Origin of the sequence: Paenirhodobacter huangdaonensis (genome assembly GCF_004022465.1) — a bacterium.
Lineage (GTDB): Bacteria > Pseudomonadota > Alphaproteobacteria > Rhodobacterales > Rhodobacteraceae > Rhodobacter > Rhodobacter huangdaonensis.
In genome coordinates, this window is record NZ_SAVA01000006.1 from 1 (window position 1) to 53,882 (window position 53,882).

Sequence of the window (53,882 nt, forward strand, 5' to 3'; positions counted from 1 at the left end):
TGCCGGATCCTCGCCCACCAGCACCACCGCGAGCCCCGGGGTGATCCCCTGCTCCTCGCGCAGCCGCGCCACATGTTCGGCCACCTGCGCCCGCACCCTGGCCGCGAAGGCCTTCCCGTCGATGATCGTCGCGGTCATGCACCGTCTCCCCTGCCCAGAACCCGTTCCTCGCGCGCGATCGACCAGTTGACCAGCGCGCGCCAGATGCCTTCGACCAGCGCCGGGTCGAGCCCCTGCGCGGTGGCGGCGGTGGTCGCGTTGCCGACCACCTCCTCGACCCGCGCCGCGATCCGCGCCGGCATGCCCTCGCCGGGCTTCAGCTCGGCCGCACGGTCGATCAGCCGGGCCCGGTCGGCCAGCAGCGCGACGAGACGGGCGTCAAGCGCGTCGATCTCGGCGCGCAGTTCGGCCATCGTCGCAATCGTGGAGGGCTCTTTCATCGGCATCCTTCGCTTTCGATCTGCGGGATCTATTGCAGCTTCCGCGCCGCGGCTCAAGCCCGGCCGCTCAGAACAGCCCTTCGACCTCGCCCGCCGCGGTCAAGCCGATGCGCTCGGCCGCGGGCGCGCGCGGCAGGCCCGGCATGGTCAGGATCTCGCCGCAGATCGCCACGACGAAGCCCGCCCCGGCCGAAAGCCGCACCTCGCGCAGGGTGACGCTGTGCCCGTTCGGTGCGCCGCGCCGTTTCGGGTCGGTCGAGAAGGAGTATTGCGTCTTCGCCACGCAGACCGGCAACGCGCCGAAGCCCTGCGCCTCCCAGGTGGCAAGCTGATCCCGCAGCGAGGCCTCGGCAATCACCGCATCGGCGTGATAGATCCGCTTCGCCACCTCCTCGATCTTCTCGAAAAGGCCCATCTCGTCGGGGTAAAGGGGGGCGAAGCCGCCCGGCCCCTCAGCCAGACGCACCACCTCGCGGGCGAGATCCTCGGCCCCCGCACCGCCCTCTGCCCAGTGCCGGCACAGCACCGCACGACAGCCCTGATGCGCGGCATAGTCGACGAGCGCCGCGATCTCGGCCTCGGTGTCGCTCTCGAAGGCGTTGATCGCCACCACCACCGGCACACCGAAGCCGCGGGTGTTGGCGATGTGGCGGCCGAGGTTTGCGCAGCCCCGGCTCAGCGCCGCGACATCCTCGCGGCCAAGATCGGCGAGTGCCGTGCCGCCCTGCATCTTCAGCGCCCGCACCGTCGCCACGATCACCGCGGCCGCGGGCAGCAGCCCGGCGCTGCGGCACTTGATGTCGAAGAACTTCTCGGCCCCCAGATCGGCGCCGAAGCCCGCCTCGGTCACCACGTAATCGGCCAGCCGCAGCGCCGCGCGGGTGGCGATGACCGAGCTGCAGCCATGCGCGATATTGGCGAAGGGGCCGCCGTGCACGAAGGCGGGCGTGTGCTCGATCGTCTGCACCAGGTTCGGCTGCAGCGCATCGCGCAACAGCACCGCCATCGCCCCCGCCGCCTTGAGTTCGGCGCAGGTGACGGGGCTGCGGTCGGCCCGCTCGCCGATCACGATCCGGCCAAGCCGCACCTCGAGGTCGGCCAGGTCGCGCGCGAGACACAGGCAGGCCATCACCTCCGAGGCCGCGGTGATGTCGAAACCGGTCTGCCGCGGCGCGCCATTCGCGACGCCACCGAGCCCCGTCACGATGTCACGCAGCGCCCGGTCGTTCATGTCGATCACCCGCCGCCAGCGCACCCGCCGCGGGTCGAGGTCCAGCGCATTGCCCCAGTAGAGGTGGTTCTCGATCATCGCGGCCAGCAGGTTGTGCGCCGCGGTCACGGCATGGAAATCGCCGGTGAAATGCAGGTTCATCGCCTCCATCGGCACCACCTGCGCCCGCCCACCGCCGGCCGCGCCCCCCTTCATCCCGAAGTTCGGGCCAAGCGAGGCCTCGCGGATGCAGATCGCAGCACGCTTGCCGATCCGGCTCAGCCCGTCGCCAAGGCCCACGGTGGTGGTGGTCTTGCCCTCGCCCGCAGGCGTCGGGGTGATCGCGGTGACAAGGATCAGCCGGCCCTCGGCGCGCGGCTCGATCGCATCCAGAAAGGCGCGGTCGATCTTCGCGATCTCGCGGCCATAGGGGATCAGGGCGGTTTCCGGAATGCCGATCTTTGCCGCAACCTCGGGCATCGGACGTTTCGGGGCGGCGCGGGCAATCTCGATATCGGGCAGCATCTGGGTCCTCCTCGGCGGAGCCTAACCCGTTATGCTGACAGGGGAAAGCCGGCTCAGCCGCGGACGTCGGACATCCGCGACCAGGCGCGCTGATCGGGGATGTGCAGGCGCAGGCTCTGGCCGAGTTCCAGCACCCCCGGCCGCTCGACCCAGGCGGTGACGCCGCGCCGGCCCTGTGCCGCGGGCTTGTAGCGCGGCCCGGCGCCCGGGTGCACGGTCTCGATCACCTTGCCGGGCAGCACGCAGGCGCGGTTCTCCATGTCGACGACAAGGGTCGCGCCATCGGGCCCCTGCAGCCGCGACGAGGGCGGCAGATGGGTCAGATCGGGCAGTCCGCGCAGCACGATCGAGGCGCCGACCCATTCGGGGGCGAGATGCGGCAGGCGCATGGCAAAGGCGGTCTCGGCGAGCTCCTCCTCGGACAGGATCGTCAGCTGCCGGGTGTTGGCGATCTCGGTGCCCGTCGGATGCTGCTCGGTCACCCGCGAACAGCTCGCCCGGGTGCGGCCGGAATGCGCCTCGCCCGCGGCACCGTCAAAGCCGAGCACGAGCTGCGTCACCGGCTCGGACGCCAGCCCCGCGCCCGGCCGCACGAGGCCCAGAAAGACGATTTCGCCATGAAACTGGGTGGAGTTCAGCGCGGCCATCAGACGACCCTCAGGACCAGGAACAGACGACGGAAGGGGAAGAGCACGGTGCCGTCCGGCTCGGCTGGATAGGCAGCGTCGAGGGCCGCCTCGTAGCGCACGAGAAAGCCCGCAAGTTCGCTTTCGTTCAGCTTTGCGGCGAAGGGGCGCAGCGCCGTCGCTTCGGTGAAGCGGCGCACCGGGTGCACCGCGCCCTCGGGGGCGAGGCGCTGAATGTAATCGGTGCTCCAGACGTCGACCTCGCCGAGCGGCGCGAGCATCCGCGCGTAATCGAGCGGCGGCGCCACCGGCGCCACCCAGCCGGTGAAATCGAAACGGTCGGGAAACATCTCGGCGGCGAGGTCGCGCAGGAAGCGGTGCGAGGGCGCGCCCGATTGCATCGGCATCTGCACGGCGAGGACCCCGCCCGGCACCAGCAGCCCGGCCAGCCGCGGCAGCAGTGCGGCGTGATCGTCGAGCCACTGCAGCGCCGCGTTCGAGAAGATCAGTGCCGGCGGCTTGCCCGGCTCCCAGCCGCGGATATCGGCAAGATCGCAGCGGTGATAGGCGCCGGTCGCCGCCGCCTTGCCGATCATCGCGGGCGAGGCATCGACGCCGACGATCTTGCGCCCGGGCCAGCGGTCATCGAGCGCCGGCCCCACCGCCCCCGCGCCGCAGCCGAGGTCGACGATCCGGCCCGGCGGCAGCGTGCCCACCCGGGCCATCAGATCGAGCGCCGGCCGCAACCGCAGGTCGCGGAAGCGGCCATAGCTTTCGGGGTTCCAGTCGGCGCTTTCCGTGCGAGGCCGGGTCATCGCCGCCGCCCCGCGCTTACGCCGAAGGTTCCGGCGCGGTGTCGGGCCCCTTGGCAGGTTTCGTCTTCGGCACCGAGGTGACCGAGGGCAGACCGCCCGGCGTGTTGCCGTCGTCGCCGTGGATCGCCTCGCCGGTCATCACCTTGCGGATCTCCTCGCCGGTCAGGGTCTCGTATTCGAGCAGCCCCTGCGCCAGACGCTCCCATTCCGGCTGGTTCTCCATCAGGATGCGGCGCGCCTCCTTGTAGCCGGCGTCGATCAGCTCGCGCACCTCTTCCTCGATCAGCTCCTTGGTCTTGGTCGAGACCGAGAAGCCGCCGGTGTTGCCCTGATAGCCCTCATGCGCCTCGGAATAGTCGATATTGCCGACCTTGTCCGACATGCCCCAGCGCATCACCATCGCGCGGGCAATCGCCGAGGCCTGCATGATGTCGCCGGCCGGGCCGTTCGAGACGTGTTCCTCGCCCCATTTCAGGATCTCGGCCGCCTTGCCCGCCATGGTCATGGCGATCTTCTGCTTGGCCTCGTCCTTGTGGTAGTTCAGCTTGTCCATCTCGGGCAGCGACACCACCATGCCAAGCGCCTGACCGCGCGGGATGATCGTCGCCTTGTAGACCGGGTCGCATTTCGGCAGTTTCATCCCGACCACGGCGTGACCGGCCTCGTGATAGGCGGTCATTTCCTTCTGCTCGGGGGTCAGCACCATCGAGCGCCGCTCGACCCCCATCATCACCTTGTCCTTGGCCTGTTCGAAGTCTTCCATGGTGACAAAGCGACGACCGACGCGGGCAGCCATCAGTGCCGCCTCGTTCACCAGGTTCGCGAGATCCGCGCCCGAGAAGCCCGGCGTGCCGCGCGCGATCACGCGCAGATCGACATCGGGGCCGACCGGCACCTTGCGGGCATGCACGGTGAGGATCTTCTCGCGGCCCTTGATATCGGGGTTCGGCACATGGATCTGCCGGTCGAAGCGGCCCGGACGCAGCAGCGCCGGGTCGAGCACGTCCTTGCGGTTCGTGGCGGCGATGATGATGATGCCCTCGTTCGCCTCGAAACCGTCCATCTCGACCAGAAGCTGGTTCAGCGTCTGCTCGCGCTCGTCATTGCCGCCGCCGATGCCGACGCCCCGGGCGCGGCCCACCGCGTCGATCTCGTCGATGAAGACGATGCAGGGCGCGTTCTTCTTCGCCTGCTCGAACATGTCGCGCACGCGGCTGGCGCCGACGCCCACGAACATCTCGACGAAATCGGAGCCCGAGATGGTGAAGAAGGGCACGCCCGCCTCGCCGGCGATGGCGCGCGCCAGCAGGGTCTTGCCGGTGCCGGGCGGGCCGACAAGCAGCGCGCCCTTCGGGATCTTGCCGCCGAGACGCGAGAATTTCTGCGGATTGCGCAGGAACTCGACGATTTCCTCGAGTTCTTCCTTCGCCTCGTCGATGCCGGCGACATCGTCAAAGGTGACACGCCCCTGCTTCTCGGTCAAAAGCTTCGCCTTCGACTTGCCGAAGCCCATGGCGCCGCCCTTGCCGCCGCCCTGCATGCGATTCATGAAGAAAATCCAGATCCCGATCATCACGATGAACGGCAGCCAGACGCCCAGGAGCGACATGAAGCCCGACTGCGCCTGCTTCACGACATTGACCTGCACGCCCTTGCCGATCAGCTTCTCGGCGATGGCGTCGGATTCCGGCTTCACCGTCGAATAGGTGGTGCCGTCGGCGATCTGATAGCGCACGTCCTCGCCGTCGAGCTGGACGGACTTGACCTCGCCCTTGTCGACCGCGGTCATGAATTCCGAATAGGCGACCTGCCGCGCATTCATCGAGGCCTGCCCGTCTCCGAAAAGGTTGAACAGCGCGAGAATCAGCAGGAACAGCACGGCCCAGAAGGCCAGATTGCGTGCGTTGCCCAAGGGGAACCTCCAGAATAGACGGGGACCGGTCTCCGCCGGGCCTTTACCGGGTGAAAATAGGGATTACGCGGTCAGGTTCAACGTCTGATTAGCGACTCCGCAAATGCGCCGCAGTCAATTCGCGCTTTCCAGCCGTTTTCGAGCCCGGCCAGAGGCGCCGCAATCAGCGCCTCGCCGTGCCAGACGGCGGGGGAGGCGAGCAGGCTTGCGCGCGGCAAACCGGTCTCGCGCCAGTGCGGGCATTGCAAAAGCCCCTCATCGCCAAGCGCCGCGATCTCGAGCCCCGGTGCGGCGGGGCCGGTCAGCGCCCAGCGGTCCCAAAGATCGCCCACGGACACCCGCAGCGTGGCGACCGCCGCCGCCTCGCGGGTGAGGCGGATCGTATCGCGCCCGGCCCGGATGCGGCAGCCGTGCAGGGTGCGGTCGGGCTGCGCCGCCAGCCCCGCGAGCAGATCCGCCACCTTGGCCGCGCGCGGGGGGTACTCGCAGCCCGAGATCCAGCGCAGCGCCGCGTTCAGAAGCCGCCGCTGCAACTCGGGCGCCAGATCGGCAAAGCCTGCGCGCCCGATCACCACATCGCCCGCCGGCGTCGTCACCTGCGCGGCGACGAAACGGCACAGGGTTTCGGTCAGCGCGGCATCGGCCGCGGCCAGGTTGCGCACCACCGCGCCCAGCGTCGCGGGCGTGATGCCAAGGGGCGCGAGCGTGGCCAGCGCCTGCCGTGCCCGCACCCGGCCAAAGCGCGGATTGTCATTCGAGGGATCGTCGATCCAGCCGAGCCCGCGCGCGCGCAGCGCCGCGCGCAGATCGGCGCGGGTCACGCCCAGAAGCAGCCGGTGCCAGGTGACCCCCTCGGCCACGAAGCGCCGGCGCATTCCGGCGAGGCCCTCGAGCCCGGCCTCACGGCCAAGGCGCATCAGGAAGGTCTCGGCCTCGTCATCGGCGGTATGGCCAAGCGCGACATCGGCAATCCCCTGCCCCTGCGCCCAGGCCCCGATCAGCCGCAGCCGCGCGCGCCGCGCCGCGTCCATCAGGTTGCCCGCGGCCGCGGTCCCCTGCCAGGACAGCACGCTGTGCGGCACGCCGATGCCGGCGCAAAACCGGCCGACCTCGGCCGCCTCCGCGGCCGAGCCCGCGCGCAGACCATGATCGACCGTCACCGCGGCAAGGTCGAAACCCGCCGCATGCAGCCCGACCAGCAGCGCCATCGAATCCCCACCCCCGGAAACGGCAACCCCGACACGCGGGGGCGCATCGGGGCCAAATGCCTGTTTCAGGATCGCGGGCAGGTCCGGCGTCACTGGCAGCCGAGGCTCGCCTGTGCCGAGGACACCTGCCCCGCCGCCTGCGACGAGGGGAAGCGGGCCGGCACTTCGGCCAGCGTCGCGCAGGCCTCGTTCTTCTGACCGAGCTCGCCCAGCGACTTGCCGAGCTCGAGCAGGTTGTCGGCCGCGCGCTTGCCCTCGGGCGCTGCCGAGAAGGCGTCGAGCCAGGCCCGCGCCGCGCCCGGAACGTCGCCCGCCTGATGCAGCGCGTCGCCGCGCAGATACATCGCGTCGTCGGTCAGGGGGCCACCCGGATAGGTTTCGGCAAAGGTCGCAAAGAGGTCAGCGGCGCCGCGAAAGTCACCCTGACCGAGCACCTCCTTGGCCCGGTCGAAATCACTTTTCTCGTTCATTGCCAGATCACCGCCCCCCGAAGAGGCAGAGGACGCCCCGGTGCTCGGCGCCGAGGGCGCGGTCACCGAACCTGCCGTCGGCGCGGCGCCGCCAAGCGGCGCGCCCTGACCGACGCTGGAGGGATCGCAGCCCTCCTCGAGCTCGCAGACGCGGAATTCCAGATCGCCCACCCGGTTGGTGCCGTCCTTGACGACCCGGTCGATGCGGTTCTGCAATTCCTCGGTGCGGGAGGTGAGCGTGCTCAGCTCGGCCTCCATCGTGTCCATGCGCTGCAGCGCCGAGGCCCCGCCCGCCGCCTGCATGCCCTTCGCGCCCGAGGCCACCAGCTCCGAACGCAGGCCCTGAAGCTGATCCGACAGCTGCGCGAGTTCCGCGCGGATGTCGGCCAGCGTCTGTTTGTCGGCCGCATGGGCGGGCGCTGCCAGCGCCAGCGCCACGGCCGCCCCCAGCATCACCCGCCGCATCAGATCAGCTCCCCGCGCCGAGCGAGATCACCGTGACCGCGCGGCGGTTCTTGGCGTAGCAGTCTTCCGACGAGCACACCGCGAGCGGGCGTTCCTTGCCGTAGGAGACGGTGCGCAGACGCGAGCCGGCGACGCCCTGCGAGATCAGGAAGGCCTGCACCGCCGAGGCGCGGCGCGCACCAAGCGCGAGGTTGTATTCGCGGGTGCCCTGTTCGTCGGCATGGCCTTCGATGATGGCCGAATACTTGCCGTGCGCGTTCAGCCACTTGGCCTGGCCGGTCAGGATGTTGCGGGCCTCGTCGGTCAGCGTCGACTGGTCGACCACGAAGTGCACCATGTCGCCGACGGCGGCGTTGAAATAGGCCGGCGAGTTCGGGTCGCTGATCGAGCCCTGCGAAACCGAGCCGTCGCCGGTGCCGCTGCCGTAAGCGCCGCCCGGATCGACCACGCCATTGCCCGAGCCGTATTTGTCGGGGTTGTTACAGGCCGCGAGGCCGAGGACTGCCAGCAGGATCACTGCCTTGGGTGCGAAGTTCATGTGTACCGCCTTTTGAGTTTGCCCTTTCGGGCGAAGGTAACAGGTTCGGAATGCCTTGTGAATCGGGCTCAGGGCAGAAGCGGCGACCAGGCCGGATCGGAGGCCCCGCCAGCGTTGCCGACCTTCTTCAGGTTCCGCCCTGAAATGTCGATGGAGAAAAGCTGTGCGCCGCCGCCCGCGCCGGGGCTTTCGCGGGTGAACATGATGACGCGGCCGTTCGGCGACCAGGTCGGGCCCTCGTCAAGGAAGGAGGCGGTCAGCAGCCGCTCTTCCGAGCCGTCGGTGCGCATCACGCCGATGAAGAAGCGCCCGCCCGCCTGCTTGGTGAAGGCGATCATGTCGCCGCGCGGCGACCAGACCGGGGTGCCGTAACGGCCGTCACCATAGGAGATCCGGGTCGGCTCGCCGCCGCCCGCGGGCATGATGTAGAGCTGCGGACCACCCGAGCGGTCGCTCTCGAAAACGATGCGCGAGCCATCGGGGCTGAACGACGGTGCGGTCTCGATCGCCGGCGAATTCGTCAGCCGGGCCGGCGAGCCGCCCGAGGCCGACATCTTCCACAGGTCGGTGTTGCCGTTCTGCTCGAGCGAATAGACGATCGAGTTGCCATCGGGCGAGAAGCGCGGCGAGAAGGTCATCGTGCCGGGCACTTCGGGCAGCAGCTGGCCGCTGACATTGCCGACATTCATCAGCTTGATCCGCGGGAAGCCGGTCTCGAAGGTGGTGTAGAGAATGCGGTCGCCGGTGGGCGAGAAGCGCGGGGCAAGCACGATCGTGCTCGAATCCGTGAGATAGTTCACATTCGCGCCGTCATAATCCATGATCGCGAGGCGTTTCAGGCGCTTGTCCTTCGGGCCGCTCTCCGAGACATAGACCACGCGGCTGTCGAAATAGCCGCTTTCGCCGGTGATCCGGCTGTAGATCACATCGGCCACCTTATGCGCGAGACGGCGCCAGCTTTGCGGGCTGGCCGCAAGCTGCTGGCCGTCGCCGAGCTGCTGGTTCGAGTAGACGTCGAAGAGGCGGAACTTGACCACCACCTTGCCGCCCGACATCGACACGCCGCCGACGATCAGCGCCTGCGCGTTGATCGCCTGCCAGTCGGCATAGCTGACCGGGGTGTCAAAGCTCGAGAAGCGCTGCAGATAGGCGTTCTCGGGGATCTGTCGGAACAGGCCCGTGCCGCTCAGGTCGGCATTGATGACCTGCGAGATCTGCGCCGCCATCTCGCCCGCGCCGCCGGTTTCCGCCACGAAGCTCGGCAGGGCATAGGGCAAGGGCTCGATCACGCCCTCGTCGATCTCGATGTGCAGCGGACCCTGCTGCGCCAGCGCCGCCCCCGGGCCGATCATCAGCGCCGCCAGCGCGGCCAATGCAAAACGGAACATGCTCTTTTCCCTGGCTTGGGCTTTTGCCCGTTGTACCCAATTTCTGCGTCGCGGCACATCACAAGCGGCGGAGAGCCGGATTTTTCCGGCTCCCTGCGGCGCACGCGTCACTTCATCCTCATCTTGCTCGGGTCGAAGACGATCTCGATCTGCTTCCACCAGCCGTATTTCTCGGCCGGCAGCGGGAAGCCGTCCGAGCCGCAGCGCACGATCGCGCGCCGCGCCGCCTCGAAGGCCTGCTTCGCCGCGGCTTCCGAACCGCCGGTGAAGCCCTTCATCTTGATCGACTTGACGTCCGGCTTGCCGTTCTGGCCCATGTCGACGAGCACCGTCACCGTGGTGCGCAGCGCCTCCGAGCTGAGCGCGCCGGTGTTCCAGCACGCCTTCACATCGACGATCAGCGCCTCTTTCTCGCCGGCGGTCACGGGCGGGCCGTTCTCGGCGATGCCGAGGCCGCCAGAGCCGGTGCCGGTTTCCGAAGTCATCGCCTCGGCGAGCGCGTCATTGACCCCGCTCGCGCTGCCCGACTTGCCGGAGGTGCCCGATTTCGCCGGCGTGCCCGAGGCCTTGTCGCTGGCCTTGTCGCTCGTCTTGCCCGTGCCCTTGTCGCTCGCCTTGCCGGTGCCGCTGCCCGAGGTCTTGTCCGACGCCTTGTCGGCGGGCTTTGCTGCGGGCTTCGCCGCCGGCGCCTTGTCGGCGGGCTTGTCCGAGGCCTTGTCGGTCGCGCTGTCATTCGAGGCGGTCTTGGTCTCGGCGGGCTTCGTCTCGGCCGGGGCCGGAGCGGGCTTCGTCGGACGCGACTGCGGACGCGGCACGCTGGCCGGCGCCGAGGTCTTGGCGGGTTCCTCGACCGGCTTCGTCTCGGGCGTGATCTCGGTCGCGGCCTCCTTCGGCGCGGCCTCGGGCTTCGGCTTCTCGACCGGCTCGGGCTTCGGCGTCTCGGCAGGCTTCGTCTCGGCGACGGGCGCCTCGGCGACCTTGGCGTCGGGCTCGGGGGCGGGTGCCGGGGTCGGCGCGACCCGCGGCGCGGGCCTTGCCACCGGGCGCGGCGAGAAATCGGGCGAGGTGGTGTCCTGCGGCTCGACCACCGGCGGCATCATCGTCGGCGGCACCTCGACCACCTCGGCGGGCGGCGTCGGTTCCGCGACCGCGGTCATGTCGGGCTGCGGCTCGGGTGCCGGCGCGGGCTTCGAGGGCGGCACCGGCGAGGATTGCGGCGCGGGCGCCGGCGCCTCCTCGGCGGGCGCCGGGGCGGGCTCGGCCGCGGGGGCGGGTTCCGGCTGCGCCGGCGCCTCGGCACCGGCCTCGCCACCTGCCGGCACGGCGGGTTCGCTGTTCGCGCCCTGTTTCGGTGCGGCGGCGGCGATCGCGTCGAACTCGGCCTGCGAGATCACCGAGACCTGCGTCATCTGCACCTGTTCCTGCGGCTCCGGCGGGAACCAGTCGGTGCCAAAGATCGCCAGCAGAATCACCGCGATATGCAGTGCCGCCGAGACCTCCGTGCCGATCTTCTCTGCCCTGTCCATGCGCATGGCGCGTCAGTTCCCCGAAGGCGCCTTGCCCGTCAGCGAGGGGCCGCCGGTGTCGGTGACCAGGATGATGTTGTTGAAGCCGCCGGCGTTCAGCGCCCCCATCACCTCGACGACGCGCGAATATTCGATGCCGCCATCGGCGCGCAGGTAGATCTTGTCGCTGTCGCGCTCCTGCGCGATGGCGTGCAGCCGGTCGACCAGCTCTGCCTCGGGCACCGTCGAGTTCATCAGCGACACCGTGCCATCAAGCTGCAGCGAGACCGTCAGCGGCTCTTCCTGCTCGGTCGGCACCGCCTTCGCCGCCGTCTTCGGCAGCTCGAGCGGCACGCCCACCGTCATCATCGGCGCCGCCACCATGAAGATGATGAGCAGAACCAGCATCACGTCGACCATCGGCGTGACGTTGATCTCGCCCATCACGGCATGCCGGCCCTTGCCCCCGCGCCGGCGGCGTCCGCTGCCACCGGCCTTCTTCATCACCCCCGCGCCCATGGCTCAGGCGTCCAGCTGGCGCGAAAGGATGGTGGCGAATTCGTCGGCGAAGGCCTCGTAGCCCGAGGTGATCTTGTCGGCATCGCCCGAAAGCTTGTTGTAGAAGATCACCGCCGGGATCGCGGCGATCAGGCCGATCGCGGTGGCGACGAGCGCCTCCGAGATCCCCGGCGCCACGACGGCAAGCGAGGTGTTCTGCGAGATCGCGATCTCCTCGAAGGCGACCTTGATCCCCCAGACCGTGCCGAACAGACCGATGAAGGGCGAGGTCGAGCCCACCGTGGCGAGGAAGCTGAGCCCCGAGTTCAGGTTTTCGGCCTCCTTCGCGATCGCCACATCCATCGAGCGGTCGATACGCGCCTGTGCGCCGGCGATCAGCTCACCGTCATGGCGGTGCGAGCGTCGCCATTCGAGCATGCCGGCGGCGAAGATGCGCTGGCTCGCGCCCTCGGGCGAAGGCCCGATCTGGTCGAAGAGCTCGTCGAGCGGCTCGCCCGACCAGAAGGCGCGATCGAAGGCATCGGCCTCGGCCCGCGCGGCGCGGAAGGTGATGAATTTCCGGATGATGATCGACCACGACCAGAAGCTGGCCATGGTGAGCATGAGCATCACAAGTTTCACAGTCAGCGATGCGCGCAGGAAAAGTGCAAGCAGCGAGAAATCAATCTCCTGCCCCATCGCAAGGGTTTGTTGATCCATAATCGTGCCTTTAGGCGTTCACTGCTCTCGGTCGAAGCCGTTTCACGGCTCTCTTAACAGTGATTCTATCCGAGGATCAGGGGGAGCGCCATAACATCTGCGTCATCGCGTCACGGCTGGTGCCGCATTGCAGCAGATGCAGGGCTCCTCCCCCTGCCCCGGCTCAGTGCAGCGAGGGCACGAGGCGCTGGCGCAGCGCGGCGGGCAGGCGCGCGGGCGCGCCGGTCTCGCTCAGGCACACGATCGTCACCGCGGCGGCAAAGAGCTTCTCGCCCGCCCGCCACACCGCCTGCTCGAGGATGAGTCGGGCGCCCGCCACCGCGGACAGCTCGGTCGTCACCGTGAGCTCGTCGTCGAACTTCGCCGGACGCAGGTAATCCGCCTCGACCCGGCGCACCGCGAAGACAAGGCCGTGATCGCGCTTCAGCGCGACCTGATCGATGCCGAGGCTGCGCACCCATTCGGTGCGTCCGCGCTCGATGAACTTCAGGTAATTCGCGTAATAGACGATGCCGGCAAGGTCGGTGTCCTCGTAATAGACCCGGACCGGGAAGTCATGCGTCATGCCGTGCCCTCCGGCCGCGGCGCGGCCAGCCGGGCCGCAAGCCGCAGCGCATGGCTCGCGTCATCGGCGACGGCGGGCAGCACCGGGTCATAGGCCGCGCGGATCAGCGCCGCCACCTCCGGGCGCATCACCGCCACACCGCGCGCCGAGGCAAGCGGCGGATGGCCGGCAAAGGCCGTCTCGCCCCAGAGCAGGATCATCTGCACCGCCTGGCTCAGCGCGATCGTCTCGGCCGGCACCTCGTCGAGCGCCGCATCCATCCGCACGAAGGCAAAGCAGGCCCGGATCGCCCCCGCGGCATCGAAGCGGAAGACCCGGTACTGGTTCGCCCCCGCGCTCTCGAGCCGGGCAACGAGATCGCCGAGCCCCTCGATCATCCGGTCGAGGTTCGGCACTTCGAGAAGCTCCTGCCACTCGCGGAAGAAGAAGATCATCAGGTTCGCGCCAAGCTCGGGATCGGTCTCGGCCATCTGGTGGCCGGCAAGCGTCACCACCGCCTCGGCCGCGCCCTTCACCGTGGCAAGCGTCGCCGCATCGACGCCGAAGACCACCGGCACCACCGGCCGCCCCCAGCGGGCAAAGAGATAGTTCCCGCCCGCGCGCGTGAACATCGCCCTGATGTCATCGGCTTTCGGCATCCCCGTCTCGTCGCTCATCGGCCCCTCCGCAAATCGGCGCCACCCTAGGCTATCGGCCGGGCAAGGAAAAGGCCGGGCAAAAGGGGGCGCTGCCCCCTCGGGCTTCGCCCTCACCCCCGGGATATTTGGTGCGATTGGAAGAGCAAGCGCGGTCCCGGCTTCCAATTGCCGCAAATATCCCGGGGGTGAATTGGCGCAGCCAAGAGGGGGCAGCGCCCCCAACCGGCGCTTGCCGCGCGCGCAAGCGCCGCCTATAAGGCGCGCCATGACCCGGCTTGCGCACATCCTTCGTCGAATTACCGGCCCGGCGCTCTGACGCGTCAGGGTGGCCGGGACTGCTGCAAGCCGCGGGCGCGGGCTGCGCGCCCCTCTTCCTTCAAGCCGAGGACATTCTTCCGATGTGCGCTGACACGCCCGAAACCACCGTCGACTATCGCGACACCGTCTTCCTGCCCGAAACCGAGTTCCAGATGCGCGCCGGCCTGCCCGCGCGCGAGCCCGAATGGCTGGCCCGCTGGGAGCGCCTGGCGATCTACGACCAGCTGCGCGAAAAGGGCCGCGACGATGCGCGCCCCTCTTTCGTGCTGCATGACGGCCCGCCCTATGCCAACGGCCACCTGCACATCGGCCACGCGCTGAACAAGACGATCAAGGACATCATCGTGCGCAGCCATCAGATGATGGGCCACGACAGCCGATATGTGCCGGGCTGGGACTGCCACGGCCTGCCGATCGAATGGAAGATCGAGGAGCAGTATCGCGCCAAGGGGCTGAACAAGGACGACGTCGACACCGTGACCTTCCGCCAGGAATGCCGCAAGTTCGCCGAGAACTGGGTCACCGTGCAGCGCGAGGAATTCAAGCGCCTCGGCGTGACCGGGAACTGGGCCAATCCCTATCTGACGATGGATTTCCATGCCGAGGCGGTGATCGCCGAGGAGTTCATGAAATTCCTGATGAACGGCACGCTCTATCAGGGCTCGAAGCCGGTGATGTGGTCGCCGGTCGAGAAGACCGCGCTCGCCGAGGCCGAGGTCGAGTATCACGACCACACCTCGCACACGATCTGGGTGCGGTTCCGCCCGGTTGCGGGGCTTGACGGGGCGGCGGTGGTGATCTGGACCACCACCCCCTGGACGATCCCGCAAAACCGCGCGGTCGCCTACAACCCGGGCATCGCCTACGGGATGTATCGCGTCGATACCGTCGACGAGAAATCGACCGCGCTTGCGGGCGAGCTGCTGGTGCTGGCCGATGCGCTGGCCGAAGCCGTGATGACCGCGGCGAAGGTGACGGGCTTCACCCGGCTGCGCGACGTCGCGACCTCCGAGTTCGAGGGCGCGGTGCTGAAGCACCCCTATGCCGGGCTCGAGGAGGCGAAGGGCGAGTGGGATTATGACGTGCCGATGCTGCCCGGCGATCACGTCACCGAGGACGCCGGCACCGGTTTCGTCCACACCGCGCCCTCGCACGGCGACGACGACTATCAGCTCGGCGTGAAGTTCAAGCTGCCGATGACCTATAATGTCGAGGCCGACGGTAGCTATCGCACCGACCTGCCGATCTTCGGCGGCCAGGCGATCCTGGACCAGGACGGCAAGGAAGGCCCGGCGAACGTGTCGAACATCAAGCAGCTCGCCTGGGCCGGCGCGCTGCTCGCGAAGGGCAAGATCAAGCACTCCTACCCGCATTCCTGGCGTTCGAAGGCGCCGGTGATCTATCGCAACACGCCGCAGTGGTTTGCCGCGATCGACCACAAACTCGACGACGGCATGGGCACCTATGGCGATACCATCCGCGCCCGCGCCCTGCGCTCGATCGAGGAGCTGGTGAAGTTCACCCCGGTCTCCGGCCGCAACCGCCTGCACTCGATGATCAAGCACCGGCCGGACTGGGTGCTGTCGCGCCAGCGCGCCTGGGGCGTGCCGCTCACCTGCTTCACCAAGAAGGGCGCGAAGCCCACCGACGCCGATTTCCTGCTGCGCAATGCCGAGGTCAACGCCCGGATCGCCGCCGCCTTCGAGACGGACGGGGCGGATGTCTGGTATGTGCAAGGATTCAAGGAAAAACTGCTCGCGGGCATCGTCGATCCGTCGGATTATGAACAGGTCTTCGACGTGCTCGACGTCTGGTTCGATAGCGGGTCGACGCATGCCTTCGTGCTGCGCGACCGTCCGGACGGCACCAAGGACGGCATCGCCGACGTCTACATGGAAGGCACCGACCAGCACCGCGGCTGGTTCCATTCCTCGCTGCTGCAGGGCTCGGCCACGATCGGCCGCGCGCCCTATCGCAACGTGGTGACGCATGGCTTCACGCTCGACGAGAAGGGCATGAAGATGTCCAAGTCGATCGGCAACACCGTCGCGCCGCAGGAGGTGATCGACGAATACGGCGCCGACATCCTGCGGCTGTGGGTGGCGCAGGCGGATTACACCACCGACCAGCGCATCGGGCCGAAGATCCTGAAGGGCACTGCGGACAGCTATCGGCGCCTGCGCAACACGCTGCGCTTCATGCTGGGCGCGCTGAAGGACTTCGACGAGGCCGAGCGCGTGGCCGTGGCCGAGATGCCCGAGCTCGAGCGCTGGATGCTGCACCGTCTGGCCGAACTCGATGCCGAAGTGCACGCCAACTACCGCGCCTTCAACTTCTCGGGCGTGTTCCAGGTGCTGTTCAACTTCTGCACCGTCGACCTCTCGGCGTTCTGGTTCGACGTGCGCAAGGACGCGCTTTACTGCGACGCGCCCGACAGCCTGCGCCGGCGCGCGGTGCGCACGGTGATGGACCTGCTGTTCTACCGGCTCAGCACCTGGCTTGCGCCGATCCTGCCCTTCACCATGGAGGACGTCTGGCTCAGCCGCTTCCCGTCCGAGGATGGCTCGGTGCATCTGCAGGACTTCCCGGCGACGCCCGCCGACTGGAAGGACGAGGCGCTCGCGCAGAAATGGGAGGGCATCCGCCGTGCCCGCCGTGCGGTCACCGCCGCCCTCGAGGTGCAGCGTGCCGCCAAGGTGATCGGCGCCTCGCTCGAGGCGGCGCCGGTGGTGCATGTCGAGGACGAGAGCCTCGCCGCGGCGCTGCGCTCGGTCCGCTTCGATGACCTGTGCATCACCTCGGCGCTGACCGTGACCACCGATCCGGCGCCGAACGAGGCCTTCCGCCTGCCCGAGGTTCCGGGCGTCGCGGTGGTCTTCGAGACCGCCGAGGGCGAGAAATGCCAGCGCTGCTGGAAGATCCTGCCCGACGTCGGCACCCATGCGCATGCCCATACCTGCAAGCGCTGCGACGCCGCGCTCGGCTGAACCGCGCCCGTATCCAGCAGTCGAAGGGCGCCCCATCCGGGCGCCCTTTTGCATTCCGCCAAAGCCCTTCGTTCTGTGCAAGGCCGGGGTTGCGAATCCGGCGCGGCTTGCCTATATCACCGCTTGAGAGGTTGGCGCGGGCGAGCGCCTCGCCAACCCGGTCAGGTCCGGAAGGAAGCAGCCGCAACGAGCCCCGCTTGGGTCGATGTCCAGCCTCTCACCCCTCCCCCCTCCGAAACGGTTGATCCGAAAAGCCTTTCCGGGCTTGCGCCTGCCGTGACGATTCAGCCTTTGCCTCGGCGCGGGGGCGGTGCGATGCTTGCCCCATCATGCGCATCGCGACCTTCAACCTTCAGAACCTGAAACTGCTGAAATCCGCAGGAGAACCGCAGCTGCACGGGGCATGGGACAGCGACGACCCCGAGGAGTCCGGCCTCGATGCGATTGACCGGCGGCTGACGGCCGAGGTGCTGGCAAAGATCGACGCCGATCTTCTGGCGCTGCAGGAGGTCTATGATCTTGCGACCCTCGAGGCCTTTCATCAGCGCTGCATGATCCCCGCCGGGCTGCGCCCCTATCCCGAGCGGATCTGCCTGCCCGGCAATGACGGCCGCGGCCTTGATCTTGCGCTCCTTTCGCGCCGGCCGCTTGCCGAGCTGCGCAGCCACGCGGCGCTGACGCTGAAAGATCTCGACATTGCCCCGCCGCCGGGCGTCGATCCGCTCGCCCCGGTCTTCCGCCGCGATTGCCTGATGGCGACGGTGGGGTGGATCACCCTGTTCCTGTGCCATTTCAAGTCGCCCTACCCCGACGTCACCGCAGCCTGGACCACGCGCCGGCTCGAGGCGCTGGCGGTGCGGCGGCTGATCGCGCGCTATTTCGAGGTGCCCGCGGCAGGCCTGTGGCTGATCGTCGGCGATCTGAACGAGCCGCACGGCGCCCTGCCCGGCACCGAGCGCGCCATCGCGCCCTTGGAGAACGGCTTCACCGTCGACCTGATGGAGCGCCTGCCCGAACCCGAGCGCTGGACCTATTTCGACGTGCATTCGGGGCGCTACGATTGCCCCGATGCCCTCCTTGCCTCGCCGGCCCTTGCACAGGCGTTTCCGCGCGCGGCCCCGGTCATCCTGCGCGCCGGGCTGGGCCGCGAGGCGCGGCGAGACACCGGCGCCCGGCTTGCGGGCGTCGGCGCGCACCGGCCGCATGCGAGCGACCATGCCGCGGTGATGATCGACCTGCCGGGCCTGTGACGGGCCGGGCCGGTGACGCCCGCGGATTGCGCGGCAGACCGCCACCGCCGGCCCGCATCTCTTGGCGCGACTCGCGCGCTCTGGTATTCTTGCCGCCAACGAGGGCGAAACGCCCCGGGCAGAGAAGCAGGCACATCATGGCATTCGTCACACCGGGCATGCGCGGCACCCTTGTCCTTGCCGCCGCACTGGGCGCTTTGGCAAGCTGCGGGCACACCCCGCTCGATTGCATGGAGCGCGCGATGTATTTCGAATCGAACCGCTCCAGCCGCGACGGCATGGTCGCCGTGGGCAGCGTGGTGATGAACCGCGTCGAGTCGGGGAAATACCCGAATTCGGTCTGCGGCGTGGTGCGTCAGCGCGGCCAGTTCGCGCCCGGCATCATGACCAAACGCATGAAGGAAAAGACCAACGTGCGCGAGGCGGCGCAATCGGTGCTGCGCGGCGAGCGCCACCCGCTGATCGGCAATGCGCAGTTCTTCCACACCGCGAACCGCAGCTATCATTACGACAACATGCATTATGTGCTGACCGCGGGCGGCAACGCCTTCTACGAGCGTCGGCCTGCCGCGCAGGTGACGCAATCAGCACCGCCGGCGCCGCTCGAAGGCCTCACCGGCTGGTGAGGCAGCGGCGGATCGGCGCACCCGACAAGAAGAACCGCCGCAATCGGGGCGCGGGGACACCGCCCGGAGCCCATTGTGGTCATTGGCTTCCCGGCGGGCATGTGCTCTCTGGGTTGGTGGTAAGCACAGGAACCGGAACGGGATGCAGTGGATTCTTCAGCAGTTCGAGGATACCGAAAAGCTAGCGGATACGCTTGACCGGCTGGGCATTCCTTACTCGTGGCACAAGGTTGTTCCCTTCATCGGTGAGCTTGTTCCCGAGCCTGAAGTGCGCGACCCGTACTCCGTGGTAATGTTCGGTTCCTACACTCTGTGGCGGTATGCGGAGGCCAAGAGCCTGCATCCCGGCGTTTTCCGGATTGCGCCGTTCGTCCATGAGAAACCTTGGCAGCCCTTCATGCTCAACGGTCCAGATGCGATATTTCTTCAGGTCAGCGAGATCGAGGCAAAGCTGGCTGACGATGGTTGCCATTGGTTCATTCGTCCGGTGGCTGACAGCAAGGAGCAGGCGGGAAGCGTTAAAGCTGCTGCTGAAATTCGCGAGATCGCCCGCAAGGTCATGGTCCTTGACGCAGACGAGATACCGCATGGCTCGCTTCGTCCCGACACGCTGATGATGCTGACCACACCGGCACGGATCTACAGGGAGTGGCGCATCTGGATCGTGAACGGGGTTGTCATCACCTACTCTCTCTACAAAGAAGGGACACGGGTGACGTATCGCCACGAGATCGACAACGATGCTCTGGAGTTCGCTCAGACGCTGGCCGGGCTGAACAAGAGTTACTCGCCCGCCTACGTCATGGACATTTGCCGCACCGAAGAAGGCCTGCGACTGGTGGAAACCAACTGCATCAATGCCGCAGGGTTCTATGCGGCTGATCTTGCAAAGCTTGCCAAGACGATTAACGGGATGGCCTGACGCTGACATTGGGCGACCGGCAGCTTTGTCCACAGCGCAGACGCCCCGCCCCGTCTCATCGGTTTGACTCGGCCCGCCCCGCGACTAGACTGCGCGCCGACGAGAGGAGCACTCATGTCCGACACGCCCGCGACCGGCTATCAGGTCCTTGCCCGCAAATATCGCCCCGCCACCTTCGCCGATCTGATCGGTCAGGAGGCGATGGTGCGCACGCTGAAGAACGCCTTCGCCTCTGACCGCATCGCCCATGCCTTCATCATGACCGGCGTGCGCGGGGTCGGCAAGACGACCACCGCGCGGATCATTGCCAAGGGGCTGAACTGCATCGGCGCCGACGGCACCGGCGGCCCGACCACCGAACCCTGCGGTGTGTGCGAGCATTGCCGGGCGATCGCCGAGGGCCGCCATGTCGACGTGATGGAGATGGACGCCGCCTCGCGCACCGGCGTCGGCGACATCCGCGAGATCATCGAGAGCGTGCATTACCGGGCCGCCTCGGCGCGCTACAAGGTCTACATCATCGACGAGGTGCACATGCTGTCGACCTCGGCCTTCAACGCGCTTTTGAAGACGCTCGAGGAGCCGCCCGCGCATGTGAAGTTCATCTTCGCCACCACCGAGATCCGCAAGGTGCCGGTCACCGTGCTCAGCCGTTGCCAGCGCTTCGATCTGAAGCGGATCGAGCCCGAGGTGATGATGGCGCATCTCGCTGGCGTCGCGGCGAAGGAAAACGCCGCGATCGCGGGCGACGCCCTGGCGCTCATCACCCGCGCCGCCGAGGGCTCGGTGCGCGATGCGATGTCTCTGCTCGATCAGGCGATCGCGCATGGCGCGGGCGAGACCACGGCCGAGCAGGTGCGCGCGATGCTGGGTCTGGCCGACCGCGCCCGCGTGCTCGACCTGTTCGACATGGTGCTGAAGGGCGATGCGGCGGGCGCCCTGACCGAGCTTGCCGAGCAATATGCCGATGGCGCCGATCCGATGGCGGTGCTGCGCGATCTGGCCGAGATCAGCCACTGGGTCTCGGTCATCAAGATCACCCCCGAGGCCGCCGATGACCCGACCGTGCCGCCCGAGGAACGCACCCGCGGTCAGGCGATGGCGGCGGCGATCCCGATGCGGGTGCTCTCGCGGCTGTGGCAGATGCTGCTGAAGGCGATCGAGGAGGTCTCGGCCGCGCCGAACGCGATGATGGCGGCCGAGATGGCGCTCATTCGCATGACCCATGTGGCCGATCTGCCCGACCCGGAAACGCTGATGCGCAAGATCCAGTCCAGTGCCGGCGCCCCGGCCGGGCGCGGCCCCGCCCCGGGCGGCGGGCCGGTGCACGGCCCCTCGGCGCTTGCCGCCGCGACCACCCGCGTGATGCTCGGCGGCGCGCCGGTCGGCCGCGCCCCCTCGGGCGCCGCGGTGGCGCTTGCCGCCGCCCCCGCCGCAGGTGCCCTCGCCCGCTTTGCCCGGTTCGAGGACGTGGTCGAGCTGATCCAGCGGATGCGCGACGTGAAGCTGCTGGTCGAGGTCGAGACCTGCCTGCGCCTCGTGCGCTATGCCCCCGGCCGGATCGAGTTCGAGCCCACCCCCGAGGCGCCGCGCGACCTCGCCGCCACCCTCGCCGCCCGGCTGCAGGGCTGGACCGGCGCCCGCTGGGGCGTCTCGGTGGTCTCGGAAGGCGGCGCGCCGACCATCGCCGAGGTCCGCGACGCCGGCCGCCGTGCGGCCGAGGCCGAGGCGCGCGAGACGAACCCGGTGGTGCAGGCGATCCTCGCGGCCTTCCCCGGCGCCGTCTTCGACGATATCACCCTTGCCGCCGATCTTGCCCAGGAACAGGCCGCCGAGGCGCTGCCCGAGGTCGAGGATGAATGGGACCCGTTCGAGGACGGCTGACGCCCCCTTGTTCCGCCCGGTCGGGCTGCGTATCTGTGACAGACACTCATGGCGGGGGACGACGATGTTCAAGGGACTGGGCCAGCTTGGCGACATGGCCAAGATGATGAAGGCCGCGAAGGAGATGCAGGAGCGGATGATGACGCTCCAGGAAGATCTCGGCCGGATCGTGGTGGTGGGCGAGGCAGGCGCCGGCCTCGTGCAGGCGCGCGCCACCGCCAAGGGCGAACTCACCGGCCTGTCGATCGACCCCTCGATCCTCGTCGCCTCGGAAAAGGAAGTGGTCGAGGATCTGATCCTCGCCGCGATCAAGGATGCCCAGGCCCGTGCCGCGGCCCGCGCCCAGGACGAGCAGCGCAAGCTGCTGACCGAGATGGGCCTGCCCGCCGACATGAACCTGCCGCCCGTGTAAGATGGCCGGCGCGCAGGACGAGATCGAGGCGCTGATCGCGCTGATGGCGCGGCTGCCGGGGCTTGGCCCCCGCTCGGCGCGCCGTGCCGTCCTGCAGCTGATCCGCCGCCGCACGCAGCTGATGGAACCGCTCGCCCGCGCCATGGCGCATGTGGCCGAGACCGCGCAGGACTGCCCCGTCTGCGGCAATATCTCGCTTGGCGGGCTGTGCGAGATCTGCGCCGATCCGGCCCGCGCGACGGGCGAGATCTGCGTCGTCGAGGATGTCGCCGACCTCTGGGCGATGGAGCGCGGCCATGCCTTCAAGGGCCGCTATCACGTGCTCGGCGGGCTGCTCAGCGCGCTCGAGGCGGTCGGCCCCGAAGAGCTCGGCATCCCGCGGCTGATCGAGCGGGTCCGCACCGAGGCCACGCGCGAGGTGATCGTCGCGCTCAACGCCACGGTCGAAGGCCAGACCACCGCCCATTACATCGCAGACGCGCTCGAGGAGAGCGGCACCGCCGTCACCGGCCTCGCCCAGGGCGTGCCGATCGGCGGCGAACTCGACTATCTCGACGACGGCACGATCCAGGCGGCGCTGCGGGCCCGGCACAGCCTCTGATGCCGGTCTCCCCCGATCTCGAGCTGTTCTTCCGCGAGCAGCTGCAGGGCCGCGTGCGCACCCGCCCGATGTTCGGCGGCTTTGGCCTCTATCTCGGCGAGAAGCCCGCCGGGTATCTGTTCAACGACGCGCTCTATCTGCGCCGCCTGCCCGCGCTCGGGCCACTGCTCGACATCCTCCCCGAGCGCCCGCCGGCCGAGCCGCCGGTGCGCGGCGCGCAGCCCTACTGGCGGATCGAGCCCGACCTGTGGGAAGACCCCGACTGGCTGCTTGAGCTGCTGCGCACGGCCGCCGAGGCCGCTCCAGCCCGCCGCCCGCGCCGGCCGCGCCGCGCAAAGACGCCCGCAGAGCATTGAACGCCCCGGCCCCGGCCGCTATCACGGGGAAAACACCAACCGGGGCCGTGTCCATGAACCGCCTGTACCACGTCGCGCTTTCGCCCTTCTGCCGCAAGGTGCGCCTGACCCTCGCCGAGAAGAAGATCGAGGTCGAGCTGATCGAGGAGCGCTACTGGGAGCCGAGCCCCGATTTCCTGCGCCGCAACCCGGCCGGAAAGGTGCCGGTGCTGCGCCTCGACAACCGGATGATGTCGGAAAGCCAGGCGATCTGCGAATATATCGAGGAAACGGTGCCGACGCCGCCGCTGCTGCCGCGCGACCCCGAGGGCCGCTACGAGGTGCGCCGGCTGTGTGGCTGGTTCGACGACAAGTTCAACCACGAGGTCACCCGCAAGGTGATGGGCGAACGGGTCTGGAAGAAGGTGATGAAGAAGGGCTATCCCGACAGCAAGACCGTCAAGGAAGGGCTCTCGGCGATCAAGTTCCACCTCGACTACATGAGCTGGCTGCTCGACCAGCGGCGCTGGCTTGCGGGCGATGCGATGACGCTGGCCGATTTCACCGCCGCCGCGCATCTGAGCTGCCTCGACTATATCTCGGATGTCGACTGGAACCGCTCGGACGCGGTCAAGGACTGGTATGCGAAGATCAAGTCGCGCCCGGCCTTCCGCTCGCTTCTGGCCGATCAGCTGCCCGGCCTGCCCCCCGCCCCGCAATACGCCGAGCTCGATTTCTGAGCGCGCGAGGGGGCTCTGCCCCCTCACCCCCGGGATATTTCGGGCAATTGGAAGCAAAACCGCCTTTCCCTCTTCCAATTGCCGCAGATATCCCGGGGGCGCGGGGGCAGCGCCCCCGCCCGGCATCACGGAGACCGACGTGGACGAGCTGAAGCGACGCCTGATCGAGACCGCCCGCGCCGAGGGCTTCGCGAAAGCGCGGGTGACCACGCCCGACGCGATCCCCGAGGCAATGGAGCGGCTCGAGACTTTCGTCGCGGCCGGCATGCACGGGCAGATGGGCTGGATGGCCGAACGCATGGCCTGGCGCGGAAATCCTGCCGCACTCTGGCCCAAGGCGCGGGCGGTGGTGATGCTCGCCGAGCCCTACACTCCGGCACAGGACCCGCGCGCCGTGCTCGAACACCGCGAGCATGGCGCGATCAGCGTCTATGCCCAGGGCAAGGATTACCACGATCTGCTCAAGCGGCGGCTGAAGCGGGTCGGCCGCTGGCTGATCGAGGCCGCCAAACGCCAGGGCGAGACCGCCGAGATCAAAGTCTTCGTCGACACCGCGCCGGTGATGGAGAAGCCGCTCGCCCAGGCGGCGGGGCTCGGCTGGCAGGGCAAGCACACCAACCTGCTCGCCCGCGACCTTGGCAGCTGGTTCTTCCTCGGCGCGATCTTCACCACTCTGCCGCTCGCCCCCGACGCCCCCGAGCCCAGCCATTGCGGGCGCTGCACCGCCTGCCTCGACGCCTGCCCGACAGCCGCCTTCCCGGCCCCCTACCGGCTCGACGCGCGGCGCTGCATCTCCTATCTGACGATCGAGCATCGCGGCCCGGTCGATCCCGAGCTGCGCCCGATGCTCGGCAACCGGATCTATGGCTGCGACGATTGCCTTGCCGCCTGCCCCTGGAACAAGTTCGCCGCCGAGGCGCACGAGATCGGCTATGCCGCGCGCGAGGCCGGGGCGCCGCAACTGGCCGAGCTTGCCACACTCGATGACGCCGCCTTCCGCGCCCGCTTCGCCGGCTCGCCGATCAAGCGCATCGGCCGCGACCGGATGGTGCGCAACGTGCTTTATGCGATCGGCAATTCGGGCGCGCCGGCGCTGGCCGCGGTGGCTGCGCGGCTGGTGGATGACCCCGACCCCGCCGTCGCCGAGGCCGCCCGCTGGGCGCTTGCCCGGCTTTCTCCCCTTGCCGGCGCCGCGCCGCGCGATAGGTGAGGCCGATGCTCGAGATCACCCCCTCCCCCTCCCCCGCCCGCGGCATCGCCCTGAAACTCGGGGCCGTCGTCGGCTTCGTCGTGATGCAGGCAATGATCAAGGCCGTCGCCTCGCATGTGCCGCCCGGCGAGGCGGTGTTCTTCCGCTCGGCCTTCGGCATCGTGCCGATCCTCGTCTGGCTTGCCGTCACGCACGAGCTCGGCGGCGGGCTGCGGGTGCAAAGCCCGCTCGGCCATGTCTGGCGCGGCGTGATCGGCACCACGGCGATGGGGCTCGGATTTGCGGCGCTGGCCTTCCTGCCGCTGCCCGAGGCGACGGCAATCGGCTATGCGACGCCCATTCTCGTCGTCGTCTTCGCCGCGCTGTTCCTCGGCGAGCAGGTCCGCATCGTGCGGATCTCGGCGGTGGCGCTGGGGCTCGCGGGGGTGCTGGTCGTGCTCTGGCCGCAATTCGGCGGCGCGGGTGGCGGGACCGAGACGCTTGGCGCGGGGCTCGCGCTCGCGGGTGCGGCCTGTGCGGCGCTCGCCCAGATCCAGATCCGCCGGCTGGTGGGCTCGGAACGCACCTCGGCGATCGTGTTCTGGTTCTCCTTCACCGCGACGGTGCTGTCGCTGCTGACGCTTCCCTTCGGCTGGGTCATGCCCTCGCCCACCGAGGCGGCGCTCCTGATCGGGGCCGGGCTGCTCGGGGGCGTGGCGCAGATCCTGATGACCTCGGCCTACCGCTTTGCCGATGCCTCGGTCATCGCCCCCTTCGACTATGCCTCGATGCTGTTCGCACTGGGGATCGGCTATGCCGTCTTCGCCGAGATCCCCTCGGCCAGCACGCTTGCGGGCTCGGCTCTGGTGATCGCGGCCGGGGTGCTGATCATCTGGCGCGAGCATCAGCTCGGTCTCGAGCGGCGCCGGCAGCGCAAGGCGATGACGCCGCAGGGCTGAGCCGCTGCGCAAGACCCCGCCGGGGCGCCGCGCTGCGGCGGATCGTCTGGTCGAAAACGGCACCGTTTCGTGCTAGGGTTGTGGCCCAAGCATCTGAAGGAGGCTGCCATGACCCGTCACATCATCGACCGCGCGGCACTGAAGGCCGAAGGCGCCCGCGTGAAGCACTTCCTTGACCTTGCCCGCAAGGAAGGGATCCATCCCGCAATTCTCGAACTGAACCAGCGCCCGGCCGAGCGCAATGCCCGCAAGGTGCAGGAATTCCTGCGCATTGACCGCGAGGAACGGGCCGGCGCCTGAACCGGACCGTCGCGGCGCGCCAGATGGCGCGCCGTTCCGTCCCCGGGCAGCTCAGGCCCGGACCAGCGCTTCGTAGCTGCGCACCATCTCCTGCGCGAGCGCGCCGACCTCGAATCGGAAGTCGCCGATCCGCGCCACCGGGGTCACCTCGGCGGCGGTGCCGGTCAGCCAGCACTGCTCGAACCCGGCCATCTCGGTCGGGCTGATGTGGCGCTCGTGCACGGGGATGCCCTTTTCGCGCAACAGCCCGATCACTGTCTGCCGGGTGATGCCGTTCAGGAAGCAGTCCGGCAGCGGCGTGTGCACCGCGCCGTCCTTCACGAAGAAGACGTTCGCCCCGGTCGCCTCGGCCACATAGCCGCGGTAATCCATCATCAGCGCATCCGAGCAGCCCTTCGCCTCGGCCGCGTGTTTCGACATGGTGCAGATCATGTAAAGCCCCGCCGCCTTCGCCTCGCAGGGGATCGTGCGCGGGTCTGGCCGGCACCATTTCGAGATGTCGAGCTGTGCGCCCTTCATCTTGGCGTCGCCATAGTAGTTGCCCCACTCCCAGCCCGCCACCGCAAGCCGCACCGGGTTGCGCCGGGCCGAGACCCCCATGTCGTCGCCCGCCCCGCGCCAGGCCACGGCCCGCACATAGGCGTCGGTCCAGCCGTTCGCCTTCAGCATCTCGTATTTCGCCGCCTCGATCTGCTCCACCGTCCAGGGGATTTCCATGTCGAGAAGCTCGGCCGAGCGGCGCAGGCGGCGCGCATGTTCCACGCCCTTGAAGATCCGCCCGCCATAGCAGCGCTCGCCCTCGAACACCGAGGAGGCATAGTGCAGCGCATGGGTCAGGATATGAACCTGCGCCTCGCGCCAGGGGACGAGCGTGCCGTCCATCCAGATCCATCCATCGCGATCGTCATAAGCCCCGGTCATCGTGGTCTCCCTCGGGTTGTTTTACAGAAGTTGCGCACAACGACACTTTCGAATCATAATGTTGCGCAGATTATGTGCCCGGCTAACAATTCATTCTTGGAAAGTCAACAACACTGACATAAAGTCGCGGAAAAGCGAGGAAGACCGATGGCCGACAGCAGCACCCAGGGCGGCGAGACCCTGCTGTTTCTGACCGACGAGCAATTGCGCAAAGGGATCGAGGCGATGTTCTTCGCCTATCGCGGCTTCACCGCCGATCCCGACCGGATTCTCGACAAGCACGGCTATGGCCGGGCGCATCACCGCGCGATCCATTTCATCAACCGCGAACCGGGGCTGACGGTGACGACGCTGCTGTCGGTGCTCGGCGTGACCAAGCAGTCGCTGAACCGGGTGCTGCGCACGCTGATCGACGACGGGCTGGTCGAAAGCCGGGTCGGGCGCAAGGACAAGCGCGCACGCCACCTGCATCTGACGCCGACGGGCGAGGCGCTCGAGCGCGAGCTGTCGGGGGCGCAGCGCGAGCGGATGCGCGGCGCCTATCGCACCGCCGGGCCGCAGGCCGTCGCGGGCTTCCGCCAGGTGCTCGAGGCGATGATGGACCCGGACATGCGCCGCCACTATCAGATGCTGAAGGATGACAGCTGATGCCGGGCGCCGCGCAAGCTCCCCACCTGCTGATCGTCGACGATGACGAGCGGATCCGCGGCCTTCTGCAGAAGTTCCTGATCCGAAACGGCTTTCTTGTCACCGCGGCGCGCGATGCGGCGCATGCGCGGCGCCTGCTGGCCGGGCTCGAGTTCAACATGATCGTGCTCGACGTGATGATGCCGGGCGAGGACGGGCTGAGCCTGACCCGCGATCTGCGCGCGCGCCGGGTGGCGACGCCGATCCTGCTGCTCACCGCCCGCGGCGAGACGCGCGAGCGGATCGAGGGGCTCGAGGCCGGCGCCGACGACTATCTGCCGAAGCCGTTCGAGCCGAAGGAGCTTTTGCTGCGGATCAACGCAATCCTGCGCCGCGTGCCCTCCGCGGTGCAGACCGGGCCGAAATACCTGACGCTCGGCCCGCTGCGCTATGACCAGGACCGCGGCGAGCTGTGGCAGGGCGACAGCCCGGTGCGGCTGACCGCGACCGAAATGGCCCTGATGCGGATCTTTGCCGCCCGCGCCGGCGAGGTGGTCAGCCGCACCGACCTGATCGACGAGCTCGGCCGCGACCGCCCGGCCACGCCCGAGGAAGGCGCGGGCGACCGCGCCATCGACGTGCAGATCACCCGGCTGCGGCGCAAGATCGAACCCGACCCGCGCGAACCGCGCTACCTGCAAACGGTGCGGGGCCTCGGCTACATGCTCGCCCCCGACTGAGCCCGCGCGGCGGCGGGGTCCGCCGGCGCGGCGCCATGGGGCGCCGCGAAAGCCGGGCAAGACGGGATATCCTGCGGCATTTCGCCCCACCGGGACAAGAATGTTCGCTGGACTGACAACATCGTGATTGCTAAACGAAACGCATGTTCGGCGGCACGTCACGTGCGGCCCGGCAAGTCGCATCGGCCTGGCCCCAGGCCCGGGAAGGGAGAAGATTTCGTGTCCCACGCAGAAGACGCAGGCACCCGGAGGGATTTCCTCTACTATGCCACCGCCGGAACCGGCGCGGTGGTGACCGGCATGGCCGTCTGGCCGCTGATCAACCAGATGAACGCCTCGGCCGACGTGAAGGCCATGGCCTCGATCTACGTCGATGTCTCGGGCGTCGAGACCGGCACCCAGCTCACGGTGAAATGGCGCGGCAAGCCGGTGTTCATCCGCCGCCGCACCCAGGAAGACATTGATCTCGCCCGTTCGGTCGACGTCGCGACGCTGACCGACACCACGGCCGAGAACGCCAACAAGCCCGGCGCCGACGCCTCGGACGAGAACCGCACCCTGCCGCCCTTCTCGGGCGAGGACTCCGGCGAATGGCTGGTGATGATGGGCGTGTGCACCCACCTCGGCTGCGTGCCGCTCGGCAACGCCGGCGATTTCGGCGGCTGGTTCTGCCCGTGCCACGGCTCGCATTACGATTCGGCCGGCCGCATCCGCAAGGGCCCCGCACCGCGCAACCTGGACATTCCGGTCGCGGCCTTCACCGACGACACAACGATCAAGCTCGGCTAAGGGCAGAGGGACAGGAACATGGCTGGAATTCCGCACGACCATTACGAGCCCAAGACGGGCGTCGAGAAGTGGCTGCACGAGCGTCTGCCCGTCGTGGCGCTGATCTATGACACGATCATGATCCCGACGCCGAAGAACCTGAACTGGTGGTGGATCTGGGGCATCGTGCTCGCCTTCTGCCTGGTGCTGCAGATCGGCACCGGCGTTGTGCTGGTGATGCACTACACCCCCCACGTCTCGCTGGCCTTCGCCTCGGTCGAGCACATCATGCGCGACGTGAACGGCGGCTATGCGATCCGCTACGTGCATGCGAACGGCGCCTCGCTGTTCTTCCTCGCCGTCTACATCCACATCTTCCGCGGCCTCTACTACGGCTCGTACAAGGCCCCGCGCGAAGTGACCTGGATCGTCGGCATGATCATCTACCTGCTGATGATGGGCACCGCCTTCATGGGCTACGTGCTGCCCTGGGGCCAGATGTCGTTCTGGGGCGCCACCGTCATCACCGGCCTCTTCGGCGCGATCCCGGGCATCGGGCCGTCGATCCAGGCCTGGCTGCTGGGCGGGCCGGCCGTCGACAACGCGACGCTGAACCGCTTCTTCTCGCTGCACTACCTGCTGCCCTTCGTCATCGCCGGGCTGGTGATCGTCCACATCTGGGCCTTCCACACCACCGGCAACAACAACCCGACGGGCGTCGAAGTGCGTCGCACCTCGAAGGAAGACGCGAAGAAGGACACCCTGCCCTTCTGGCCGTATTTCGTGATCAAGGACCTGTTCGCGCTGGCCCTCATCGTCACCGTCTTCTTCGCGGTCGTCGGCTTCATGCCGAACTACCTCGGCCACCCCGACAACTACATCGAGGCGAACCCGCTCGCGACCCCCGCGCATATCGTGCCGGAATGGTACTTCCTGCCGTTCTACGCGATCCTGCGCGCCTTCACCGCCGACGTCTGGGCGGTGCAGTTCGTGCACTGGATCACCTTCGGCATCGTCGACGCGAAGTTCTTCGGCGTGCTTGCGATGTTCGGCGCGATCATCGCGATGGCGCTGGCGCCTTGGCTTGACACCTCGAAGGTCCGTTCGGGTCAGTTCCGTCCGGTGTTCAAATGGTGGTTCTGGCTGCTCGCGATCGACTTCGTGGTGCTGATGTGGGTGGGCGCGATGCCGACCGACGGGATCTACCCCTACATCTCGCTGATCGGCGCGACCTACTGGTTCGCCTACTTCTTCGTGATCCTGCCGCTGCTCGGCCTGGTCGAGAAGCCCGCTCCGATGCCGGCGACGATCGAAGAAGACTTCAACAACCACTACGGCACTCCGGCCGAGTAAGGACAAGGACCGTACATCATGAAAAAACTTCTGATCTCGGCCCTTTCCGCGCTCGTGCTGAGCACGGGTGCGGTGGCTGCGAGCGAGGCCGGCGGCGTCAAGGACTTCGCCTTCTCCTTCGAGGGCCCCTTCGGCCGCTTCGACCAGCAGCAGCTGCGCCGCGGCTTCCAGGTCTACCGGGAGGTCTGCTCGGCCTGCCACGGCCTGAAATTCGTGCCGATCCGCTCGCTCGCCGACGAGGGCGGCCCGCAGATGGACCCGCAATGGGTGCGTGACTATGCGGCCGAACTCGATCCGATGATCGACGCCGACACCCAGGAAGAGCGTCCGCGCAAGGACACCGACTTCTTCCCGACCCGGACCGGCGACGGCATGGGCCCGGACCTGAGCCTGATGGCGAAGGCCCGCGCGGGCTTCCATGGCCCCTACGGCACCGGCATCTCGCAGCTGTTCAACGGCGTCGGCGGGCCGGAATACATCCACGCGCTGCTGAACGGCTTCACCGGCGCGGACAAGCAGGAGGCTGGCAACACCTTCTACGAGAACCACATCTTCTCGACCGGCTGGATCAAGATGCCGCCGCCGCTCTCGGATGACATCGTCACCTACGAGGACGGCACCCCGGCGACGGTCGAGCAGATGTCGGAAGACGTCGCGACCTTCCTGATGTGGACGGCCGAACCGAAGATGATGGCGCGCAAGGACATGGGCTTCACCGCCGTGCTCATGCTCGGCCTGCTGACGGTTCTGCTCTACCTCACCAACAAGCGGATCTGGGCACCCCACAAGGGCAAGCACTGAGCCCCTGCCGGAAAGACGAGATGAAACGCGCCCTGCGGGGCGCGTTTTCTTTTGCCGTGGTGCGCGCGTCGCGGATGGCATAGGCTTCGCCCTGAAGGAGATCCCATGACCCAGCCCCGCGCACCCCGCCTGTGCGTCCTGATCGACGCCGACAACATCCCCTGCGCCCATGCCGAGGCGATCTTCGAGGAGATCGCCGGCCTCGGCGAGGCCTCGGTGCGGCGCATCTACGGCGACTGGTCGGCACAGCGGCTGGCCGGCTGGGCGAAGAAGGTGAATTCGCTCGGCCTCGTCGCGGATCAGCAATTCGCCAACACCAAGGGCAAGAACGCCTCCGACATCGGCCTGGTGATCGCGGCGATGGACTTCCTGCACTCGGGTCTTTTCGACGGTTTCGTGCTGGTGTCCTCGGACAGCGACTTCACCCGCCTCGCCTCGCGCATCCGCGAGCAGGGGCTCGACGTCTACGGCATCGGCGAGAAGAAGACCCCCGAGGCCTTCCGCAACGCCTGCAAGCGCTTCATCTATGTCGAGAACCTCGGCGCCGAGGAAGCCCCCGCCCCGATGGCCGAGACCGGCACCGAGGCGCATCCCTCCGCCCCGACGACGGCCCTGCCGAGTGCCCCGGCGCCCACCGCCTCGGGCAAGCTCGCGCCGGCGAATGCGATCCCGCTGGTGGTGGCGGCGATGAAGCGGATCGGGCTCGAGGAAGACTGGTATTCGCTTGGCCAGATCGGCCAGTTCATCACCCAGGCGAACCCGGATTTCGACACCCGCACCTATGGCTGCGCGAAGCTGTCGGATCTGCTGCGCAAGACCGGCCGTTTCGAGGTCAAGCAGGGCCAGGGCAACCACCTGATGGTGCGCGACAAGGCCTGAGGCCCGCGCCGGCTCAGGGCGCGATCCGGATCGGCGTGCCGTCGGGCACCAGCGCCCAGATCTCGCGCATCTCGGCATTGGTGACGCCGATGCAGCCATCGGTCCAGTCGAGCCGGCGGTGCAGCGCACCGAGAAATCCCCAGCCGTTCGGCAGGCCGTGAATCATGATGCTGCCGCCCGGGGCGACGCCGGCCGCCCCGGCCCGGGCCCGGTCTTCCGCATCCGGGTAGGAGATGTGCAGGCTCAGATGCGCGACTGAATTCGGGTTGCGCCAGTCGATCCGATAGAGGCCTTCGGGGGTGCGCTCGTCCCCCTCCTGACGTTTCGGCCCCGCCGGGGCCCCGCCAAGGGCAATGCGGTAGCTGCGCAGCACCCGCCCCTCGCGCAACAGGCGCATCTCCCGCGCCGACTTGAGGACCTCGATGGCATCGGCCTGCGCCGCAGCCGCGGCCATCGGCGGCCCCTCACCCTGCCCCAGCCGTGCCATCACCTTGGTATAGCCGACGGTTCCGCCGCCGAGACAGAGCACCGCCAGCACCGCAATCGTCAGCGCGCGCCGCATTCAGCCCTTCGCGCCATAGCGGGCGAGGAACATCTCGACCGCGCCGTCGACCGTGCGCTTGATATGGCGCGCGCTGCAGCATTCGGTGACGCCGAAGATCATCCGCGCATGGATGTCGGCCTTGCACAGCTCGACGAACTGATCGGCGGCAAGGTCGAAATCCTCGATCGCAAGTTCGCCGCGCTCGACCGCGCATTTCAGGTAGGCCACCAGCCGGTTGCGCAGCAGCAGCGGCCCGGCCTGATAGAACTCGGTGCCAAGCTGCGGAAAGCGATCGCCCTCGGCAACGCAGATCCGGAAGAAGCCGAAGCCGAAATCCGAGGACATGAACTCGACGATCCGGCCGCCGGCAAAGCGCAGCACATCGCGCGGCGGCGCGCCGCCGGCCAGCAGCTCGCCCGCCTCGTCGGCCTGGCGTGCGCATTCGCCCTTCGCCACCTCGAGAAAGAGCAGCTTCTTGTCGGGGAAATAGCTGTAGAGCGTGGCCTTCGACACCCCCGCCTCGCGCGCGATGTCATCGACCGAGGCGCCCTCGAAGCCGTCGCGCAGAAACACCTTGCGCGCGCCCTCAAGCACCTGGTCGAACTTGCGCCCCTTGCGGATCGCCGGTTTCGTCTCTGTCTGCGCCATCATGCCCCCTGCCCGCGCCGCGCCGGCTCCCCAGCATAGCCCCTCCGCTCCGGCCGGGGCAAGGAGCCGATCGCGCAGCCGTGAACGGCTCAGCCGATCCGCCCGCGCACACCGCCGGTCTGGCCGCGGTCAAGGAGCAGGTGATCGAGGATCACGCAGGCCATCATCGCCTCGGCCACCGGCACCGCGCGGATGCCGACGCAGGGGTCGTGACGGCCCTTGGTGATGACCTCGACCTCGTTGCCGGCAACGTCGATCGAACGGCGCGGCGTCAGGATCGAGGAGGTCGGCTTGACCGCGAAGCGCAGCACGATCGGCTGGCCGGTGGTGATGCCGCCAAGGATGCCGCCGGCGTGGTTCGTCTCGTAGACCGGGCCCGAGGGGCCCATGCGGATCTCGTCGGCATTCTCGGCGCCGGTGAGCCCCGCCGCCGCCATGCCCTCGCCGATCTCGACCGCCTTGACCGCGTTGATCGACATCATCGCCGCGGCCAGATCGCTGTCCATCTTGGCATAGATCGGCGCGCCAAGCCCGGGCGGGCAGCCCTCGGCCACCACCTCGATCATCGCGCCGACCGAGTTCTGGTTCTTGCGCACCGCCTCGAGATAGTCGGCCCATTCGTCGACGACCGCGGCGTCCGGAATGAAGAACGGGTTGCGCAGGATCTCGTCGCGGTCAAACCGCTCGCGGCTGATCTGCTTCACCCCCATCTGCACCATGTAACCGGTGATCCGCAGCCCCGGCACCAGCGCCTTCAGCACCGCCTGCGCAACGCCGCCCGCCGCGACCCGCGCCGCGGTTTCCCGCGCGCTCGAACGTCCGCCGCCGCGATAGTCGCGGATGCCGTATTTCTGGTGATAGGCAAGGTCGGCATGGCCCGGGCGGAACTGCCGGGCGATCTCGCCGTAATCCTTGCTGCGCTGATCGGTGTTCTCGATCATCAGCTGGATCGGCGTGCCGGTGGTGCGGCCCTCGAAAGTGCCCGAGAGGATCTTCACCCGGTCGGGCTCCTGCCGCTGCGTCGTCATCTTCGACTGCCCCGGACGGCGGCGGTCGAGGAAGACCTGGATGAACTCCTCGGAAATCTCGATCCCCGGCGGGCAGCCGTCGACGGTGGCGCCAAGCGCGGGCCCGTGGCTCTCGCCCCAGGTGGTGACGCGGAACAGATGTCCGAAGGTGTTGTAGCTCATCGCGGGCCTCCCCTTTTGCCTTTCTCCTAAGGCATGGCGGCGCGTCGATAAACTGGAAAGTGCGGCGGGCCCCGGTGCTCCTTACAGCCAATTGACGCAACGCCACCCGCCTGCGACACTTTCCCGGCACAGGAGGAGCCCGCCATGGCAGCCGAGCAGGTCACGATCGCCGCCACCATCGCCGCCACGCCCTGCACCACCTGGCGCGCCTGGACCGAGCCCGCCCATATCACGCGCTGGAACTTCGCAGCGCCCGACTGGCACTGCCCGCACGCCGAGGTCGACCTGCGCCCGGGTGGCAGATACGGCGCCCGGATGGAGGCGAAGGACGGCAGCTTCGGCTTCGACCTCGAGGCGGTCTTCGACATCGTCGAACCGGAACGCCGCATCGCCTTCACCATGCCCGACGGGCGACGCGCCGAAACCACCTTCGAGGCGATCGGCGGCGGCACCCGCGTCACCACCACCTTCGATACGGAAACCGAAAACCCCATCGAGATGCAGCGCGCCGGCTGGCAGGCGATCCTCGACAATTTCGCGCGCTACGCCGCCGCGCTGTAAGGCCTCAGCCGCGCAGCATCTTGCCCAGCATGTCGGTCTTCCACAGGAACTGATGCGCGAGGGCCAGGCTGACATGCACCGCGATCAGCAGCCACCACAGCCAGCGCAGCACCTGCCCGTGCAGCACCAGCGCCGCCGCGCTGCCGCCGTAAAGGCCCATGAGCCCGCTCAGCGGCATCGCGAAAAACAGCGCGTAGAACACCCATTGCCCGAACCGCGCAAGGCGGCGAAAGACCTTCGGCGCGCCGAGGGGCTCGGGCGGCACCCCGTCGATCAGCCGCAGCAGCAGCCGCAGCAGGCCGAGCGTCAGCACCGCCGAGCCCACCAGGATATGCACGAAGGCGGGCGGCACGACCCCGATGTCGAGCCCGGTCCCCCCCATCCCCTGCGGCAGCAGAAGGTTGAACAGGATCAGCGCGACCATCACCCAGTGCAAGACCCGTTGCGGCAGGGAAAAGGTGGTGGGCAGCTCTCGCATCGGTCTCGCTCCGCATCGGCGCCCCGCGCCGGGCGCCTGCCCCCTGATGTGGGCCCGCGGGCGGACGGGGGCAAGCGACAGGGACCGGCCGCAGTGTCGCACCCGGGCATTCCTTCCGCCGCGATTCCCCTTGCATCGGCCCTGCACCGTCCTATCCTGCGCTCCACCTCGGGGTGCCCGGGCCCGAAAGGCCCGGCTGAGACGCGCAAGCGAACCCGTTGAACCTGAACCGGTTAAGACCGGCGGAGGGAAGGTATCCGGGCACTCTCCCGGCCTGACCCCGTCCGTCACGCCATTGGAGAGACCGATGAAGAAACCTCTGATGCTGGCGGCCTGTCTGATCGCGGCGAGCCCCGCGCTCGCCGAAGACAAGCCCGTCCTCACCGTCTATGCGCCCGACTATTTCACCTCGGAATGGGGCCCGGGCCCCGCGATCGAGACCGGGTTCGAGAAAAGCTGCGGCTGCGACCTGCGTTTTGTGGCGGGCGACGTGCTGCCGCGGATCCTGCTCGAGGGCGACAAGACCGCCGCCGATGTGGCGATCGGGCTGAACACCGATGTCATGGCCCGCGCCCGCGCCACCGGCCTCTTCGCGCCGCATGGCGAGGATGTGGCCCGCCTGACCCTGCCGATCGCCTGGACCGACGACATCTTCCTGCCCTTCGACTGGAGCGAGACCGCCTTCGTCTATGACAGGACGAAGCTGAAAAACCCGCCGAAATCGTTCCAGGAGCTGCTCGACGCGCCCGCCGATGCCTACAAGATCGCAATCGAGGATCCGCGTTCGGCGATCTCGGGGCTCGCCCTCCTGCTCTGGGTCAAGGCGATCTATGGCGACGAGGCCGGCGCGGCCTGGGAAAAGCTCGCCCCCAAGGTGCTGACCGTCACCCAGGACTGGTCGACCGCCTATGGCCTCTTCACCGATGGCGAGGTCGACATGGTGCTCAGCTTCACCACCTCGCCCGCCTATCACCGCATCGCCGAGAACGACGACACCAAGGTCGCCGCGATCTTCCCCGAGGGGCATTATTTCTTCACCGAGGTGGCGGCGCAGCTGAAGACCTCGAAACAGCCCGAACTCGCGCAGAAATTCATGGACTACCTGCTGTCGGACGCGTTCCAGGGGATGATCGCCACCGCGAACTGGTCCTATCCCGCGATCATCAAGCCGGGCTTCCTGCCCGAGGGCTTCGAGACCCTGCCGCGGCCCGAAAAAACCCTGTTCTTCTCGGAAACCGAGGCCGAGGCGCTGCGCGGCCCGGCGCTCGAGGAATGGCGGGCGGCCTTCGGCAAGTGAGCCCCGCGCGCGCCCTTCCGGCGGCGCTGGCAGCTATGCTTGCCGCGGCGCTGGTGCTCGCCCCCCTGGCCGCGGTGATCGGCCGGGCCGGGGGGCTGTCGGCGCTGAGCCGCGCCGACGGGGCGGCGCTTTGGTTCACGCTGTGGCAGGCGGCGCTGTCGGCGCTGCTGTCGTGCCTGCTCGCGGTGCCGGTTGCCCGCGCGCTCTACCGGCGCCGCTTCCCGGGGCGCGAGGCGCTCATTGCACTGATGGGCGCGCCCTTCCTGCTGCCCTCGATCGTCGCGATCCTCGGGCTGATCGCGGTCTTCGGCCGGCGCGGCGCGGTGAATGCCGCACTCGGCGCGCTCGGCCTGCCCACGCTCAGCGTCTATGGCGCGCATGGGGTGATCCTCGCCCATGTCTTCTTCAACCTGCCGCTCGCCACGCGGATGGTGCTGCACGGCTGGCAGGCGATCCCGTCCGAGCGGCTGCGGCTGGCCGCGAGCCTCGGCCTCGGCCCGGCCGAGGTGACGCGCCATCTGGAACGGCCGATGCTGCGCGCGGTGCTGCCCGGCGCAGCGCTCGCCATCTTCCTCGTCTGCCTGAGCTCCTTCGCCGTGGCGCTGGTGCTGGGCGGCGGGCCGCGGGCAACGACGGTCGAGCTGGCGATCTATCAGGCCTTCCGCTTCGATGCCGATCTCGGTCGGGCGGCGGCGCTCGCCCTCGTGCAGGTGGCGCTGGCGCTCGCGGCGCTGGCACTCGCCGCACGCTTCACCCTGCCCGCGGGCTTCGGCGCCGGGCTCGACCGGCCGGGCGCGCCCCTGCCCGCGCCGGGCGCGCGCCGGATCAAGGACGGAGCCGCGATCACCCTTGCCGCGGCCTTCCTGATCGCCCCCCTCGGCGCGATCGCGCTGCGCGGGCTGCCGGCACTTGCCGATCTGCCACCCTCGGTCTGGCGCGCCGCCGCGACCTCGCTCGCGCTCGCCGCGGGCTCGACGCTTCTCACCCTCGCCCTCGCCTTGCCGCTTTCCCTTGCCGCCCCCCGCGCCCGCTGGGCCGAGGCGGCGGCGATGCTGCCGATGGCGGCCTCGCCCCTCGTCCTCGGCACCGGGCTCTTTCTCATCGCGCGCCCGGTCGTCAGCCCCACCGCCCTCGCCCTGCCGGTCACGCTGATCGTCAATGCCGCGATGAGCCTGCCCTTCGCGCTGCGCCTGCTGCTGCCCGAGGTGCGCAGCCTGCAGGCCGATTACGACCGGCTGGCCGCGGCGCTGAACCTGACCGGGCTTGCGCGGCTGCGGCTGCTCACCCTGCCCCGCCTTGCCCGGCCGCTCGGCTTTGCCGCAGGCATCGCCGCCGCCTTCTCGATGGGCGATCTCGGCGTCATCACCCTCTTCTCCGACGGCCGGATCCAGACCCTGCCGCTTGCGCTTTACGCGCTGATGGGCAGCTACCGGATGGATCAGGCCGCCGGCGCCGCCTGCCTGCTGATGGGCCTCACCTTCGCGCTCTTCTGGGCGCTCGACCGGATCGGACGCCATGCTGACCCTCGATAACCTCCTGCTCGAACAGGGCGACTTCCGGCTGAGCGCCGACCTGACCGTGGCCAAGGGCGCGCGGGTCGCGGTGATGGGGCCCTCGGGGGCGGGCAAGTCGACGCTGCTCGCCGCAATCGCGGGCTTCCTCGCGCCCACCCGCGGCCGCATCCTCTGGGCCGGCACCGACATCACCCGCCTTGCCCCGGGGGCGCGGCCGCTCTCGATCCTGTTTCAGGACCAGAACCTCTTCCCGCATCTGACGGTCGCGCAAAACATCGGCCTCGGCCTCGACCCGAAGCTGCGCCTCGGGCCGGCCGAGCACGCCCGGATCGACGCGGCGCTCGCGCAGGTCGGGCTCGAGGGCATGACCCGGCGCAAGCCCGCCGCGCTTTCGGGCGGGCAGCAAAGCCGCGTGGCCCTCGCCCGCACGCTGCTGCGCGACCGCCCGCTTCTGCTCCTCGACGAGCCCTTCGCGGCGCTTGGGCCCGCGCTCAAGGCCGAGATGCTCGCCCTCGTCGCCACGCTTGCCAGCGCGCAGGGCACGACGGTGCTGATGGTCAGCCACGACCCGGCCGACGCCCGCAGCCTCTGCCCCGAGACGATCCTCGTGGCAGAGGGCCGGGCACTGCCGCCGCAGCCGACCGCACCGCTGCTCGACAGCCCGCCGCCCGCTTTGCGGGCCTATCTCGGCGGCTGATTTTTCTTGGCGAAAATACTCTGGGGGTCCGGGGGCAAGGCCCCCGGCCGGCCTCAGTAGATCACCACCGAGCGGATCGACTCGCCCTTGTGCATCAGATCGAAGGCCTCGTTGATGCGTTCGAGCGGCAGGGTGTGGGTGATCATCGAGTCGATCTCGATCTTGCCGTTCATGTACCAGTCGACGATGCCCGGCACATCGGTGCGCCCGCGCGCGCCGCCAAAGGCGGTGCCCTTCCAGACGCGCCCCGTCACCAGCTGGAACGGCCGGGTCTGGATCTCGGCGCCCGCCGCCGCCACGCCGATCACCACCGACACGCCCCAGCCGCGATGCGTGCATTCGAGCGCATCGCGCATCACCTGCACATTGCCGGTGCAGTCGAAGCTGTAATCGGCGCCGCCGATCTGGTCGAACGGGGTCTTCGTCATGTTGACGATGTGGGACACGATGCCGCCGTCGATCTTCTTCGGATTGACGAAATGCGTCATCCCGAAGCGCCGGCCCCACTCTTCCTTGTCGTCGTTCAGATCGACGCCGATGATCATGTCGGCGCCGGCCATCTTCAGGCCCTGGATGACATTGAGCCCGATGCCGCCCAGCCCGAACACCACCGCCTTCGCGCCGATCTCGACCTTCGCGGTGTTCAGCACCGCACCGATGCCGGTGGTGACGCCGCAGCCGACATAGCACACCTTGTCGAAGGGCGCGTCGTCGCGGATCTTGGCGAGCGCGATCTCCGGCACCACGGTGTGGTTGGCGAAGGTCGAGCAGCCCATGTAGTGGTAGATCGGCGTGCCATCGAGCATCGAGAAACGGGTGGTGCCGTCGGGCAGCAGCCCCTGCCCCTGGGTTGTGCGGATCGCGGTGCACAGGTTCGTCTTGCGGCTGAGGCAGGACGGGCATTCGCGGCATTCGGGCGTGTAAAGCGGAATCACGTGGTCGCCCGGCTTCAGCGTGGTCACGCCCTCGCCGACTTCCAGCACCACGCCGGCGCCCTCATGGCCGAGAATCGCCGGGAAGATGCCCTCGGGGTCGGCTCCCGACAAAGTGAATTCGTCGGTGTGGCAGATGCCGGTTGCCTTGATTTCGACCAGAACCTCGCCCTTCTTCGGGCCTTCAAGGTTCACTTCCATGATTTCAAGCGGTTTTCCGGGGGCAACAGCCACTGCGGCACGGGTTCTCATCGGCGTTTCCTCGCTGTATAGAGGGGGCAAACTGAGCCAATCTGCCCGTCAACGCAAGCAATGGGTGCGACATGTTGTTTCGAATTTCCGTCATAGCCACCTGTGCGGTGCTCCTCGCCGCCTGCCAGACCACGACCCGGGAGGAGCCGGCCGAGCCGATGCCTGCGCCGCACATGACGCCGACGGTCACCGAAGGCGCGCTCGAGCAGCGCGAGCCCGACACCTGCCACGCCGCCGATTACGTCTCGGCGCTTGGCCAGCCCGGATCGGTGATCCCGACGCTCGGCATCTCGCGTCCGATCAACGTCGTCGAATGGCGCGGGCTCGAGCCGCAGGAATACAACCCGCAGCGCATCGTGTTCCGTCTCGACCAGACCGGCAAGATCTTCAACATCGATTGCGGCTGAGCCAGGCCACAGCGTCCTGACGACAAAACCCCGCCCTTTCGGGCGGGGTTTTTGCATCCGTGGCGCGGAAAGCCTCCCGGGGGCGCGAACTGGGTGGGGGCTTTCGATCGCATCCCCGGGAGACAGCGTTTTCCGCTGCCCCGATCCTCCGCGACAATCGCGGCCGGATTGCGGCGAAGGAACAGGTCTTTTGCGGGCTATTTCACGGCGATTTCATGGCGCAGGCGCCGCGCGGCGGGCTTGATTTGCCGCCGCCGCGGTGTCACCCTTTCGTCATGACGGTCCAGTCGCCCACGCCCTTTCCCGCCCAGCCCTCTGCCCCGCAGCAGATCGCCTTCGACCGGCAGGAGCTCGGCGCGATCCTCACCCTTTACGGCCGGATGGTCGCGGCCGGCGAATGGCGCGACTATGGCATGAGCTTCCTGCGCGACGTGGCGATCTTCGCGGTCTTCCGCCGCGCCGCCGAAAACCCGCTCTACCGCATCGAGAAGCGCCCCGCCCTGCGCAACCGGCAGGGGATGTATGCGGTGATCGGCATGGACGGGCAGGTGCTGAAGCGCGGGCAGGATCTGGCCACCGTGCTGCGCGTGCTTGAACGCAAGCTGATCCGCCCGGTCGACTAGGCGCCGGGCCGCTTCAGCCCGAGGAAGGGCCCCTCTCCCGCCGCCTCGATCCGCGCCAGACAGGCGCCGATGCCCTCATGCGCCACACTCATCGTGTGGCCGTTCGCATGGATCAGCACCTCGGCATCGCAGGCCATGGCGACATGCCCCTTCCAGAAGAACAGATCGCCCCGCTGCGGCACCGTGCCCGCGGGCAGGAACGGGCCGAAGGCGCCGCGCTGCTGGTCGGAATCGGCCGGGCAGGCCCGCCCGCACAGGGCAAGCGCGACCTGCACGAGGCCCGAGCAGTCGATCCCCTCGCGCGAATTGCCGCCCCACAGATAGGGCGTGCCCAGCAGCCGCTCGGCCACCGCGACCGGGTCGGTCTCGGGCGGGTCGAGCGGGCGGGCGTGCGGACGCGGCACGAAGCCCTCGGCGATGCGCAGGAATGTCGCGTCAGCCCCGAGCACCGCAAGCCGCGCGCCAAGGCTGAGCGCCATGACCTCGCCACGCTTGATCGAGGCCTCGCGATAGACATGGGTCGCGGCGGCGCTGACGACATGGGTCGGCGCGGCGGGGGCCCCGAGCGCCGACGCGGGCACCCAACCGCAATAGCCGTCCGCCGCGGCCTGCACGAAGGCCGCCCCCGCGCGCCGCTCGATCACCGTGACGGCGGCGCCGAAGATCAGCTGCCGGTCGCGCAGCGCGCCGGGTTCGGGGCTGAGGTCGACCACCGGCCGGAGGATGCGCGCGGGCTCGCCCTCGGTGAAGGCCTCGGCCGCCACCTGCCCGCGCAGGGTTTCAAGCGCGATGCGGCCCGAGAACGGGGTCAGACGCCGGTCGTTCACAGACCGAGCACCCCGGGCAGCGCGGCGAGGATCGCCCGTGCACCCTGCCCGACCGCACCCTTCGGCCGGCCGGGCGCCGCCACGGGCTGCCAGCCGTAGATGTCGAAATGGGCGAAGCGCCCGGTCTCGGTCACGAAGCGGCGCAGGAACAGCGCCGCGGTGATCGAGCCCGCCATGCCGCCCGAGGGCGCATTGTCGAGATCGGCGATGCCGGGCTCGATCAGCGTCTCATAGGGCTCCCACAGCGGCATCCGCCAGAGCGGATCGGCGACCGCCCCCGCGGCCCCGGCCAGCGCCGCGGCAAGGGCGTCATCGTCGGTGTAAAAGGGCGGCACCTCGGGACCGAGCGCCACGCGGGCGGCGCCGGTCAGCGTCGCCATGCACAGGATCAGGTCCGGGCAGGCCTCGTCGGCCGCGGCCAGCGCATCGGCCAGCACCAGCCGCCCCTCGGCGTCGGTGTTGTTGATCTCGACCGTCAGCCCCTTGCGCGAGGTGTAGATGTCCTGCGGCCGGAACGCCGCGCCCGAGACGGCATTCTCCACCGCCGGGATCAGCACCCGCAGCCGCAAGGGCAGCGCAAGCGCCATGATCATCGCGGCAAGGCCAAGCACGGTCGCCGCCCCGCCCATGTCCTTCTTCATCAGCCCCATCGACGATCCGGGCTTCAGGTTCAGCCCGCCGGTGTCGAAGCACACGCCCTTGCCGACCAGCGCAAGTTCCGGCCCCTCGGCCCCCCAGCTCATCTCGATCAGCCGCGGCACGCGCGGGCTCGCCCGGCCGACGGCGTGAATGAGCGGATAGCCCTGCGCCAGCAGATCGTCGCCCGCAATCACGCTCACCGTCGCCCCGTGACGACCCGCGAGCGCCCGCACCGCGGCCTCGAGTTCGTCGGGCCCCATGTCGTTCGGCGGCGTGTTGATCAGGTCGCGGGTCAGCGCCTCGCCCGCGGCAATCGCCTCGAGCCGCGCGGCATCGACGCCCGCGGGGCAGACGAGCCGCGCCCGGGGCACCGTCGCCGGCGCATAGCGGCCGAAGCGATAGCCCTCGAACAGCCAGCCAAGCGCCTCGGTCTCGGCCTCGGGCAGGTCGGTCGCCAGACGCCAGGCACCTGCGGGAAGCGCAGCCGCGGCACGGGCCAGCGGGAAGCGGCCACGGCGGCGTTTCTCAGCGCTGCCCCAACCGAAGAGCGCCCCGTCGAGCGCCCCCGAAGCCCCCGGCAGCAGGCACAGCGTGCCCGCCGCGCCGCCGAAGCCCTGCGCCTGTGCGAAGGCGCGCTGCGCCGGGCTCAGATCGGCGGGCAGATCGGCGCCGCTTTCCACCAGCCACAACGGCAGGGCCGCGGCATCGGCGGGGGCGAAACGCATCTCGGGGTGGTCAGAAATAGGGGCGTCGGTCATCTCGGTCTCCGGACAGGGCGGAGCGCGCCGCCCCGCGCCGCAAGGGTAGCGCCGGCATCGGCCACCGCAACCCCCGGCCCGCACCGGCTGCCGATGATCGGCCGGGATCAGCCCCGGCGCCCGGCCAGCAACCCCATCGCCGCAAGCGAGCGCGCGCCGATGCGCATCAGCCGCGCCGCGACCGCCTCCTGTGCCGGGCGGTCGTCGCGCATGCAGCAGTGCTGCAGATCGCGCGCCACCCGCGCCAGCCCGATCATTCCGACCTGATCCGCCAGCCGCTCGACCTCGACCGCGGTCCAGGCGATCTGCTGCGGCTCTTGCTGCCGGACCGCCAGTTCGATCCGCGCGAACTGCTCGATCAGATCCTGACTTGTGGCGGAGATCAGATGCGCGGCGTCGATCCGGCCAAGCCGCGCCGCCAGTCTGAGCACGCGATCGGGATCGACGCGCACCCCCTCTTCGATCCGGATCCAGGATACCATTGCCAAAGCCATCCTCCTTCCCACGTTGCGCAGCCCTGCGGCGCGCGCCGCCGTCCCCACAGCCACATTGGCAGGGATGCCTCAAGAAAACATTGAGACCTTGGCCAAAGAATGGCGCGGACGAAAATTTTCTCGCACTCTGCCCCGGCTCAGCCTATCTAGGGCCTCGCAATCAATGGGGATGACGATGAAGGAACACGTTCGGCCTCTGCCCTCGTATCTGGTCAGCCGCTACCATGGCTGGAAGGCGACCACCTACACGGAAAACCGCGCCTGGTACCGACGCCTCGCCGACGAGGGCCAGCGCCCGCGCGCGATGATCATCGCCTGCTGCGACTCGCGGGTCCATGTGACCTCGATCTTCGGCGCCGACTCGGGCGAGTTCTTCAGCCACCGCAACATCGCCAACCTGGTGCCGCCCTACAACCCCGACGGCGACCACCACGGCACCTCGGCCGCGGTCGAATATGCGGTGACCTCGCTCAAGGTCGCCCACATGATCGTGCTCGGCCATTCGCAATGCGGCGGCGTGCACGGCTGCCATGCGATGTGCACCGGCCACGCCCCCGAGCTCGAGGAAAAGACCTCCTTCGTCGGCACCTGGCTGAACCTGCTGCGCCCTGCCTATGAAGAGGTGAAGGAGCTGCCCGAGGAAACGCAGATCGAGGCGCTCGAGAAGCAGGGGGTGATCACCAGCCTCGAGAACCTGATGACCTTCCCCTTCGTCCGCACCGCGATCGAGGCGGGTAACATGACGCTGCACGGGCTGTGGCACGAGATCGGCTCGGGCGGGCTCGAGCAGTACAACCCCGAGACCGGGATCTTCGAACAGATCTGACGGCGCCGCCCGCACCGGCCGGCACCGCAGCGAAACCGGGGCAGCCGCAGGGCTGCCCCTTTTTCATGTCACTGCAGGACCTGGTCGGCCGGCCAGCGGATCGTGGTTTCCAGCTTCACCGCCTGGGTCTTGCCGGCGCCGAGGTCGAATTCCCAGGCCAGCAGCCCGCGCTTGTCGGTCCAGTCGGTCGCCGTCGGCGCCGGCGTGGCGCTCCAGTCGATCTTCAGGTCCTCCTGCTCGGAATAGGGCACCTGGTCGATCAGCCGCACCGGCCAGTCGCGCCCGGTCAGGTTCTCGACCGAGATCTGCGCCACCTCGCGCCGCTCGTTCGACTTCGAGATCAGACCACGGTCGCCCTCGTTCGCCTCGGGCACAAGGCGCTTCAGCCGCAGCCCGTCGATCGCACCAAAACCGATGCGGAACGGCGCGCCGGCCGCCACCGCAGGCATCTGGGCGGTGCCCACGACCGCGCCATCGACGAACAGCGTCGCGGCGCCGGGCAGCAGCGCCTCGGCGCCGGTGTTGGTGCCCTCGGCGACGCGATAGGCGGTGTCGTCGCGCGCCGGCACCGCCTCGGCCAGCACCTTTGCCGGGCGCTCGAGCGTGTCGAGGCCAAGGCGCAGGTTCTCGACCCCGTCGCGGATGTCGACGGGCGAGGCATAGCGGTAGGTCACCGTCTCGCCCTGCATCTCGAGCGTCATCGGCATCGGCGCGGCCACGGCTATCGGCATCGCGAAACTGTCGGCCTCGCGCATCGCCGACTTCGCCAACGCCCCCACCGGCTGCTCGGGCCCGATCCGCAAAAGCTGCGGCCAGAGCTCGGACGGATCGGTGCGGTCGGAGGGACGCGCGGTCGACAGCGTCAGATCGACCCCGGTCCAGTCCTCGCCCGTCGCCTGCCGGACCGAGACGAAGCGGTCGATGGCGAGCGTGCCGGCCGTGCCGTCAAGGCGCAGGTCATAGCTCGGCGTCCAGCCCGCGTCGGGCACGAAGGTGGTGATCGTCAGCGTGCCCGCCCCCGTGGCGGTGACCAGCAGGGAATCGCTGCCCTTCTCGGGGTGCTCGAGCGCCGCAAGCGCCTTCTGCGCGGCTTCGAGCGCGTCACGGTCCGGTTGCAGTGCCACCTCGGCGCGGCGCACCTCGGCCTCGGCGGCAATCGCCTCGCCGCTTGCGGCCAGCACACCCTCGGCCACGGTCTGGGCGAGCTTGGCGATATCGGCGGGCGCGGTGTTCGCGGTGTCGAGCCCCTTGAGGAACTCGGCCTTCGCCCGCGCCGCTTCGGCCTTGGCGCGGATCTGGGCGACGCCGTCCTGCTTTGCGGCCAACGCCTCGGTCAGCGCAGCGACCTTCTCGCGCGCCGCGGCAAGGGCGGGCGAGACGACCTCCGCCGCCGCGGGCTGGCGCTCGTCGATCAGCGTGACGGCGCCGATCGCAAGCCCCGTGCCGGTGACGCGCAGCGCCGCCGGATCGGTGCCGTCGGGCAGGTTCGGAACGAGGATCTCGCCGCCCGCGGGCACCGCGACGGTGCGGGTGACCTGCGCGCCTTGCGCGAACAGGGTGACGGCGGTGACGGTGGCGGGCAGCTCGACCGGGGCCGCGAACAGCGCCGCGGGAGCGGTGGATGCAAGAAGCGCGATGAAAAGGGAACGCATGGAAACTCCTCCGACTTTCCCGCGCAGGGTCGCCGGGGGGCGGCGCAAAAGCAAGAGGGCGCCGGTTCACGGCGCCCTCACGTTCAGGTCAGAAGTTCGGAGGAGCAAGGCCCGGCCCTGCGCTTGCGCTGCGGGCGTTCGCCAAAGGCACCCGGCCCTGCGCTTGCGCTGCGGGCGTTCGCCGCTTCAAACGCTCCACCGGAGCGTTTGATCGGGGTGCATGGCACCCCGACCGCGGCTCACCCCTTCTTCAGGCAGCGGTTGCCGAGGGTTTCGGCGATCTGCACCGCGTTCAGCGCCGCGCCCTTGCGCAGGTTGTCCGAGACGCACCACAGGTTGATGCCGTTCTCGACCGTGCTGTCCTGACGGATGCGGGAGATGAAGGTGGCATAGTCGCCGACGCATTCCTTCGGCGTGATGTAGCCGCCGTTCTCGCGCTTGTCGATTACCATGACACCGGGCGCCTCGCGCAGGATGTCGCGCGCTTCGTCCTCGTCGAGGAATTCCTCGAACTCGATGTTCACCGCTTCCGAATGGCCGACGAAAACCGGCACGCGCACGCAGGTCGCGGTCAGCTTGATCTTCGGATCGACGATCTTCTTCGTCTCCGCGACCATCTTCCACTCTTCCTTGGTCGAGCCATCGTCGAGGAAGACGTCGATGTGCGGGATCACGTTGAAGGCGATCTCCTTGGTGAACTTCTTCGGCGGCACGTCCTTGGTCGGGTTGTAGACCGCCTTGGTCTGCTCCCACAGCTCGTCCATGCCTTCCTTGCCCGCGCCCGAGACCGACTGATAGGTCGCGACGACGACGCGCTTGATCTTGGCGCGGTCATGCAGCGGCTTCAGCGCGACGACGAGCTGCGCGGTCGAGCAGTTCGGGTTCGCGATGATGTTCTTGTTCTTGTACATCTCGACCGCTTCCGGGTTCACTTCCGGAACCACCAGCGGGATCGCCGGGTCGTAGCGGTAGAGCGACGAGTTATCGATCACGACGCAGCCCTGCGAGGCGGCGATCGGCGCATACTTCTTCGTCGGCTCCGAGCCGATGGCGAAAAGCGCGATGTCGTAGCCCGTGAAGTCGAAGCCTTCGATGTCTTTGGTCTTCAGGGTTTTGTCGCCGTAGCTGACCTCAGTGCCAAGGCTCCGGCGCGAAGCCAGAGCGACAACCTCATCAGCAGGAAACTCGCGCTCGGCGAGAATGTTCAGCATTTCGCGGCCCACATTGCCCGTGGCGCCCGCGACGACGACTTTATAGCCCATCTTGGGACCTCCATGCTCAAAGCAGGCAGGCCATATCGGAAAAGCGCTGGCTTGGGAAGGGAATTGCGCTCAAATCGCGCGGCTGATGCGCGAATCCCGCGCCATCAGAGCCGCGACAAATTGTGCCTCGGCGTCAAAGTCATGCGGCACCTGCTCGGCCGTGCGCCGGCCGGAAAGCGACAGCGAGGCGAAGAAGTCGAAGCCGAAGAGCGTCAGGCGCGACAGGTCCGAGCGTGCGAAAAGCTCGATCAGCATCGCCCCGGTCGTCGGCTGCGCGCCAAGCCGCGCCTTCAGCCCGGCGTAATCGGCGCGCGGATGCAGGTAAAACCCCGGGCTCGTCGCCGTCTGCCAGTCGAGCCGCTTGCGCTTGTGGCTCATCCACAGGTAGCGGCCGGGGTGCAGCCGGGCCCGATCGGCCGCGGGCAGCGCGGTCGCGAGCGCCAGCCAGTCGGTGCGGGTGCCGTGGCTTTGCGCCGCGGGCATCGGCGCGCGGTTGATCCGCACCACGAGGTCATGGCCGTCGATCGCCGCGCCGTGCTGCGTCCCGGCGAGCGAACGCGCATTGCCGACCAGCGCGACCGAGCGGCCGGCAAGCGCGGCCAGCAACGCGCCTTGCGGCACCGAGAGCGCGGCAAGCGGCGCCTCACGGCGCAGGGTGCGGGCGAGAAGGAAGCCGAGCCGGGTCATGCCAGCAGGTCGCGATAAAGCGCGACCAGCGCCGCCGCCTCGGTCTCGATGCGGAAGCGCGCCTCGACATGGGCGCGGGCGGCCTCGGCAGCCGCCGTGCGGCGGGTGGCATCGTCGAGGAAGGGCGCGCAGGCGGCGGCGAGCGCCGGGATGTCGCCCGGATCGACCAGCGCCCCGGTCTCGGGGGTGACGATCTCCTCGAAGGCGCCGACGCGGGTCGCCACCACCGGCACGCCGCAGGCCATCGCCTCGAGCGGGGTGAGGCCGAAGCCCTCCCAGCGCTGCGGCGCGACGTAGAGGTCCAGCACGCGATACCAGTCGGCCATCCGGTCGACGGTGACCTCGGGCGGGAAGAGGATGCGGTTTTCCAGCCCCGCCTCCTTCACCTTCGCCTTCAGCCCGTCGAGGAAGGCCCCCTGCCCCTCGGTCGCACGCCCCATCACCAGGGCGGTGACGCCGGGCCGGGTCGGCAGCAGCGACAGCATCGCGTCGACGAAGGCATCGGTGCCCTTCTGCGCGCGGATCCGGCCATAGCAGCCGACCAGCACCCCCTCGGGCAGGCCGAGCCGGGCGCGCAACGCGGCGCGGCTGCGCGGCGGGGTGAACCCCTGGGTGTCGATGCCGTGCAAGATCACATGCGCCGGGCGCTCGAGATAGGCCGCGGTGCGCGACGAGGTGGCGACGACGTCGTCCATCTGCCCGATCAGCCATTTCGTATAGCCGGTGTGGCGGCGCTGGCTGGCCGAGGTGAAGAGGAGCTTCAGCTCCATCCCGAAGAGGCGCTTCAGCGCCAGCCCGAGGAGCATCTCGGTGTTGCGCCGCGCATGCCAGACCCGGCGCCGGCGCGGCAGCAGCGGCAGCCGCCAGACCGGCACATGCGGCAGCGCAGCGGGCAGGCCGGGGCCGGTGGTGACGATGCCGATCATCCGCGCCTGCACCGGCACCAGCCGCGCGATGGTGGCGGTGACCCCCGACAGGCGGCGTTTCAGGTTCGGTGCGATGACCTCGATCGGGTCGGGAAGGGACGTCTTCATGCGGTCTTTCTAGTCCAGTGCCACGGGCTTGTCTGCCGCGAAGAGGTAGAAGGCAAGCGAGAGCACCAGCGGCACGAGGAAGAAGAGGAACAGCATGCCATAGGCGAAGGTCACGTCGCCCCCGGCCGAGGCCGCCCGGAAGAGTGGCGCGGTGCCGAATTGCGCCACCGCGATGCCGCCGATCGACAGCAGGTTCAGCACCGTCATGCCGCGGCCGACCAGATGCGCCGGGAAGAAGGCGCGGCCATGCGCCATCAGCACCGGGTAGGAACTGCCGAAGAAGCCCACCGCGGCCAGCGCCACGGCGCCGCCGACAAGCGACATCCCGGGCACCGCGACCAGCACGGCGAGCGCCAGGCACAGGCACAGGTTGCCCACCAGCACCACCCGCTTGTGGCTGCCAAGAACCCGGTCGGCCGGGCCGTAGACGAAATTGCCGAGCACCATGGCGAGGCTCATCGCCAGCGTGACATGGCCGATCGTCAGCGCGTCGGCACCATGCACCTCGCCCGCCCAAGGGCCTGCCCAGAGCCCGCGGATGCCGGCCGAGGCGGCGTTGTTGGTGAAGGCAAGCGGCAGGATCAGCAGGAAGCCCGGGTTGCGCAGCACGTCGAGAAGCGAGCCGCGGCGCGCGCCATGCCCCTCGGCCCGCGCCGGGTCGCGCGCGAAAAGCGCCAGCCCCGCCGCGACGACGAGCGTCGTGCCCATCAGCCCCCACATCACCGCGCGCCAGCCCCAGGCCTCGACCGCCGCCGCCATCGGCGCCGCGCCAAGGATGTTGCCCAGACTGCCGCCGCCCAGCAGCGCCGCGGCGAGGATCGAGAACAGCGCCGGGCGGAAGGCATGGGCGACGACGTAATACCCCGCCATCAGCACCGGCGAGCAGCCAAAGCCCAGCAGCGCCATCGCCAGATGGATCTGCACCGGCCCCTGCGCCGTGGCGAAGAGCGCCGCGCCCCCGGCGCCGCCGAGGCCCAGCAGCAGCGCCGTCGTCATCCGCGGCCCGAAGCGGTCGAGCGCGCTGCCCACCGGAATCTGCATCGCCGCGAAGGCCGCGAACCAGAAGCCGAGCGCCAGCGCCAGCTCCTCGGCGCTGATCCCGAGCTCGGCATCCAGAACCGGCGTCAGCACCGCCAGAAACACCCGGTAGAACTGGCTCAGAACATAGGCTGCCAGCAGGAAAACAATCGTCATGCGCATGGTTACTCCCCCTCGCGGGTCAAGCTGACCGAAGCGGCAGGGCGGCGCAAGAGGGCGGCTTGCCGGCGCTGGCCGAACGCGACAGGATGGGCACAGGAGGACCCGATGGACCTGACACGCGCCACGCTGCGGCTTTATTACGGCAAGCTGGTCTTCGGGCCGGGCAAGGCCGATCTGCTGCAGGCGATCGCCGAGGAGGGCTCGATCTCGGCCGCCGGGCGGCGGATGGGGATGAGCTACAAGCGCGCCTGGAGCCTGGTCGAGGAGATGAACGACGCCTTCGCCGAACCGCTGGTGCTCAGCGCGCGCGGTGGCGCCCATGGCGGCGGGGCGCAGCTGACCACAACGGGCCAGGCCGTGCTGACCGACTATCGCGCGCTTCTGGCGCGGCTGCTTGCGGGCGGCGCGGGCGAGATCGCGGCGATCGGCGCGCGGCTGCGCGACGGCGCGGCAGAGGCAGCGGAAAGGGATATTCCCGACGGGAAATAACGCTTGCCGCCCGTGACGGGCGGCGGTTATGGTCGCGCAAACATAACGCGACCCGGAGGTCCCCATGCGTCTCGCATCCCTCGCCCTCGGCCTGCTTCTGGCCGGCGCGACCCCTGTTCTTGCCGCCGATCCGGTGATCTTTGCCGCCGCCTCGATGAAGACCGCGCTCGACACGATCGCGGCCGACTTCTCCGCCGAGACCGGCACCAAGCCGGTGATCTCCTATGCCGGAAGTTCCGCGCTGGCGAAGCAGATCGACGCCGGCGCGCCGGCCGACATGTTCATCTCGGCCTCGGTCGCCTGGATGGACGATGTCGAGAAGGCCGGCATGGTGCGGCCCGACAGCCGCAAGGACCTGCTCGGCAACACGCTGGTGCTGATCTCGGACAGCGAGGCGCCGGTCGATCTGCCCAAGCTGCCCGAGGTGCTTGGCGATCACAAGCTCGCCATGGCGCTCGTCGATTCCGTGCCGGCGGGCCAGTACGGCAAGGCCGCGCTGACCTTCCTGGGGCTGTGGGACAAGATCGAACCGCAGGTGGCGCAGGCCGACAACGTGCGCGCGGCACTCGCCCTCGTCGCGACCGGCGAGGCGCCCTATGGCATCGTCTACAAGACCGACGCCGCGGCCGAACCGAAGGTGCATGTCGTCGCCACCTTCCCCGAAGACAGCCACAAGCCGATCACCTACCCCGTCGCGCTGCTCAGGGATGGCCCCGCCCCCGCCGAGGCGAAGGCCTTCCTCGACTACCTCGGCACGCCCAAGGCTGCCGCGGTCTTCGAGGCGCAGGGCTTCGAGGTGAAGTGAGCCGGTGAGCTTTCTCAGCCCGGAAGAATGGACGGCGGTTCTGCTGTCGCTCAAGGTCGCCACGGTCGCCGTGGCGGCCTCGCTGCCCTTCGGCATCGGCGTGGCACTGCTGCTCGCGCGCAGCCGACTGCCCGGGCTGTGGCTGCTCAATGCGCTGGTGCATCTGCCGCTGATCCTGCCGCCAGTGGTGACGGGCTATGCGCTGCTGCTGAGTTTCGGCCGCAAGGGGCCGATCGGCGGCTTTCTCTATGACGTCTTCGGCCTTGTCTTCGCCTTCCGCTGGACCGGCGCGGCGCTTGCGGCCGCGGTGATGGGCTTTCCGCTGATGGTGCGGGCGATCCGGCTGGCGCTCGAGGCGGTCGACCCGAAGCTCGAGCAGGCCGCGGCGACGCTCGGCGCCCCGCGGATCGCGGTCTTCGCCACCGTCACCCTGCCATTGATCCTGCCCGGGGTGCTGGCCGGCGCGATCCTCGCCTTCGCCAAGGCCATGGGCGAGTTCGGCGCCACCATCACCTTCGTGTCGAACATCCCGGGCCAGACCCAGACCCTGCCCTCGGCGATCTACTCGTTCCTGCAGATCCCGGGCGGCGAGCTGCAGGCGGCGCGGCTGGCCGGGGTCTCGGTCGTAGTGGCGCTTGCCGCGGTGCTGATCTCGGAAGCGGTGGCGCGGCGCGTGGCGAAACGGATCGGGGGCGCGTGATGCTCGAGGTGTCGCTCAGCCACGATTTCGGCAGTTTCGCCGTCGATGTCGCCTTCACTGCGCCCGCCGGCGTCACCGCGCTTTTCGGTGCCTCCGGCGCGGGCAAGACCACGGTCGTCAACGCCGTCGCGGGCCTCTTCCGCCCCGTCCGCGGGCGCGTCGTCGCGCAGGGCGAGGTGCTGCTCGATACCGAGCGCGGCATCGCCCTGCCCGCGCGCCGGCGCCGGGTCGGCTATGTCTTTCAGGAGCCGCGGCTATTCCCGCATCTTTCGGTGCGCTCGAACCTGCTCTACGGCGCCCGCTTCGCACCGACGACCGCCGCCGGGCCGGGCTTTGACCAGGTGATCGCGATGCTCGGCATCGGCGCGCTGCTCGAGCGCCGCCCCGGCGCGCTCTCTGGCGGCGAGAAGGCCCGCGTCTCGATCGGCCGCGCACTGCTGTCGAAGCCGCGGCTCTTGCTGATGGACGAGCCGCTCGCCGCCCTCGATGCGGCGCGGCGCGAGGAGATCCTGCCCTTCATCGAGCGGTTGCGCGATGCGGGGCTGCCGGTGCTCTACGTCAGCCATGCGATCGGCGAGGTGGCGCGGCTCGCCTCGACCGTGGTGCTGCTCGACGCCGGCCGGGTGCTTGCCGCCGGGCCGGCGGCCGAGGTGCTGTCGGACCCCGCGCTCGCCCCCCGCCTTGGCGGCACGCAGGCCGGCACGGTGCTGCCCGCCACGGTGGGCGAGACCGCGCCCGACGGGCTCGTTCGGCTCGAGACCGCCACCGGGCCGGTCTGGGTGGCCGAGGCCCCGGGCGCGCCCGGCACCCGGCTGCGGCTGCGGATCCACGCCTCGGACGTGATCCTCGCGCGCGACCGGCCCGAGGGGCTGTCGGCACTGAACATCCTGCCCGGCATCGTCGAGCGGATCGAGCCCGCGCCGGGCGGGCGCGCCTTCGTGCGGCTGCGGATGGGCGCGGATGCAATGCTTGCGCTGCTGACGCAACGCTCGGTCGCCGCGCTTGGCCTTGCCCCGGGCGTTGCCTGCCACGCGGTTCTGAAGACGGTGGCGGTCAGCCGCGACGATCTGGGTGCGGGCTGACATGAAACGGGGCGCGGAGGCCTCCCCCCGCGCCCCGCTCCGTTCATCCGGTCACCGCGATCAGGCGTTCAGCGGCTTCGCCTCGACCGTCTCGACGGGCTTCGCCTCGACCATCGTCGAGCCCGCAATCTCGATCCGGCGCGGCTTCA

General features: G+C 69.0%; 59 protein-coding genes, 1 other RNA gene and 1 riboswitch (1 of these 61 running past the window's edge). Of the genes, 30 read left to right on the forward strand and 30 right to left on the reverse strand.

Annotated features, from left to right (window positions below):
• The 15 genes from EOW66_RS10960 to EOW66_RS11030 form a co-directional block, all read right to left on the reverse strand.
• Window positions 1-138: tetrahydrofolate dehydrogenase/cyclohydrolase catalytic domain-containing protein (locus EOW66_RS10960; protein WP_338054875.1), on the reverse strand; the 138-nt coding region annotated here is incomplete at its 3' end.
• Entirely contained in the window at window positions 135-440 is a 306-nt protein-coding gene (locus EOW66_RS10965; protein WP_128156411.1) for a chorismate mutase, read from the reverse strand. The genes EOW66_RS10960 and EOW66_RS10965, both read right to left, overlap by 4 nt.
• Window positions 441-507: 67 nt before the next feature.
• A complete protein-coding gene (locus tag EOW66_RS10970) occupies window positions 508-2,175 on the reverse strand; it encodes a formate--tetrahydrofolate ligase (protein WP_128156412.1) in 1,668 nt (555 codons plus the stop codon).
• Between the two features lie 53 nt (window positions 2,176-2,228).
• On the reverse strand, window positions 2,229-2,822 hold the full coding sequence (locus EOW66_RS10975; protein WP_128156413.1) for an MOSC domain-containing protein: 594 nt from the start codon (window positions 2,820-2,822) through the stop codon (window positions 2,229-2,231).
• Entirely contained in the window at window positions 2,822-3,616 is a 795-nt protein-coding gene (locus EOW66_RS10980) for a methyltransferase domain-containing protein (RefSeq protein ID WP_128156414.1), read from the reverse strand. The genes EOW66_RS10975 and EOW66_RS10980 overlap by 1 nt, the downstream gene beginning before the upstream one ends.
• Window positions 3,617-3,632: 16 nt before the next feature.
• Window positions 3,633-5,528, reverse strand: a complete 1,896-nt coding sequence (gene ftsH / locus EOW66_RS10985) for an ATP-dependent zinc metalloprotease FtsH (protein WP_128156415.1) — start codon at window positions 5,526-5,528, stop codon at window positions 3,633-3,635.
• A 77-nt stretch (window positions 5,529-5,605) separates the two neighbouring features.
• Window positions 5,606-6,829: a tRNA lysidine(34) synthetase TilS gene (gene tilS, locus EOW66_RS10990; RefSeq protein ID WP_275402043.1), complete on the reverse strand. Its 1,224-nt coding sequence runs from the start codon at window positions 6,827-6,829 to the stop codon at window positions 5,606-5,608.
• Window positions 6,826-7,671: a tol-pal system protein YbgF gene (gene ybgF / locus EOW66_RS10995; protein WP_128156417.1), complete on the reverse strand. Its 846-nt coding sequence runs from the start codon at window positions 7,669-7,671 to the stop codon at window positions 6,826-6,828. Before ybgF ends, tilS begins: the two co-directional genes overlap by 4 nt.
• 4 nt (window positions 7,672-7,675) lie before the next feature.
• Window positions 7,676-8,209, reverse strand: coding sequence for a peptidoglycan-associated lipoprotein Pal (pal, locus tag EOW66_RS11000; RefSeq protein ID WP_113899681.1), 534 nt, complete (start codon window positions 8,207-8,209; stop codon window positions 7,676-7,678).
• A gap of 68 nt (window positions 8,210-8,277) precedes the next feature.
• Complete coding sequence (tolB, locus tag EOW66_RS11005; protein WP_128156418.1) at window positions 8,278-9,597, reverse strand: Tol-Pal system beta propeller repeat protein TolB; 1,320 nt, start codon at window positions 9,595-9,597, stop codon at window positions 8,278-8,280.
• Window positions 9,598-9,704: 107 nt separating this feature from the next.
• Window positions 9,705-11,123, reverse strand: coding sequence for a cell envelope biogenesis protein TolA (locus EOW66_RS11010; RefSeq protein ID WP_164881101.1), 1,419 nt, complete (start codon window positions 11,121-11,123; stop codon window positions 9,705-9,707).
• Between the two features lie 12 nt (window positions 11,124-11,135).
• Window positions 11,136-11,621, reverse strand: a complete 486-nt coding sequence (locus tag EOW66_RS11015) for an ExbD/TolR family protein (protein ID WP_121532022.1) — start codon at window positions 11,619-11,621, stop codon at window positions 11,136-11,138.
• A gap of 3 nt (window positions 11,622-11,624) precedes the next feature.
• Window positions 11,625-12,320, reverse strand: coding sequence for a protein TolQ (tolQ, locus tag EOW66_RS11020; protein WP_113899685.1), 696 nt, complete (start codon window positions 12,318-12,320; stop codon window positions 11,625-11,627).
• A 163-nt stretch (window positions 12,321-12,483) separates the two neighbouring features.
• A complete protein-coding gene (gene ybgC, locus EOW66_RS11025; RefSeq protein WP_128156420.1) occupies window positions 12,484-12,885 on the reverse strand; it encodes a tol-pal system-associated acyl-CoA thioesterase in 402 nt (133 codons plus the stop codon).
• Complete coding sequence (locus tag EOW66_RS11030) at window positions 12,882-13,541, reverse strand: DUF2927 domain-containing protein (RefSeq protein ID WP_239017565.1); 660 nt, start codon at window positions 13,539-13,541, stop codon at window positions 12,882-12,884. The genes ybgC and EOW66_RS11030 overlap by 4 nt, the downstream gene beginning before the upstream one ends.
• Before the next feature lie 380 nt (window positions 13,542-13,921).
• On the opposite strand from EOW66_RS11030, the gene ileS reads away from it, so the two are divergent.
• The 13 genes from ileS (at window position 13,922) to EOW66_RS11095 (ending at window position 26,046) form a co-directional block, all read left to right on the forward strand.
• Entirely contained in the window at window positions 13,922-16,828 is a 2,907-nt protein-coding gene (gene ileS / locus EOW66_RS11035) for an isoleucine--tRNA ligase (RefSeq protein WP_128156421.1), read from the forward strand.
• Window positions 16,829-16,952: 124 nt separating this feature from the next.
• Window positions 16,953-17,051, forward strand: an RNA gene (ffs, locus tag EOW66_RS11040) — signal recognition particle sRNA small type.
• A 106-nt stretch (window positions 17,052-17,157) separates the two neighbouring features.
• Entirely contained in the window at window positions 17,158-18,078 is a 921-nt protein-coding gene (locus EOW66_RS11045) for an endonuclease/exonuclease/phosphatase family protein (RefSeq protein WP_128156422.1), read from the forward strand.
• A gap of 137 nt (window positions 18,079-18,215) precedes the next feature.
• The gene (locus EOW66_RS11050; protein WP_239017566.1) at window positions 18,216-18,704 is read left to right on the forward strand and encodes a cell wall hydrolase; all 489 of its coding nucleotides are present in this window, start codon (window positions 18,216-18,218) and stop codon (window positions 18,702-18,704) included.
• A gap of 142 nt (window positions 18,705-18,846) precedes the next feature.
• Entirely contained in the window at window positions 18,847-19,626 is a 780-nt protein-coding gene (locus EOW66_RS11055) for an ATP-grasp domain-containing protein (protein WP_128156423.1), read from the forward strand.
• Between the two features lie 114 nt (window positions 19,627-19,740).
• Complete coding sequence (locus tag EOW66_RS11060; protein ID WP_128156424.1) at window positions 19,741-21,510, forward strand: DNA polymerase III subunit gamma/tau; 1,770 nt, start codon at window positions 19,741-19,743, stop codon at window positions 21,508-21,510.
• Between the two features lie 64 nt (window positions 21,511-21,574).
• Complete coding sequence (locus tag EOW66_RS11065; RefSeq protein WP_113899691.1) at window positions 21,575-21,922, forward strand: YbaB/EbfC family nucleoid-associated protein; 348 nt, start codon at window positions 21,575-21,577, stop codon at window positions 21,920-21,922.
• Between the two features lies 1 nt (window position 21,923).
• The gene (gene recR, locus EOW66_RS11070; protein WP_128156425.1) at window positions 21,924-22,523 is read left to right on the forward strand and encodes a recombination mediator RecR; all 600 of its coding nucleotides are present in this window, start codon (window positions 21,924-21,926) and stop codon (window positions 22,521-22,523) included.
• Window positions 22,523-22,879 carry a TfoX/Sxy family protein gene (locus EOW66_RS11075; RefSeq protein ID WP_128156426.1) on the forward strand — a complete coding sequence of 119 codons (357 nt, stop codon included), beginning with the start codon at window positions 22,523-22,525 and terminating at the stop codon, window positions 22,877-22,879. Before recR ends, EOW66_RS11075 begins: the two co-directional genes overlap by 1 nt.
• Before the next feature lie 53 nt (window positions 22,880-22,932).
• On the forward strand, window positions 22,933-23,598 hold the full coding sequence (gene fzlA / locus EOW66_RS11080; RefSeq protein WP_128156427.1) for an FtsZ-binding protein FzlA: 666 nt from the start codon (window positions 22,933-22,935) through the stop codon (window positions 23,596-23,598).
• A gap of 148 nt (window positions 23,599-23,746) precedes the next feature.
• Entirely contained in the window at window positions 23,747-24,808 is a 1,062-nt protein-coding gene (gene queG, locus EOW66_RS11085; protein ID WP_239017579.1) for a tRNA epoxyqueuosine(34) reductase QueG, read from the forward strand.
• Between the two features lie 5 nt (window positions 24,809-24,813).
• A complete protein-coding gene (locus EOW66_RS11090) occupies window positions 24,814-25,746 on the forward strand; it encodes a DMT family transporter (RefSeq protein ID WP_128156429.1) in 933 nt (310 codons plus the stop codon).
• A 108-nt stretch (window positions 25,747-25,854) separates the two neighbouring features.
• The gene (locus tag EOW66_RS11095; protein ID WP_128156430.1) at window positions 25,855-26,046 is read left to right on the forward strand and encodes a hypothetical protein; all 192 of its coding nucleotides are present in this window, start codon (window positions 25,855-25,857) and stop codon (window positions 26,044-26,046) included.
• Between the two features lie 51 nt (window positions 26,047-26,097).
• On the opposite strand, the gene EOW66_RS11100 is transcribed toward EOW66_RS11095, so the two are convergent.
• On the reverse strand, window positions 26,098-26,967 hold the full coding sequence (locus tag EOW66_RS11100; protein WP_128156431.1) for a branched-chain amino acid aminotransferase: 870 nt from the start codon (window positions 26,965-26,967) through the stop codon (window positions 26,098-26,100).
• A gap of 147 nt (window positions 26,968-27,114) precedes the next feature.
• Here EOW66_RS11100 and EOW66_RS11105 point away from each other — a divergent pair, with 147 nt between their 5' ends.
• The 6 genes from EOW66_RS11105 (at window position 27,115) to EOW66_RS11130 (ending at window position 32,135) form a co-directional block, all read left to right on the forward strand.
• Window positions 27,115-27,615: a MarR family winged helix-turn-helix transcriptional regulator gene (locus EOW66_RS11105; protein ID WP_113899698.1), complete on the forward strand. Its 501-nt coding sequence runs from the start codon at window positions 27,115-27,117 to the stop codon at window positions 27,613-27,615.
• Window positions 27,615-28,334, forward strand: coding sequence for a response regulator (locus EOW66_RS11110; protein ID WP_113899699.1), 720 nt, complete (start codon window positions 27,615-27,617; stop codon window positions 28,332-28,334). The genes EOW66_RS11105 and EOW66_RS11110 overlap by 1 nt, the downstream gene beginning before the upstream one ends.
• A 219-nt stretch (window positions 28,335-28,553) precedes the next feature.
• Window positions 28,554-29,123, forward strand: coding sequence for a ubiquinol-cytochrome c reductase iron-sulfur subunit (gene petA, locus EOW66_RS11115; RefSeq protein WP_128156432.1), 570 nt, complete (start codon window positions 28,554-28,556; stop codon window positions 29,121-29,123).
• An 18-nt stretch (window positions 29,124-29,141) separates the two neighbouring features.
• Window positions 29,142-30,455 carry a cytochrome b gene (gene petB, locus EOW66_RS11120; protein ID WP_128156433.1) on the forward strand — a complete coding sequence of 438 codons (1,314 nt, stop codon included), beginning with the start codon at window positions 29,142-29,144 and terminating at the stop codon, window positions 30,453-30,455.
• Window positions 30,456-30,473: 18 nt separating this feature from the next.
• Entirely contained in the window at window positions 30,474-31,256 is a 783-nt protein-coding gene (locus tag EOW66_RS11125) for a cytochrome c1 (RefSeq protein ID WP_206363692.1), read from the forward strand.
• 105 nt (window positions 31,257-31,361) lie between these two features.
• On the forward strand, window positions 31,362-32,135 hold the full coding sequence (locus tag EOW66_RS11130) for an NYN domain-containing protein (protein WP_128156435.1): 774 nt from the start codon (window positions 31,362-31,364) through the stop codon (window positions 32,133-32,135).
• Between the two features lie 13 nt (window positions 32,136-32,148).
• Here EOW66_RS11130 and EOW66_RS11135 read toward each other — a convergent pair whose 3' ends face one another.
• The 3 genes from EOW66_RS11135 to aroC all read right to left on the reverse strand — a co-directional run bounded on the left by EOW66_RS11135 (window position 32,149) and on the right by aroC (window position 34,517).
• A complete protein-coding gene (locus EOW66_RS11135) occupies window positions 32,149-32,697 on the reverse strand; it encodes a L,D-transpeptidase family protein (RefSeq protein WP_128156436.1) in 549 nt (182 codons plus the stop codon).
• On the reverse strand, window positions 32,698-33,327 hold the full coding sequence (locus EOW66_RS11140; protein ID WP_128156437.1) for a TetR/AcrR family transcriptional regulator: 630 nt from the start codon (window positions 33,325-33,327) through the stop codon (window positions 32,698-32,700). It abuts the gene before it with no gap.
• A gap of 89 nt (window positions 33,328-33,416) precedes the next feature.
• A complete protein-coding gene (aroC, locus tag EOW66_RS11145) occupies window positions 33,417-34,517 on the reverse strand; it encodes a chorismate synthase (RefSeq protein WP_128156438.1) in 1,101 nt (366 codons plus the stop codon).
• 144 nt (window positions 34,518-34,661) lie between these two features.
• On the opposite strand from aroC, the gene EOW66_RS11150 reads away from it, so the two are divergent.
• On the forward strand, window positions 34,662-35,078 hold the full coding sequence (locus EOW66_RS11150) for an SRPBCC family protein (protein ID WP_128156439.1): 417 nt from the start codon (window positions 34,662-34,664) through the stop codon (window positions 35,076-35,078).
• A 4-nt stretch (window positions 35,079-35,082) separates the two neighbouring features.
• Here the strand turns inward: EOW66_RS11150 and EOW66_RS11155 are convergent, their stop codons facing one another.
• On the reverse strand, window positions 35,083-35,556 hold the full coding sequence (locus EOW66_RS11155; RefSeq protein WP_128156440.1) for a cytochrome b: 474 nt from the start codon (window positions 35,554-35,556) through the stop codon (window positions 35,083-35,085).
• A 159-nt stretch (window positions 35,557-35,715) separates the two neighbouring features.
• Window positions 35,716-35,824, forward strand: a riboswitch (TPP riboswitch).
• A 39-nt stretch (window positions 35,825-35,863) separates the two neighbouring features.
• Between EOW66_RS11155 and EOW66_RS11160 the strand changes: the two genes are divergently transcribed.
• The 3 genes from EOW66_RS11160 to thiQ are packed head-to-tail and all read left to right on the forward strand — an operon-like array spanning window position 35,864 to window position 39,064.
• Entirely contained in the window at window positions 35,864-36,853 is a 990-nt protein-coding gene (locus EOW66_RS11160; protein ID WP_128156441.1) for a thiamine ABC transporter substrate-binding protein, read from the forward strand.
• Window positions 36,829-38,385 (forward strand): ABC transporter permease subunit, encoded by a 1,557-nt coding sequence (locus tag EOW66_RS11165; RefSeq protein ID WP_128156442.1) that lies wholly within the window; start codon window positions 36,829-36,831, stop codon window positions 38,383-38,385. Before EOW66_RS11160 ends, EOW66_RS11165 begins: the two co-directional genes overlap by 25 nt.
• On the forward strand, window positions 38,369-39,064 hold the full coding sequence (gene thiQ / locus EOW66_RS11170; RefSeq protein ID WP_128156443.1) for a thiamine ABC transporter ATP-binding protein: 696 nt from the start codon (window positions 38,369-38,371) through the stop codon (window positions 39,062-39,064). Before EOW66_RS11165 ends, thiQ begins: the two co-directional genes overlap by 17 nt.
• A gap of 53 nt (window positions 39,065-39,117) precedes the next feature.
• On the opposite strand, the gene EOW66_RS11175 is transcribed toward thiQ, so the two are convergent.
• Window positions 39,118-40,248, reverse strand: a complete 1,131-nt coding sequence (locus tag EOW66_RS11175) for an S-(hydroxymethyl)glutathione dehydrogenase/class III alcohol dehydrogenase (protein WP_128156444.1) — start codon at window positions 40,246-40,248, stop codon at window positions 39,118-39,120.
• 71 nt (window positions 40,249-40,319) lie between these two features.
• Here EOW66_RS11175 and EOW66_RS11180 point away from each other — a divergent pair, with 71 nt between their 5' ends.
• On the forward strand, window positions 40,320-40,655 hold the full coding sequence (locus EOW66_RS11180; protein WP_113899711.1) for a hypothetical protein: 336 nt from the start codon (window positions 40,320-40,322) through the stop codon (window positions 40,653-40,655).
• A 275-nt stretch (window positions 40,656-40,930) separates the two neighbouring features.
• The gene (locus tag EOW66_RS11185; protein WP_113899826.1) at window positions 40,931-41,278 is read left to right on the forward strand and encodes a DUF2794 domain-containing protein; all 348 of its coding nucleotides are present in this window, start codon (window positions 40,931-40,933) and stop codon (window positions 41,276-41,278) included.
• Here EOW66_RS11185 and EOW66_RS11190 read toward each other — a convergent pair.
• From EOW66_RS11190 to EOW66_RS11200, 3 genes are all read right to left on the reverse strand, one after another.
• Entirely contained in the window at window positions 41,275-42,105 is an 831-nt protein-coding gene (locus EOW66_RS11190) for a C40 family peptidase (RefSeq protein WP_128156445.1), read from the reverse strand. The genes EOW66_RS11185 and EOW66_RS11190 overlap by 4 nt on opposite strands.
• A complete protein-coding gene (locus EOW66_RS11195) occupies window positions 42,102-43,502 on the reverse strand; it encodes a leucyl aminopeptidase family protein (RefSeq protein WP_239017567.1) in 1,401 nt (466 codons plus the stop codon). The genes EOW66_RS11190 and EOW66_RS11195 overlap by 4 nt, the downstream gene beginning before the upstream one ends.
• A 107-nt stretch (window positions 43,503-43,609) precedes the next feature.
• Complete coding sequence (locus EOW66_RS11200; protein WP_128156446.1) at window positions 43,610-43,984, reverse strand: hypothetical protein; 375 nt, start codon at window positions 43,982-43,984, stop codon at window positions 43,610-43,612.
• 187 nt (window positions 43,985-44,171) lie between these two features.
• Here EOW66_RS11200 and EOW66_RS11205 point away from each other — a divergent pair, with 187 nt between their 5' ends.
• The gene (locus tag EOW66_RS11205) at window positions 44,172-44,822 is read left to right on the forward strand and encodes a carbonic anhydrase (RefSeq protein ID WP_113899715.1); all 651 of its coding nucleotides are present in this window, start codon (window positions 44,172-44,174) and stop codon (window positions 44,820-44,822) included.
• A 68-nt stretch (window positions 44,823-44,890) separates the two neighbouring features.
• On the opposite strand, the gene EOW66_RS11210 is transcribed toward EOW66_RS11205, so the two are convergent.
• The 5 genes from EOW66_RS11210 to EOW66_RS11230 form a co-directional block, all read right to left on the reverse strand.
• Entirely contained in the window at window positions 44,891-46,474 is a 1,584-nt protein-coding gene (locus tag EOW66_RS11210; protein ID WP_128156447.1) for a DUF4139 domain-containing protein, read from the reverse strand.
• Window positions 46,475-46,713: 239 nt separating this feature from the next.
• On the reverse strand, window positions 46,714-47,736 hold the full coding sequence (locus EOW66_RS11215) for an aspartate-semialdehyde dehydrogenase (protein WP_113899717.1): 1,023 nt from the start codon (window positions 47,734-47,736) through the stop codon (window positions 46,714-46,716).
• A 69-nt stretch (window positions 47,737-47,805) separates the two neighbouring features.
• Entirely contained in the window at window positions 47,806-48,423 is a 618-nt protein-coding gene (locus tag EOW66_RS11220) for a glycosyltransferase family 29 protein (RefSeq protein WP_128156448.1), read from the reverse strand.
• Entirely contained in the window at window positions 48,420-49,457 is a 1,038-nt protein-coding gene (locus EOW66_RS11225) for a glycosyltransferase family 4 protein (RefSeq protein ID WP_128156449.1), read from the reverse strand. The genes EOW66_RS11220 and EOW66_RS11225 overlap by 4 nt, the downstream gene beginning before the upstream one ends.
• Before the next feature lie 9 nt (window positions 49,458-49,466).
• Window positions 49,467-50,657, reverse strand: coding sequence for an MFS transporter (locus EOW66_RS11230; RefSeq protein ID WP_128156450.1), 1,191 nt, complete (start codon window positions 50,655-50,657; stop codon window positions 49,467-49,469).
• Window positions 50,658-50,762: 105 nt separating this feature from the next.
• Between EOW66_RS11230 and EOW66_RS11235 the strand changes: the two genes are divergently transcribed.
• The 4 genes from EOW66_RS11235 (at window position 50,763) to modC (ending at window position 53,733) form a co-directional block, all read left to right on the forward strand.
• A complete protein-coding gene (locus tag EOW66_RS11235; RefSeq protein ID WP_128156451.1) occupies window positions 50,763-51,146 on the forward strand; it encodes a winged helix-turn-helix domain-containing protein in 384 nt (127 codons plus the stop codon).
• A 64-nt stretch (window positions 51,147-51,210) separates the two neighbouring features.
• A complete protein-coding gene (gene modA / locus EOW66_RS11240; protein ID WP_128156452.1) occupies window positions 51,211-51,951 on the forward strand; it encodes a molybdate ABC transporter substrate-binding protein in 741 nt (246 codons plus the stop codon).
• 4 nt (window positions 51,952-51,955) lie between these two features.
• On the forward strand, window positions 51,956-52,651 hold the full coding sequence (gene modB / locus EOW66_RS11245) for a molybdate ABC transporter permease subunit (RefSeq protein ID WP_128156453.1): 696 nt from the start codon (window positions 51,956-51,958) through the stop codon (window positions 52,649-52,651).
• Entirely contained in the window at window positions 52,648-53,733 is a 1,086-nt protein-coding gene (gene modC, locus EOW66_RS11250) for a molybdenum ABC transporter ATP-binding protein (protein WP_206363693.1), read from the forward strand. Before modB ends, modC begins: the two co-directional genes overlap by 4 nt.
• 60 nt (window positions 53,734-53,793) lie before the next feature.
• Here modC and EOW66_RS11255 read toward each other — a convergent pair whose 3' ends face one another.
• Window positions 53,794-53,882 carry the 3' end of an Hsp20 family protein gene (locus tag EOW66_RS11255; RefSeq protein ID WP_128156455.1) on the reverse strand. 391 nt of this gene lie beyond the right edge of the window, so only the last 89 of its 480 coding nucleotides appear in the window; its start codon lies off the right edge, out of view; it ends in the stop codon at window positions 53,794-53,796.

Coding starts and splice junctions, on each gene's coding strand:
- EOW66_RS11135 (WP_128156436.1), bottom strand. CDS start 32,697: ATGCGGCGCGCGCTGACGATTGCGGTGCTGGCGGTGCTCTGTCTCGGC.
- EOW66_RS11045 (WP_128156422.1), top strand. CDS start 17,158: ATGCGCATCGCGACCTTCAACCTTCAGAACCTGAAACTGCTGAAATCC.
- EOW66_RS10980 (WP_128156414.1), bottom strand. CDS start 3,616: ATGACCCGGCCTCGCACGGAAAGCGCCGACTGGAACCCCGAAAGCTAT.
- EOW66_RS11195 (WP_239017567.1), bottom strand. CDS start 43,502: ATGACCGACGCCCCTATTTCTGACCACCCCGAGATGCGTTTCGCCCCC.
- tolB (WP_128156418.1), bottom strand. CDS start 9,597: ATGTTCCGTTTTGCATTGGCCGCGCTGGCGGCGCTGATGATCGGCCCG.
- EOW66_RS11235 (WP_128156451.1), top strand. CDS start 50,763: ATGGACCTGACACGCGCCACGCTGCGGCTTTATTACGGCAAGCTGGTC.
- EOW66_RS11210 (WP_128156447.1), bottom strand. CDS start 46,474: ATGCGTTCCCTTTTCATCGCGCTTCTTGCATCCACCGCTCCCGCGGCG.
- thiQ (WP_128156443.1), top strand. CDS start 38,369: ATGCTGACCCTCGATAACCTCCTGCTCGAACAGGGCGACTTCCGGCTG.
- EOW66_RS11105 (WP_113899698.1), top strand. CDS start 27,115: ATGGCCGACAGCAGCACCCAGGGCGGCGAGACCCTGCTGTTTCTGACC.
- EOW66_RS11230 (WP_128156450.1), bottom strand. CDS start 50,657: ATGCGCATGACGATTGTTTTCCTGCTGGCAGCCTATGTTCTGAGCCAG.
- EOW66_RS11090 (WP_128156429.1), top strand. CDS start 24,814: ATGCTCGAGATCACCCCCTCCCCCTCCCCCGCCCGCGGCATCGCCCTG.
- EOW66_RS11015 (WP_121532022.1), bottom strand. CDS start 11,621: ATGGGCGCGGGGGTGATGAAGAAGGCCGGTGGCAGCGGACGCCGCCGG.
- tolQ (WP_113899685.1), bottom strand. CDS start 12,320: ATGGATCAACAAACCCTTGCGATGGGGCAGGAGATTGATTTCTCGCTG.
- EOW66_RS11150 (WP_128156439.1), top strand. CDS start 34,662: ATGGCAGCCGAGCAGGTCACGATCGCCGCCACCATCGCCGCCACGCCC.
- EOW66_RS11200 (WP_128156446.1), bottom strand. CDS start 43,984: ATGGTATCCTGGATCCGGATCGAAGAGGGGGTGCGCGTCGATCCCGAT.
- ybgC (WP_128156420.1), bottom strand. CDS start 12,885: ATGACGCATGACTTCCCGGTCCGGGTCTATTACGAGGACACCGACCTT.
- EOW66_RS11185 (WP_113899826.1), top strand. CDS start 40,931: ATGACGGTCCAGTCGCCCACGCCCTTTCCCGCCCAGCCCTCTGCCCCG.
- ybgF (WP_128156417.1), bottom strand. CDS start 7,671: ATGCGGCGGGTGATGCTGGGGGCGGCCGTGGCGCTGGCGCTGGCAGCG.
- recR (WP_128156425.1), top strand. CDS start 21,924: ATGGCCGGCGCGCAGGACGAGATCGAGGCGCTGATCGCGCTGATGGCG.
- fzlA (WP_128156427.1), top strand. CDS start 22,933: ATGAACCGCCTGTACCACGTCGCGCTTTCGCCCTTCTGCCGCAAGGTG.
- EOW66_RS10975 (WP_128156413.1), bottom strand. CDS start 2,822: ATGGCCGCGCTGAACTCCACCCAGTTTCATGGCGAAATCGTCTTTCTG.
- EOW66_RS11160 (WP_128156441.1), top strand. CDS start 35,864: ATGAAGAAACCTCTGATGCTGGCGGCCTGTCTGATCGCGGCGAGCCCC.
- EOW66_RS11180 (WP_113899711.1), top strand. CDS start 40,320: ATGTTGTTTCGAATTTCCGTCATAGCCACCTGTGCGGTGCTCCTCGCC.
- EOW66_RS11155 (WP_128156440.1), bottom strand. CDS start 35,556: ATGCGAGAGCTGCCCACCACCTTTTCCCTGCCGCAACGGGTCTTGCAC.
- modA (WP_128156452.1), top strand. CDS start 51,211: ATGCGTCTCGCATCCCTCGCCCTCGGCCTGCTTCTGGCCGGCGCGACC.
- EOW66_RS10965 (WP_128156411.1), bottom strand. CDS start 440: ATGAAAGAGCCCTCCACGATTGCGACGATGGCCGAACTGCGCGCCGAG.
- EOW66_RS11095 (WP_128156430.1), top strand. CDS start 25,855: ATGACCCGTCACATCATCGACCGCGCGGCACTGAAGGCCGAAGGCGCC.
- EOW66_RS11100 (WP_128156431.1), bottom strand. CDS start 26,967: ATGACCGGGGCTTATGACGATCGCGATGGATGGATCTGGATGGACGGC.
- EOW66_RS11065 (WP_113899691.1), top strand. CDS start 21,575: ATGTTCAAGGGACTGGGCCAGCTTGGCGACATGGCCAAGATGATGAAG.
- EOW66_RS11225 (WP_128156449.1), bottom strand. CDS start 49,457: ATGAAGACGTCCCTTCCCGACCCGATCGAGGTCATCGCACCGAACCTG.
- EOW66_RS11010 (WP_164881101.1), bottom strand. CDS start 11,123: ATGGACAGGGCAGAGAAGATCGGCACGGAGGTCTCGGCGGCACTGCAT.
- EOW66_RS10970 (WP_128156412.1), bottom strand. CDS start 2,175: ATGCTGCCCGATATCGAGATTGCCCGCGCCGCCCCGAAACGTCCGATG.
- EOW66_RS11110 (WP_113899699.1), top strand. CDS start 27,615: ATGCCGGGCGCCGCGCAAGCTCCCCACCTGCTGATCGTCGACGATGAC.
- EOW66_RS11060 (WP_128156424.1), top strand. CDS start 19,741: ATGTCCGACACGCCCGCGACCGGCTATCAGGTCCTTGCCCGCAAATAT.
- EOW66_RS11130 (WP_128156435.1), top strand. CDS start 31,362: ATGACCCAGCCCCGCGCACCCCGCCTGTGCGTCCTGATCGACGCCGAC.
- ileS (WP_128156421.1), top strand. CDS start 13,922: ATGTGCGCTGACACGCCCGAAACCACCGTCGACTATCGCGACACCGTC.
- EOW66_RS11075 (WP_128156426.1), top strand. CDS start 22,523: ATGCCGGTCTCCCCCGATCTCGAGCTGTTCTTCCGCGAGCAGCTGCAG.
- EOW66_RS11165 (WP_128156442.1), top strand. CDS start 36,829: ATGGCGGGCGGCCTTCGGCAAGTGAGCCCCGCGCGCGCCCTTCCGGCG.
- EOW66_RS11175 (WP_128156444.1), bottom strand. CDS start 40,248: ATGAGAACCCGTGCCGCAGTGGCTGTTGCCCCCGGAAAACCGCTTGAA.
- EOW66_RS11030 (WP_239017565.1), bottom strand. CDS start 13,541: ATGAGCGACGAGACGGGGATGCCGAAAGCCGATGACATCAGGGCGATG.
- EOW66_RS11215 (WP_113899717.1), bottom strand. CDS start 47,736: ATGGGCTATAAAGTCGTCGTCGCGGGCGCCACGGGCAATGTGGGCCGC.
- pal (WP_113899681.1), bottom strand. CDS start 8,209: ATGAACTTCGCACCCAAGGCAGTGATCCTGCTGGCAGTCCTCGGCCTC.
- aroC (WP_128156438.1), bottom strand. CDS start 34,517: ATGAGCTACAACACCTTCGGACATCTGTTCCGCGTCACCACCTGGGGC.
- petB (WP_128156433.1), top strand. CDS start 29,142: ATGGCTGGAATTCCGCACGACCATTACGAGCCCAAGACGGGCGTCGAG.
- EOW66_RS11220 (WP_128156448.1), bottom strand. CDS start 48,423: ATGACCCGGCTCGGCTTCCTTCTCGCCCGCACCCTGCGCCGTGAGGCG.
- EOW66_RS11050 (WP_239017566.1), top strand. CDS start 18,216: ATGGCATTCGTCACACCGGGCATGCGCGGCACCCTTGTCCTTGCCGCC.
- EOW66_RS11205 (WP_113899715.1), top strand. CDS start 44,172: ATGAAGGAACACGTTCGGCCTCTGCCCTCGTATCTGGTCAGCCGCTAC.
- EOW66_RS11055 (WP_128156423.1), top strand. CDS start 18,847: ATGCAGTGGATTCTTCAGCAGTTCGAGGATACCGAAAAGCTAGCGGAT.
- EOW66_RS11125 (WP_206363692.1), top strand. CDS start 30,474: ATGAAAAAACTTCTGATCTCGGCCCTTTCCGCGCTCGTGCTGAGCACG.
- EOW66_RS11140 (WP_128156437.1), bottom strand. CDS start 33,327: ATGGCGCAGACAGAGACGAAACCGGCGATCCGCAAGGGGCGCAAGTTC.